The sequence below is a fragment of the Priestia flexa NBRC 15715 genome, assembly GCF_001591565.1.
Taxonomy (GTDB): Bacteria; Bacillota; Bacilli; order Bacillales; family Bacillaceae_H; genus Priestia; species Priestia flexa.
Map to the genome: position 1 here is coordinate 1 of NZ_BCVD01000017.1, position 43,082 is coordinate 43,082.

Sequence of the window (43,082 nt, forward strand, 5' to 3'; positions counted from 1 at the left end):
CTTTTCTTATTCGATAGGTATGCTTGTTAATGATATAGGTATATAATGAAAGGTGTTGTGCTTTACAGCGTTCATACGAAATGATACATATAAAAAACTATATTTAAGGAGGAGAATATATGCGCAATGATGGTCGAAATCAAAAGGAAATGCGTCCGGTTACGATTAAAACGGACTACTTAAAGCATCCTGAAGGTTCTGTATTAATATCTGTAGGAGATACAAAAGTAATTTGTACAGCAAGCATTGATGATCGAGTACCGCCTTTTATGCGTGGTCAAGGAAAAGGTTGGATTACAGCTGAATATTCTATGCTTCCGAGAGCAACGCAACAGCGAAATATCCGTGAATCTACTAAAGGAAAAGTGACGGGGCGTACAATGGAAATTCAGCGTTTAATTGGGCGTGCTCTCCGCGCGGTTGTAGATTTAGATAAAGTTGGCGAAAAAACAATCTGGATTGATTGTGATGTTATTCAAGCTGATGGGGGAACGCGTACAGCATCCATTACCGGAGCGTTTGTCGCAATGACGCTTGCTTTTGAAAAGCTGCTTAAAGAAGAAAGAATGAAGGAAATGCCAATTACAGATTATTTAGCCGCTACGTCTGTTGGAATGCACCGTGAACATGGTGCGATTCTAGATTTGAATTACGAAGAAGACTCAACTGCAGAAGTTGATATGAACATTATTATGACAGGGCAAGGTAAATTTGTTGAGCTGCAGGGAACAGGTGAAGAAGCAACGTTTTCTAAACAAGAGCTTGATGAATTAATTTCGTTGGGGGAAAGCGGAATTAAGCATCTTATTGAAGCGCAAAAACAAGTGCTTCAATCGCTCTAAGCAAAGCTGTTAACATTAGATGTGGAGGAGATTAAGATGGTTCGAGAAGTCATTATTGCAACAAAGAATGCAGGGAAAGTAAAAGATTTTAAAACACTTTTTTCTTCTAAAGGCATTGAAGTTAAGTCGTTGCTAGATTTTCCTGAGATTGCTGATGTTGAAGAAACGGGAACAACTTTTGCTGAAAACGCCATTTTAAAAGCTGAAGCAATCTCACATACATTACATACTGCCGTTATAGCGGATGATTCTGGTTTATCTATTGATGCGTTAAATGGGGAACCGGGCGTGTATTCAGCGCGATATGCTGGCGAACAAAAGGATGATAATGCTAATATAGAGAAGGTACTAGAAAAGTTGAGCGGTGTGCCGTTTGCTGAGCGAACTGCAAGGTTTCATTGTACGCTGGCTCTTTCTGTACCAGGAAAAGACACGATTACAGTAGACGGAACGTGTGAAGGATATATCTTGGAAGAGAAAAGAGGAGAAAATGGCTTTGGCTATGATCCAATCTTCTATATCGAACGGTGGAAGCGTGCAATGGCGGAATTGACGAAAGAAGAAAAGAACACAATTAGCCACCGAGCAAACGCACTAAAAAAGCTTGAACCACTGATTGATGCCCAATTTTAAAGGAGTGATGACGTGTGAAACTATTGATTGTAAGCGATAGCCACGGATTACAAGATGAGTTAATCGTAATTAAGGAGAGACATGCAGATGTAGATAAAATGATACACTGTGGTGACTCAGAACTTTTGCAAAATAGTAAAGAAATGGCGAACTTTTTAAGCGTTCGTGGAAATTGTGATTACGATGCATCCTATGTCAACGATCGCGTTGAAAAAGTGGGAGAAGCTACATGTTTGGTAACACACGGTCATTTATATAACGTCAAAATGTCAATGATGAATCTTCACTACAAGGCAAGGGAAGTAGGGGCAAATGTCGCATGCTTCGGTCACTCTCACGTTGCAGGGGCAGAAGTAATGGACGGCGTATTGTTTATTAATCCCGGAAGTATTTTACTGCCGCGTATGAGAAAAGAGCGCACGTATGCTATACTTGAGGTTGAAGATAATGAAGCAACCGTTCAGTTTTATGATATAAGTGGTGAGCATATTCCTAGCATGCAGCTGACGTGCACGCTTGCTTAAAAAAATAAATAAAATAAATGAGAAGAGAAAATTTCTCCTCTCTTCTCATTTATTTTTTAAAAAAACATTGACTTTTTAATTATATTTAAATATAATTAAAAATGTCTTTGAAACGATTTAGTAATATGTCCCAGTAGCTCAGCAGGATAGAGCAACGGCCTTCTAAGCCGTCGGTCGGGAGTTCGAATCTCTCCTGGGACGCCACTTATATTACATATAAACTGCGATATTTCAACCTTCTAAACCGTTTAGTGAAACGGTCAGTATAACGGTCGTGTAAGAAATTACACCGTTTATTGGCTTATATCATTTCGGTATAGGAGGTTTTTTATTTTGACTAAAAGAACAGGATTGTTTGATGTTGGAATTGATGTTAGAGGGCTATTGGATGAAATGAGTGTATCGGGCCCAGCGGCTCCAAAACAGAAAACAAAACAGAAGAAGGCCAGTGATGATTCTAAGTTGATTTCTGACGCCCTGGACATGATTACAAGGCAAATGAAGGTAAGTGGCAATAGAAGCCGTACAATAAGCGATTATGAGCTTCACGTGAAACATTTTCAAAGCATAACCAATCTTCAATTTGTAGGAGATATCACGGCGGACACTATTTATGAATGGTTAGACAGCATGGATGTTAGTAATCAGACCAAATTAACAAGGTTAAAGTGTCTTAAGGCATTCCTTTCCCGCTGCTTTGATAATGGTTGGATTCAGATTAAGTTTTGGAAGACAATTAATATAAAGGTTGACCAGAAGGTTAAAGAAGGGGCAACAGAGCACGATGTTAAGGTTCTGCTATCTTTACTAGACTTGAGTAGTTTCATCCAGCTAAGGGACGCTGTAGCGGTCCTGGTGATGTATAAGACAGGCATTAGGATAAATACCTTAACTCAACTTGAAGAACGCCATATCGACTTAAATAACAATGTCCTAAATCTTGATGGCGGCATAATGAAAAATCATCAACAAATAAAATTGCCTTTTGATGACTTGCTGAATCAACTGCTGGGTGTTCTTTTAAAACAGAATGCCAAAATTAGAAGGGAATACGGGAAGAGCAACAGCTTGGTATTTGTCACTAAATATGGGGATGTTATTGCCACTTCACCTACACACAATAATATTCAGAAGCGATTAAACAAGTATTCAAAAATGTATGGTTTGAAAAACATTAATCCCCACGCATTAAGAAGGGGTTTTGCAAAGTCATTGCTTGATAAAGGGGCGAATGTTGTGGTCATATCAAAGGCTTTGGGACACAGTGACGTATCGGTCACAACAAAGTATCTGCACTTAGATGTCGATGAAGTAGCAAATAACCTACGCGCATACTTGGGGAACAATGACTGACAAGGAAAGCCACTTGGACGAGTTAAACTGTAATGTGCTCTATTCGAATACAGAAGTCTAAAACCACAAGCAAATTAGTACTAGAGAAATAGTGGAACCTGCACAGTATTAACAGTAAGAAACCCAGACCTGGTTGGTTCTGGGTTTTTAAATATATTCGTGTATTCTTCCATTAAAGCCCTCTATAATGGAACATCGTATGATTTCTTTACTTTAGCCACCCCTAACGCATAGTGGCTGAACAATATATTCTCCACTAATTCCCCTTCAGAATCTTCACAGTCAACTATCAAGATTAACTCTGAATGAAAGCCTTTCATCAATCTTCTTCTCTTTTTTATCACTTTTTCTGTAAAAAGACGAATAGCAAAACCCACCAGAAATCCTACTGCTGCTCCAATTAACCCCCAGTAGATTGGTCCCCATTCTAGTTTAAATCCCACGCTTGCACCAATAACTGAAAAAGCTGTTGCTAGTGCAGCTCCCACATCAATCAATGAAGTTCCATCAGAGCGGTGAATATTATCGAATACCTTACGCTCTTCCGTGTTGTTATCTAAAGGAACGATAAATATATTCTTACTGGCAATACCTTTTTTCTCCAAAGTGGCAACTGCCAGTTCTATATGAACGGTATGTTCGAATGTTGAAAAGACCTGCAATGCTTACTTCACCTTCTGTCCCTTTAGTACCATAAAAGATGGAGATTGGTACTTCTCCAAAAAATATTTGCGTTGTTCTTTATCGTATAATTTATTATTTTCTACGGTGTTCATATAGGAGTCATAAATAGCAAACCCATACAGAGAAGGAAAAAACAATAACCATTGCGGTTCTAATACTGCTGTGGCCTGATTTATCTCTCCTAAAAATAAATGTGAAATTGCTTCCAATCCGTGAGAATAATAAAAGAAGAGCACAGTCCAGATGATGATAAAGAAGGCTGTAACTATCCTGTGTATATATAATTGCCCTAAGCCAGGTACAAATGCTGACCACAGGACAGCCATAACAGGATTTCTCTTATCCAAATAATTAATTTCTAACGCACCGATACTAAAGGAATTGAACTGATGTTCTTCACGGTCGGCCAATATAAAGATTTTATTCATATCAACAGTTGTCCGATAACTATCCCAGATACCAAATATATATACTGGTATATATATCAATAACCAGCGGGTATCCAATACTTCTTTTGCTTTTTCAATTTCGCCTTGAAAAGAGTAAATCATTGCTAAATTAACGTTTGCTTGTAAATTAACAATAACTTCCCAAATGAACAGTACAAATCCTCTAAGGTATTTCGATAGCAGAAGATGCCCGAAACCAGGAAAAGCTGCACTCCACCAAGCTATTATGTAGGGGTTTCTAAGGTGTATTTGTGTGGTACCAAGAATACTAACGTGAGCTCTATATCTTCTAGCAGTATTATCATTAGTGTAATTTTCCATTTTTCCACCCTTATGGTAATAACTTTTTTATCAGTTCTTACCAAATGAGCACTTTTTATACTTATGGGCTATTAGCTAGACAGTAGTTCTAAAGGATGCTGCTTATAGTGAACCCAAGCATAATTGATTACTTTGTTCAGGAGAAGGTCAACCTGGGCTTCGTCGTATACAATCCAGTTACCAATCTTTTTACCTTTAGTAAGGTTCAGCGGCATCTCAATTGCATTCAAGATTGAATTCATGTGGCGAAAGTCTTTCTTTTTACGAAACAATAAAGCTCGAGGAGTCTCTACATAGCATAAAATGTTGTATGTGTTGCCGCCCATCATCACTTTAAAGTCAATACCACCCTCTACATCATCGTAAGAACAGTAAGAAACATCATTAAAAGCATTTGATTCCTTTACTAACTGAAAAAAGTGAATTTCTCGTGCTAAGGAAGGATAAGAGCGGAGCAAGCGTGCTGAAACCGCTGTTTTGTCATATTCCTTCAAAGCTTCTTCATGAACAAGGTGATAGTACCCTACAAAAGCACTTTGTGAAGGAAAACTTCTGTATGTGCAAACATATCCCCATAACGTGTACATCATATTTGGAAAACCAAAAGCGAACTCCACCTTATTGTCTTTATCCTTGATGAAGGAGGGAGGTTCCGAACCCAATGCTCTTACAATGTCCTCTGATGTGATTGCTAGCCCTGTAGTTAAATCAATCATTCTTTAATTACTTCCTTCACTGCCTTGTTTACAGGCTTAATCATTTTCTCCTGTTCTTCCCAATATTTAACACGACGTAGTAGAAAGCTACGAATCTCAGTGAAAGTTGCGCCTGATAAATATAGCTCGATAATTGCGTTATAATCAATTATAGCTATGTCAGAAATTACACTCATGCGGTGAGAGTAAATAGCATCCAACCCATGTTGTTTTTTTAGCTTTGCTGTGAATTCATCTTTTAGTGCTTGAAGACGTTTAGGGTTATCTTCATTTAATTCTTTGTAAAAGTTAGCATATGCTCTGCTTAATTGATTACCAATTGCTACTGCTCGTGGTCCCTGGAGGTAATTCTTGTCTCCAGCTTTTTTTACACGGATTTGTTTAATTGCGGAGCGGCGCCCGTTAAGCAAGTAATTGAATTTATTCAGTGGAATACGTACACGTTTGATTTTATTTTTTGCTTGTCCTACATTAAGTCCAAATTGAGGTCCGTATTTAGCAGCGAACTCCTCTATTGTTGCAGCAATATTTGCGCCGCCTAATTCCATAAACTGTGCACCGATAAACAAGAAATTCAAGTATTCTTCTCCAATATTGGTGCGACGATAAGTTTTATCATTAGCGTCTCTGTTAAGCAGCAAGTCATACCATACGTAGTTTGTTAATGTAACAGTAATTTTTGCATTTGCATCACGTCCCTCTGATTCATCCAAGATAGCACCACGCCCATATAGAGCTAAATCATAAGCTTTATTTTGATACGTAGACTCAGACCAGCCTAAGAAGTCCATAACCTCTTCTTTACTCAAGGTGACTTTTATGCCATTCTCAGTTTCAGTTACCTCTCTTCGACGATTAGTGATGTTTGAAAGTTCTTCTTCCAGCATAGTGTCGAGGTGGTAAAATTCGTCTATCATACTTATCTCCGCCCTTCTACTTTTGTTCATACCGATAACGTATCCATTTAAAAGGTAATTTGTCAATGCTTTTGGTTGGATTATGAAAAAGAAACATTGTTGTTATAGCCATATTGAAAGATATACTAAACAGTTTTAGTTAGATTGCGTGTTTTGAAAGTATATAAGGCAAATATGGTCATTTTTATCTAATCTAACTAAAAATGAACCTGGTCTTTATCATTAGAAGAGAGTCACTTTTAGTTGGGTTGTTCTATTTATGCTTTTAGTTATCAAGCTGCTACTAACTCATAGAGCAGAGGAAGGAACCCTGTACATCTTATGGATTCAGGAGAATTACTTGCCGCATCCTTGTATTTATCCAGGCAGAAGCTTTTTGGTAGCATCCAGTAACTATGTGCGACGGAGTCGCGTTCCAAGAGAGTAACTGTAAGTAGAGGAGAGATGTTAACCCGCTTAAGAACAAACCAATGCGGGATTACTGACAGCATCTTCTATCTGCATCCATGGTAATTTACTTTTAGGGTGGCAGGTAACTTTTGTTCGGAAGCCATTATAAGGAGGACGAGAAATCATCCCCCCGCACAGAAATCCATAAAAGGCAGAAGGTAGATGACTGCCACGAACCCATTTCAATTAATCCAGAGTACCATTCTGCATCCAAGGTGAAGAGGACATACTCTATTGCTTGGAAGACAAAAGGCCAACCAAGGGAATCAAAATGCACATAAGGACTGTGGAGGGTATTTTTAACTGCTCTGAAGCCAAATTTCAAAGGACAGAGTGTCTGTAAAATCATGGTTGACTACTGCTCGAAAGCCAACTCTTAAATAGAAGTAGAAAAATTTCTGCTATATAGGTAAAAAAATAGCTCAAATTTCTCTGAGCAATAATGTAGCTATGAAGGGGTTCATTGATGTTTCGACCCCACCCCCCTCTTTGAGAGAAGGAAAATCTATTGTAAAGACACGAGAGAGGGCGTATTTGTTTCCCCTATAGGTGTATGAGATTTCGTGCCACTTGCTAAGACCTTCGGTTGGCCTTCGGCTGACGTCCCTGCTCCAGAATAGCGAGTGGCTCATCATGCGGCTCACACCTCTAAACCATAAAAGCGAAGAGAGAAGTACATCCCATGTCATTATCAAGGGTTGTTCCGCTTCGCTTCACAAAACTTTTAGCAAAGTACGCTAAAACTTCAAGCCCTGGACAATGTCACTCCCACCCGTTGCGGTCATCTTACCGACGACACACACTGAATTAGGGGTTTATAGGGCTTCTCGTCGCTTTTCAAGTATAACAGGTGGGAGAAGAGAGAGGGAAAAGGAAATCTACTCCTTGCCCCTTTAAGACCGTGGACGCTGTCCACACCTGACCTCCAAGCACTCCTGAATTAGAAGGAAAACCATTATTCATGCAGTAGAGAGGCAGGGCTTATTGAATACCCATGGGCAAGGCGTTGCTGTACGGCATCATAGAAGACAGTTTTTACCTTTGCTGTTTTTTCCCTATGGAGTATTTCAAGCCACTTACAACGGAGCTCATTGGCTTCTCGTTGGGCTTGTGGGAGGTCTGGATTCATGTTTTGCTGTTTTAAACGGTCGATAATCTGTTTATAGTCAGTCATTCTTTGTCATCCTTTCTACCAATCTTGGTCTACAGGTCCAACGAATTGCTTTTCATGATACATCTCGCAGTACAAATACTGTTTAACACGCTCCAAGTACTTGTAAGAAATGCGACGGCGTCCACTCTTTATATCAGACAACGTGGAAAGCCCCATGCCCAGGAGAGAAGCTAATTCAGTAGAAGAGAAGCCATCATGAACCTGTTTCACTGCCAATTGGCGGTTCATTGGCAAATCTCTAGCAAAAACAAGCGGGTCTTTAATTTCTGCCGCTTTTAGCATCTCTTGTATTTCATATTGAAGATTCATATACAACATCCTTTATGGTTTATTTAGGAGTAGCCGCCCTTATTTAGAGCGGCTAGGAGAGGGAGGAACCTGCCTCACTAACTGAACAAGACTATCTAAACCATTTCACGAACGTTTGTAAAGGCTTTTCTTCTACTTTTTAGAATTTTTTCAACTAACTTTAAAGGAGGTGATGCAAACAGAAAATCTATGAAGTCCAATGAATAAGAAAGGGGTGAAAATAGTAGAACGAAACTTAGTATGTGTAGTATATGCCAGAAAAATAAGCCCTGAATGAGGTCCTGGATTGCCCTACATTCAGGGCTATTTGTGCATAAAAAAAGATGAGCCGCGGGAACGGTCTCATCAGTTAAAACAATATCTATTTACATCATATAAAAAATATATTAATGAAGCAATCGGAGAGGCGTATAATCGTCTCTCTTTTTTTTGTTTCAATTACCAGGAGGAAATCAAAATGACAAATCAATTCGATAAGTTAACTTTCAAATTATTATTTGCTACCAGTATCAGAGAAAAGGATAACAGCTATATTGTTAGCGAAATCTTTACCCGCTATCCCTCAATCCAAGAGTTATTGGATGTTACCGAAGAAGAGCTACTGACAATCAAAGGCATCGGAAAAGTGAAAGCGCAGCAAATAATAGCAGCATTGAAGTTAGCTAGACTAAATCCTAGTACAGCAGAAGAAAGATTTGCAATTAGAAGTCCAGAAGATGCATTTACTTACCTGAAAGACATGCAATACCTGCACCGAGAAGAATTTGTATGCTTAGGATTGAATACCAAGAACCAAGTAATGTTTAGACAAACTGTGTTCACTGGTTCGTTAAATGCCTCTATAGTGCATCCAAGGGAAACTTTCCTTCCTTTAATAAAGAGATGTTGCGCCAGCGCTATTGTAGCTCATAATCACCCATCGGGGCATCCAGAACCATCAAGAGAAGATATTGAGGTCACTAAGCGGCTGGTAGAAGTGGGGAAAGTTGTCGGAATAGAGGTACTGGACCACGTTATCATTGGCGCCGAAAAATACATTAGCCTAAAAGAACAGGGCTATCTATAAGCAGTGGTTAGGGGACTACCTGAATGGGTTGTTCCCCTTTTGTATTGTTCATTTAAGTGTACTTTTTAGAACAGTCCATTAAGCACCTTTATACAGTATTTTTCTTGTTCGTTAATGTTCAAAAACACTTTACGTCCATTCATTAAGTTGTATGGGTGTTTACGAACACTTATTAATAAATCAAATGAAGGGGAGAGAAATAGAATGCAAATAAAGAAATTTGGCTATGTACGTGTAAGCAGTAAAGACCAGAATGAAGGTAGACAAATTGAATCCATGAAGGAGCAAGGCATTGAGGAAAGGGATATATTTATTGATAAGCAATCAGGGAAGGATTTTGAGCGTAGCGACTACCAACTTATGAAAAGGTCATTACGTGAAGGAGATGTTCTATATATACATTCACTTGACCGTTTCGGCAGGAACAAAGATGACATTCTGCATGAATGGCAGGAAATCACCAAGAGCATAAAAGCCGATATTGTCGTGCTGGATATGCCGTTACTTGATACGACGAAATATAAAGACAGCATGGGGAGCTTCATATCTGACCTTGTGCTACAAATATTGTCATGGATGGCCCAGGAAGAAAGGGAACGCATCCGTAAAAGGCAGCGGGAAGGAATAGATGTTGCATTAAAGAAGGGTGTTCAATTCGGCAGGCCAAAAGCGGAACCAACAGAAGAATTTTACCAAGCATACGGCAAATGGAAAGCAGGGGAAATAACTGCCACAGCTGCCATTGAGGAAGCAGGAATGAAGCGCACAACATTTTATAAGCTGGTGAAGCAGTTTGAAGCAGAGGAGGAGGGAGCGTGAGGACTTTAAGCCAAATACATCAAGCTTATGAAGAGATTATGCATGATATAGAAGGAGAGCCTTTCAGAAGCTTGAGTCTAGCTAAACTAATGGAAGAAATGGAGATGTATTACAAGTTCCCTGCTTTACGAAATGCAGCCTGGGAGAGCCAGGACAGGACTGTCACAGCATTATACAGAAAGATTAGTATGAGCAGAGAACTGTAGTTAAAGCATTTCGCATATTTCTTTGTTTAACACCAGCTTTAACACAAAAAGAAGCCCTCTAACCTTCAAAGTATTGGTATCAAGGGGGAGAGAGCTTCTTTTATTTGAGTAGGACCTTATTTACAAAGAGCTTACGTCGACGCATCTGGGAGGGAGGGGTTATCTTTTAAATAAAAATAATAGTTTAATGAGATTTTCTTTATTGATAGTGTTTTCGCTCCGTCAATCATAACCTACTATTTAACAATTATATGAATTAATTTACAATGGTATATAAGGACGAAAATCTTCTGAATAGATTTGAGGTATCGTAAATGCTGAAAAATATTAAGTCAAAGCAATTATCAATGTGGTTGCAAAATAACGTGAACGAATCAAAAGATAAAAAATACAGGCATCGCCTTTTAAAAGAAAATAAAGATAAAAGAGTGGATATAATCGAAGAACTAAGAGATATTGTTTCGGAAGCTCATGATGACGCTAGATTGCGCCTTAGAAAAGTAGTAGACACATCTTTGCATCCACTTGAAAATGAAGAAAGCTTTGACCCTGCTCAAGGCTATCCTGAACTCTTTGATTTGACAACTCTTAAAGGTTATTTTGGCGAAGTGTTTGCTGGATTAATTGCAGAGAATTTTTCCCCTTTTGGAGAAGACTGGAGAGTACCTGTCTTTTCATTTAGATACCATGAAATTGCATTTGACCAATTGGAAATGTATAGGCTTACTGGAGAAAAACTTAATACCATTCCTGGAAGAACAGGAGACGACTGTTTAGCATTTGTAATGGATAAATCACATAAGATAAATAAAGTCCTTTTTTGTGAAGCTAAATGTACAGCAAATCATAAAGCGAGTATGATTTCGGATGCACATATTAAAATTAGTAGTATGAATCTTATTCCTGTGGAAGTGAGAAGATTGATTGATACATTAAAAGATTACGAGGACAGTGAGTCACGGAAATGGGTTAAATCACTTCGTGAACTATATATTAAAGGGACGCAAAATGAAAGATATGACTTAGTTAGTTATGTATGTGGAAAGTCCCCAGTAAGGTCTAAAACAAGGAAGAGTTGGATTCCGTCAAATATGCCTCACCCATCATATGAAGGAAAACGGAAGTTAGAAGCCGTGGAAGTTCATTTAAATGATGTGGAGGATTTAATTAGAGAAGTATATAGGAAGGTAGATTAATTTAATGGCAGAGCATGATGAAGTAAGGGACTTGTATAAGGAACTTAAACAGCAAATTCACAAGAGTATTTTGCCCCCTTCAGTTGCGAAACTGTATAGTCAATTTACTAGGCTTAATATGAAGCAACCAGGTTTGAAGGGTTGGGAAAATGAAGAAGAATTTTCTCATCGCTTAAATGATGCTGTTACATTAGTTGATGCAGGATTATTTGAAAAAGACTTTAATGGCGAAGAGTGGAGAGACCTTTTAAAAAGGGCTGGAGAAATTCTAGAGTGGTTATCCCATCCTGAATTAAATACAAATCAGTTGCCACTAAAGTTACTGGCAGCATCAGCTTATCAATTAGCGGGATTCCCAGCCCTTGCTATGGGATTATTGAAAACCCGTTCGGTTGAGCGAAATGAATCGCTTTTACTTGGAGCTTTGCTAAAGGCTGATTTCCAAGGGTTGATTGAATTGATAGTAAAATATTGGGAATCTGAAAAGGAAGGTATAACCCAAGAAGACGACTATTCTCTCTCAATTCAACACTGGATAATTAATGAAACGGTAAAAACTCTAGGAATTATTGCATCCTACATGCGGTGGGGAGAAGAAGACCGTGTTGAAAAAGCCAAAAAGAAATTTTTAGCGATTACAGATGTGATTATTGATGGAAAAGACCCATACTCATGGTTACTAGCTAAGTTATGCAGTGAGGTTATTTTAGAGTTTAGTGAAACATCTTTAAGGCGCCATGTTGGAGAACTTTCTCTTGGTATTCCAATATCTGGTCAGAGAGCTTTTCAAAGATATTTGCGAAATAACTATCTTGAAGGAAAAACATTAGCATGGAATTCTCAAATAAAAGGTATAGAACGTTTAAAGCAAGATGAATCTTTTGCGTTATGTACGCCAACAGGTTCAGGTAAAACAACTATCGCCGAATTAGCAATTATAAAAAGTTTGTTCATTTCTGAAGAGAAAAAGGATGAATTTTCAAGTGCACTAAATATTAGGTCTAATGCTGCTCCTATTGTGATGTATCTAGTACCATCAAGGGCACTTGCCACAGAGGTAGAAAACAAATTGTCTAAAGTACTCCAAAACCTAAGCGATAGCTCAATTATTGTTAGTGGCTTGTATGGTGGTATAGATTGGGGACCAACAGACGCCTGGATTACATCTGATAAACCAACTGTTCTGATATGTACATATGAAAAGGGAGAAGCGTTATTACGGTTTCTTGGTCCTTTATTTTTAAGTAGAGTCGAATTAGTTGTGATAGACGAGGCTCATTCTGTGCAGTTTGATGGAAACTACGATACATTAATTACTTCTGACAACCGAGGGTTACGCTTAGAAATGCTTGCTAATCGATTAATTTACAATATGGAAAACAAAAAGGTTATTGCATTGTCAGCGGTGGCTGATGGAGGAATTCAGGCATTATCTAACTGGATTTCAGGAGAATTAGAAACACAACCAGAAGTTACTCAGTATAAAAGTACCAGGCAATTAATCGGTCGTCTAGAATGGCAACCCACAGGTAATTTTGAATTTAGATACGACATTCTTAACGGTTGCCACCTAAAATTCGCTGAAGACGGCGGCAAAAATGATGTTCCATATATTAAAAACCCGTTTGATGCTTTTCCAAAGACTTTTAGTGATTTAAAAAAGAAGTATACTAATCAGAAAGTCGGTAAACGACAGCGTCCATACTTGTTCTGGGCGGCTATTCAAATGGTGAAGCCTGATAAACAAGGTCTCCAACATACTGTATTAATTTCAATTACCCAGCACATAAGTGGGTATGCTGAAGACTTTGTGGACTTTTTTGAAAATATAATGAACGATGTTGAATTACCCCAATTCTTCACCCCGCCTCAAGAACAGAAAAAAGCTATTTTGTGGGAAAAATGTCTCAGGTCTTGTGAAGATTATTTTGGAGTTGACTCGTTTGAGTATAAGCTTTTAAAGAGAGGTATTGTAGTCCATCATGGCAGCATGCCTGGTTTAATGTCTAGGCTTCTAATCGAAGTTATTAATGAACGTATAGTAAAGCTAGCATTAGCAACGTCTACATTATCTGAAGGGGTTAACTTGCCTTTTGAAACTGTAATTATCCCTACTATTATAAGAAGTGGAAAACCAATAGGGTTATCTGAATTTAAAAATCTTATAGGAAGGGCTGGGAGGCCTGGAGTAGGTACGGAAGGAAAAAGTTTAGTCATGCTGGAGAAGTTAGGTGGAGATTACAGTGCACAAAATGCCCGTAATAATTATAACGGTATTATAAATGAAATAACAAAACAAAATGAGATATCTAACGCTGAAGAAAGTGAGAGTCCGCTTGCTGAATTAATCAGATATCTTGTGAAAAAGTGGGCGGAATTAACTGGTTCAAATTCAGTAGAAGAGTTTTACAAATGGATAGAAGAAGTAAGTCCACTGAATATGGATTCTTCTGATATAGAAAAGGAAGAAGTGGTTATGTCATTAGATTCCTTAGACAGCATTTTACTTCCTTCAATTGTAGAATTCGAACAAATGGAGTTTGAAGAAGGCGATATTGTTAATAGGTTGAAAATTGAGGAACACCTCAAGAGTTTATGGGAGAAAACGTATGCTTATTACACTAATTCAGATATTGGTGTAATGAAAGAAGTTTTCTCTATCAGGGGCGGGACAATCTTTGAAAATATCTATCCAGATAAAGATTTAAGAAGACGTTTTTACCGTACTAGTTTATCTCCTGTGAATGCTAGTCAATTGTTACAAGAATATATGGAAATTAATGAGCACTTAAAGGTGGGTGCTGATTATGCTAAATGGACTAAAGAGGAGAAAATTTCCTATATTTCTAAAGCGATAGAGGTTATTACGAGTCTAAATAAGTTCAAAATTCAAGATGGCGTCGGAAAAGTGAAATCTACTGATATCCTTCATTGGTGGTTGAGTCCCAGTACAGCAAGTAAAAAGCCTAATAGTAAGCAGAAGTCAAAATGGATAAAATATATAAAAAGAAATTTTGAATATATATTTAATTGGGGACTAGGAAGTGTTATTTCTTTATCACTAGATGATGCGCATGGAAGTGAGCTAAAAGAAACTAAAATTGAGGAATGGCCTGAGACAGGGCTACCTTGGATTGTATTTTGGTTAAAAGAATTAATAGTCTGGGGAACATTGGACCCAGTAGCAGCATATTTATTAGCTCATGGAATAGACTCCACACGTTCAGATGCTGAAGAAAGAGCGAGTGAATATTATGAAAATAATTCAGATTTCGAGTCTACTGATGATATTTTAAATGCCTCCAAAATTAGGGCATGGGGAGAAGTCCATTCTCATAATAAAAAGAATAATCACTTAGGTTTAAAAACTAAAATAAATGCTGCTTTATCTGCGGACTTTAAAGGAACGAAGGTAAAAAAGTGGAGAGTACTACCTGTTCTTTCTAAAATGAATATAATTTGGATTGACCCAGCTGGCTATGAATTAGCAACATCATTAATTCCTGAAGGATGGAGCGAAAATTATATTAAGAAATATGATTTTGTATTGGATACCAGGGAAGCTGTCATAATTATTTCACCATATATTTAATTCTGGATAAGTTGTTTATGTACACAATTCACATTGAATTTTAATAGCCAAATTACTGTGAATGTGGTGGTTGGATGAGGAGTGGGCGATTACTGTGTAACTACCTAGCTAAACAGCCCCCTTTAACCCCCATGCTTTCACCGCATTCATAGCTTTTTATACTAATCGTGGCGGAATTGAGAGAAGCGAACGGCTAAAATCCTGTTTTAGTACTAAACTGATAATATTGAATTAATATGCGTGCTCAATTATAATAGGATGTAAGTCAATCGGTCAAAGTTCGAAAAGTGACCGTTATACTAAAGGAATGAAAAACGCAGCAAGTCCCAGTAGCTCAGCAGGATAGAGCAACGGCCTTCTAAGCCGTCGGTCGGGAGTTCGAATCTCTCCTGGGACGTCCAAAAAGCCTACTTTTTATCTTAAGATAAAAAAGTAGGCTTTTTGTTTTGTTCTCCTAAGAAGTACAAATGAACTCGATAGAAAAACTTTTTTAAAATCATCTCATCCTTAGAGCCTCAATGATGAAAGCGCATCCAAAGATTCTGTTTAGTCTAAATTATCTAAAAAATATTCAAAAAACGGTTGACTATGTATAAAAATGGGCGTAAGATAGTCCTCAAATATAAGTTTTCTAAAAATTTTAATTAGTTGAAAACGTTAGTTTTCTCTGTTATTTGAAAGTGGAAACCTGAGAATAACAGAGAGATGAAATAATGAATTAAAACGTTGAAGAGGATAAGTAATTTTGATAGTTTGGTATCAACAGAGAGTCGGGTTGCTGGAAGCCGACGTTACCAGATCAAAGTGAACTCACCTCAGAGTGTCATCCTGAATTGAGTAAGGGTGGCCGAGTGTTATTCCAACACACTCGTTATCAAAACGAATGTTTATACATTCATGAGGTAGTCTTCGTGACTACAAATGAGGGTGGTACCGCGTAAAGTACAAAAGACTTTTCGCCCCTTGACCTATCTTAATAAAGTGGGTCTTTGTCAGGGGTGGAGAGTCTTTTTTTCTTTTTATTAAGAAAACGAAAGGATGAGAAAAAGTGGGAGCCAATATGCAAACAAAAGAGCCAGCAAGCATTGGGAAACAAATGAATGGATCTGACATGTTGATTGAATCTCTAAGAAGAGAAAATGTTGACGTCATTTTCGGTTACCCAGGAGGAGCTGTCTTACCAATTTATGATAAGCTTTACGGCTCAGGAATGTTTCATGTACTTGCTCGTCATGAGCAGGGTGGGATTCACGCAGCCGAAGGGTATGCGAGAATTTCTGGTAAGCCTGGTGTTGTCATTGCTACAAGTGGACCTGGTGCTACAAACATTGTAACTGGTTTGGCAGATGCAATGATTGACTCACTTCCTTTAGTTGTATTTACGGGGCAAGTAGCGTCAAGTGTAATTGGTTCAGATGCGTTCCAAGAAGCCGACGTATTGGGAATTACAATGCCGATTACCAAGCACAGCTATCAAGTACGTAAAGTCAGTGATTTGCCAAGAATCATTAAAGAAGCATTTCACATTGCAACAACGGGAAGACCTGGTCCAGTATTAATTGATATCCCAAAAGACATGGCGCAAGGAGATGGCGAATTCAGCTATGAAGGTGAGGTTAACTTACCTGGCTATCAGCCTACATACACGCCAAACCAGCTGCAGGTTAAGAAATTAGCCGAAGCGGTAACAGCTGCTAAAAAGCCAGTTATTTTAGCAGGCGCGGGTGTATTGTTAAGTAAAGGTTCAGAAGAATTAAAAAATTATGCAGAACAGCAAAACATTCCTGTTGTGAACACGTTGCTAGGTTTAGGCTGTTTTCCGGCGGATCATCCGCTTCATTTAGGAATGGCCGGCATGCACGGCACGTACACAGCAAACATGGCGATTTATGAGAGTGATCTTCTCATCAGTATCGGAGCTCGCTTTGATGATCGTGTAACAGGCAATTTAAAGCACTTTGCACCAAATGCTAAAATTGCACACATTGATATCGATCCCGCTGAAATCGGTAAAAATGTACCAACGAAAATCCCAATCGTGGGAGACGCAAAAGAAGTGCTGTCACAGCTTCTTTTACAAGATGGCGAAACAGGAGATTATACGAAATGGCATGAGAAATTAGCTGGGTGGAAACAAGAATATCCTTTATGGTATGAGAACTCTTCAGAAGTGTTAAAGCCTCAAAAAGTGATTGAGCTACTGCATCAATATACGGATGGAGATGCCGTAGTGACAACAGACGTAGGTCAGCATCAAATGTGGGTTGCTCAATACTATACGTTCAACAATCCAGACCGATGGGTAACTTCGGGCGGTTTGGGAACAATGGGGTTTGGTTTACCTTCTGCCATTGGTGCACAGCTGGCAAATAAAGATAAAACAGTTGTAGCAGTTGTTGGAGATGGTGGCTTCCAGATGACGCTTCAAGAATTAGGTGTCATTCATGAGCTTAATCTACCTGTGAAAGTGGTTATATTAAACAATCATTCTCTTGGAATGGTTCGTCAGTGGCAAGAAATCTTCTATGAAGAGCGCTATTCTCATTCACTGATTCCGAATCAGCCAGACTTTATGAAACTAGCGGAAGCTTATGGTATTAAAGGGCTTCAAGCAACGACTGAAGAAGAGGCACACGCTGTATTAAAAGAAGCGATGGAGACGGATGGTCCAGTGTTAATGAACTTCTTCGTAGCACCAAAAGAAAATGTGTATCCGATGGTTGCTCCTGGAAAAGGACTTCATGAAATGGTGGGGGTGAAACCGTGAAGCGGATTATAACAGCAACAGTGTTAAATAGAGCAGGCGTATTAAATAGAGTAACAGGGTTGTTCACCAAAAGAAATTTCAATATTGAAAGTATTTCAGTAGGTCATACCGAATCAGAAGACGTATCGCGCATGACGTTTGTAGTAAACGTGGAAGACGATGGCGCTGCTGAACAAGTAATTAAGCAATTAAACAAGCAAATTGATGTCTTAAAAGTTCAGGACATTACTGAACAGGCCGTTGTTTCACGAGAGCTTGCTTTAATGAAAGTAGCTTCAACACCAGCGAGCCGAAATGAGCTGTATGCAGTTATTGAGCCATTTCGAGCAACCATTCTTGATGTTAGCCGAGATAGTTTAATCATCCAGGTAACAGGTGAATCAAGTAAAATCGAAGCGATGATTGATCTACTTCAGCCATACGGACTGAAAGAAGTAACGCGAACGGGTACCGTAGCTGTACCGCGCGGAACGCAAAAAGTAGCGGCAAAGTGGTCATCAATTATTTAACTAAGATATAAACCAAAAATTAACCTATAAAAATTAAAAACAAAGAGGAGAGATTTATTATGACAAAAGTATATTATAACGGTGACGCAAAGGATCAATTCTTACAAGGTAAAACAGTAGCAATCGTAGGATACGGTTCACAAGGTCACGCTCATGCACAAAACTTACGCGATAGTGGAGTAAACGTAGTTGTTGGTTTAAGAAAAGGTAAATCATGGGAGCAAGCTGAGCAGGATGGATTCACAGTTCTTTCAGTGAAAGAAGCTGTACAACAATCTGAAGTTGTGATGGTCTTATTACCAGATGAGCATCAACCAAAAGTATATAATGAAGAAATTTTACCAGGATTAAAGCCAGGAAAATCATTAGTTTTTGCACATGGCTTCAACATTCACTTCAACCAAATCGTTGCTCCTGAATTTGTAGATGTATTCTTAGTAGCTCCGAAGGGTCCAGGACATCTTGTGAGAAGAACATATGAAGAAGGTGCGGGTGTACCAGCTCTATTTGCTGTATTCCAAGACGTAACTGGTGAAGCAAAAGAAATTGCGTTAGCATACGCAAAAGCAATCGGATCAGCTCGTGCTGGTGTATTAGAAACAACATTTAAAGAAGAAACAGAGACTGATTTATTCGGTGAGCAAGCAGTTCTTTGCGGTGGCTTAACATCATTAGTAAAAGCAGGTTTTGAAACGCTTGTAGAAGCAGGCTATCAGCCAGAAGTTGCATACTTCGAGTGTTTACATGAATTAAAATTAATCGTTGACCTTATGTATGAAGGTGGATTAGCAGGAATGAGATATTCAATTTCTGATACTGCTCAATGGGGTGACTTCGTATCAGGGCCACGCGTTGTAGATGAGCGTTCAAAAGAACAAATGAAAAAAGTGCTTGAAGACATCCAAACAGGTAAATTTGCTAAAGGTTGGATCCTAGAAAACCAAGCAAATCGTCCAGAGTTTACAGCAATCAATAACAGCGAAAATGAGCATTTAATTGAAAAAGTTGGTGCGCAGCTACGTGAAATGATGCCATTTGTAAAAAAACAAAAGAAAGAAGCGGTGGTCGCTAGTGCAAAAAATTAACCTATTTGACACGACGCTACGAGACGGGGAACAATCACCTGGAGTTAATCTAAACCTACAAGAAAAGCTTGAGATTGCAAAACAGTTAGAGCGTTTAGGAATTGATGTAATCGAAGCAGGTTTCCCAGCTTCTTCAAAAGGCGATTTTCAATCGGTGAAGGAAATTGCGTCGACTGTCAAAGATTCTTCTGTAACAGGCCTTGCAAGGTCTGTTACACAGGACATTGACATCGCTTGGGAAGCCTTAAAAGACAGTGCTGAACCAAGGCTGCACGTATTTATTGCTACTTCTCCAATTCATTTGGAGCATAAGTTGAAAAAGACACCAGAGCAAGTGCTAGAAACAGCGGTTGAAATGGTGAAATACGCAGCGAAAAAGTTTCCGATTGTTCAATGGTCTGCCGAAGATGCATGCCGAAGCGAATTACCGTTTCTAGCACAAATTGTAGAAGCCGTCATTGATGCAGGGGCTAAGGTTGTTAATATTCCGGATACGGTTGGTTATACAACGCCGGCTCACTACGGATCTGTGTTTCAATATTTAAAAGAAAATGTTTCAAACATTGATAAAGTGTCATTGTCTGCTCATTGTCATGATGATTTAGGCTTAGCGGTAGCGAATTCACTTGCTGCAATTGAAGCAGGAGCAACACAAATTGAAGGGACAATCAACGGGATTGGTGAGCGTGCTGGAAATGCGGCTTTAGAAGAAGTTGCACTTGCCTTAAATATTCGCAAAGATTTCTATCAAGCGGAGTCAGGCCTGGTTTTACCAGAAATTAAGCGAACAAGCGATTTAATTAGCAAGCTAACGGGCATGACGATTGCACCAAATAAAGCAATTGTAGGTAAAAATGCTTTTGCTCACGAATCTGGTATTCACCAAGATGGTGTCTTAAAAAACCCATTAACATACGAAATTATTTCCCCAGAACTTGTTGGGGTGAAACAAAACCCGATTGTGCTTGGGAAGCATTCTGGAAGACATGCATTCCGTACACGCTTAGTAGAGCTAGGGTTTGTTCTAGAAGATGAGCAAGCGAACGTTCTATTTGAAAAATTTAAGGACTTAGCAGATAAAAAGAAAGACATCACAGATGATGATTTGTTTGCGCTAGTAGTGCACAAGCAGGTTAATCACGATGTTGAATACAAGCTAGAAGGACTTCAAGTACAGTATGGTATTAATAATATTCCAACTGCTACAATCACGCTTCAGCGTAAGAATGGAGACGTTGTTCAAGAAGCGGCGACGGGATCAGGGAGCGTTGAAGCAATTTACAATACGCTGGCACGTTGTTTAGAACAAGATGTAAAGCTATTAGATTATCGCCTACAGTCCATTAACGGTGGACCGGATGCGCTGGCAGAGGTATTTGTTAAAGTAGAAAGTGACGGTGTGGAAGTAAGTGGAAGAGGCGTAGCATTTGATGTACTAGAGTCATCGGCAAAGGCTTATATCAACGCAATTAATCGCTTATTCGCAGTTAAGCAGCACCGCGTTGAGCAAGAAGTGTAATACGTAGACAAGAAGGGAGAGACTATCATGACAAAAAAGGTAGCGGTGTTACCTGGAGACGGAGTTGGGAAAGAAGTTACAAAAGGTGCAATCGACGTCTTAAACGCCATCGGTCAACGCTTTAACCATCAGTTTGAATTTAGCTATGGGTTAATCGGAGGAGCTGCTATTGATACAGAAGGAGTACCACTTCCAGAAAGTACAGTAGCGGTTTGTAAAGAAGCGGATGCAGTATTGCTTGGGGCTGTAGGTGGTCCTAAGTGGGATGCCGTTCCTACACAGCTCCGTCCAGAGCGAGGCTTATTAGCAATTCGTAAAGAACTGGACCTTTATGCTAACTTGCGTCCAGTTACTTATTATGATAGTTTAGCAGATTCTTCTCCTTTGAAAAAAGAATATATTCAAGACGTTGATTTTATTATCGTACGTGAGCTAACAGGCGGCTTATATTTTGGAAAACCAAGTGAGCGCCGCACAAATGGGAGTGAAGAAGTCGTTGTAGATACGCTTTATTACAAGCGTGAAGAAATTGAGCGTATCATTCGCCAAGCATTTGAAACAGCAAAAGTTCGTCGTCAAAAGGTTACGTCTGTTGACAAAGCGAACGTATTGGAGTCAAGTCGTTTATGGCGTGAGATTGCTGAAGAAGTATCAAAAGATTATCCCGAAATTGAGCTTGAACATATGCTAGTGGATTCAGCAGCGATGCAGCTTATTCGTAATCCAAAGCACTTTGACGTAGTCGTTACTGAGAACATGTTCGGAGATATTTTAAGTGATGAAGCTTCGATGCTAGCTGGATCTTTAGGGATGTTACCATCTGCTAGTTTGACGTTAAACGGACCTTCTCTTTATGAACCTGTTCATGGCTCTGCACCAGATATTGCAGGCCAAAATAAAGCTAATCCAATCGCAGCTATTTTATCAGCAGCGATGATGTTAAGACATTCATTTGGTCTTGAAGAAGAAGCGAAAGCAGTGGAACAAGCGGTAGAACACGTATTAAATGCTGGTCATCGTACAGCAGATTTAGCGAACGGCTCACATTATTTGTCAACTGAAAAAATGGTAGAAGCAATTGTTGATACGATTGCTGACGATTCTGCAATTGTTAACATTATGACAGCTTATAGTTAATCATGCGTTTCTCACCTTTATGTGAGAAACGTTTTTCATAACTGGAAAGGAGGAGCAAGATGAAAGCAAAGAACATTATTGAGAAACTATGGGAACAACATGTAGTACGCCAAGAAGAGGGGAAGCCGGATTTATTATACATTGATCTTCATCTTATTCACGAAGTAACGTCACCTCAAGCATTTGAAGGCTTACGTGTTGCTGGGCGAAAAGTAAGGCAACCCAATTTGACGTTTGCAACGATGGATCACAACATTCCGACCGTTGACCGCTTCAACATCAAAGATCCAATTGCAAAAAAACAAGTTGATACGTTATCTGCAAACTGCGCTGAGTTCGACGTGAGGCTGTTAGACTTAACGAATGAAGAACAAGGAATCGTTCATATTATTGGACCGGAATTAGGTTTAACGCAGCCTGGTAAGACAATTGTATGTGGGGATAGTCATACATCTACCCACGGAGCGTTTGGTGCATTAGCATTTGGTATTGGTACGAGTGAAGTTGAGCACGTATTAGCTACTCAAACGCTTTGGCAAGCCAAGCCAAGAACGATTCAAGTAAAAGTGGATGGCCAAAAGAAGCCTGGTGTATTCGCAAAAGATATCGTACTAGCGATTATTCAGAAGTTTGGTGTGAACTTTGGAACAGGTTCTATCATCGAATTTACGGGAGATTGCATTAAGCAGCTTTCAATGGAAGAGCGGATGACCATTTGTAACATGTCCATCGAAGCAGGAGCAAAAGCAGGCTTAATCAGCCCTGATGAAGTAACTTTTTCTTATATTAAAGGAAGAGAATATGCACCAAAAGGTGAAAAGTTCACTGAAGCAGTTGAAAAGTGGAAAGCGTTAGCTTCGGATGAAGGCGCAGAATATGATCAAACGCTAGAAATTGATGCAAATGAAATCGAGCCTGTTGTGACATGGGGAACAAATCCTGCGATGAGTTCGTACATTAGTAAAACAGTTCCTACATTTGAATCATGTAACACGGATTCAGAACGCAAATCATTGGAAAGAGCGCTAGACTACATGGGGTTAACTCCGGGTATGGCAATTGAAGATATTCCAATTCAACACGTATTTATTGGTTCCTGTACGAACGCTCGCTTATCGGATCTACGTGATGCAGCTTCTTTTATAAAAGGAAAGAAAGTATCACCGAATGTGCGAGCAATGGTTGTACCAGGTTCTCAGAAAATTAAACGTATTGCTGAAGAAGAGGGGATTGCAAAAACGTTTGTTGAAGCTGGATTTGAATGGCGTGATTCAGGATGTAGCATGTGTTTAGGGATGAACTCGGATTTAGTTCCTCAAGGGGAACATTGTGCTTCCACGTCAAACCGTAACTTTGAAGGACGTCAAGGTAAAGGGGCGCGAACTCACCTTGTTAGTCCAGTGATGGCGGCGGCAGCAGCGGTATATGGTCACTTTGTAGACGTTCGTAAATTACAAGAAGAAGCTGTGAGATAAGGAGAGGTAACATGAATGCATTTACAGTTGAAACAGGGAAAGTAGCCGGGATGGACCGCTCTAATGTCGATACAGATCAAATTATTCCAAAGCAATTTTTAAAGCGCATTGAGCGTACTGGTTTTGGAAAATATTTATTTTTTGATTGGCGATACAATGAAGATGGAGTAACGCCAAATCCTAGCTTTGAGCTAAATGCGCCTGAAAATGAAGGAGCAACAATCTTAGTTGCAAATGAAAACTTCGGATGTGGTTCTTCACGTGAGCATGCACCGTGGGCATTGTTAGATTACGGCTTTAGAGCCATTGTGGCGCCATCTTTTGCAGATATCTTTAAACAAAATTGTCTAAAAAATGGAATTCTACCAATTGCATTACCAGTTGAAGATGTTGAGTATCTATTGAAGGAATCAAAAGCAGCTGATTATAACTGCACGATCGATTTACATCAGCAAACAATTTCAGACGAAGCTGGATTCAAACGAACGTTTGACATTAATAGCCATTGGAAATATATGCTTGTAAATGGGTTTGATGAAATTGGTTATACGTTATCGTTTGCTTCTGACATTGATCAGTATGAAAACAATACCGTTCGTTATTGAAAAAAGCTGGGCAAAGTTACCTCTTTGCTCGGCTCTTTTTTGCGTTCTATTAGACAACTTGCTAAACTGTATAGCAAAGAAATGTGAAGTGAGGAGAGAATATGACTGAGAAAAAGCGAGATAATGTAATTGCGTTTCCTCATTTGCAAGAGCGTTTAGTAGAAAAAGCGAAAGAATATCTACAGAATAAACGCTTTAATGAGGCTCTGCATTTATTTAAGCAAGCATACGAAATAGGCCAAGAGCACCGAGACGTATTGTTCGGGCTAGCTGTATGTTATTTAGAACTAGGAGAGGTTGAAACAGCTAAAACGCTTTGTAAAAAGATGTTGCATGAAGACATAGGACATTACTATGATAATCTACAAATGCTTTTAATGATTCTTATCCAGCTTGGTGAGTATAAAGAAGGCTATGAAACCTTGCAGGCTGTTATAGAAGAACATGATGTACCCGCTGAGGATCAAGAGCAAATTAATCAGCTCTTAGCGTTTTGCTTATCGAGAATGAATCAAGAAAAGGACATAGAAGGACAAACAGAGCAGGAGCAGCTTACGCGTTTAAAAGATTTCTTAAATGAGACGGTCGTTTCAAATCAGATTGATCATTTACACACGCTCCTTCTTCATCGAATGAATCAGTATAGCTTCTTCTTACAAGAGCTATTCACAAATGAATCCGTTCATCCCATTGTGAAAACCGAGGCTCTTAAAATATTAATGAAGGAACAGGTTAACCATGACTTTCATATCAACAAATTTCAGCGTGAAAAAAAAATTAATCCGCTCACTTTACAGCAAATAATACCATCTCCGTTAGCCATTCATGTTGAGAAATCCCTGAGGGAAAAGTTGGAACACGAAAATCCCACTATGCTCCAAGCAAGCTTAGAGATTTGGAATCGTTATTTATATGTTTTATTTCCATTCAGTCCGGTTAATGAACATGTAGGTATCTGGGTGGAGGCGTTATACGCACTCGCAACTGAATTATATGGTGAAGAGGTTGACGCTGAGCAAATCGCACTGATGCATAACTTCTCTGCTGAGGATTTGAAACAAGCTATTAAACACCTAAAGGAAATTGAAGAAATTTCTTTGATATAAAATGAGGTGTTTTGTTGAAACGTCATTGTTGTATGTTATAATATAATGGTTGTAAAATGCACTTAAACAAGTATAGTAGAATTTCATCTTTACATCACGTTCCTACTTACTTTAAAGTAATAGGGAGTTCGATAGATAATGAAGGAAACATTGATCTCATTATCAGAGTGAAAATCACTACTTAAAATGATTTTGGAGGGAAATATACATGTCTGCAAAATGGGAAAAACAAGAAGGTAATCAAGGCGTTTTAACAGTAGAAGTTGAAGCTGCTGAATTCGATAAAGCCTTAGATAAAGCATTCACAAAAGTTGTTAAACAAGTAAACGTACCAGGTTTCCGTAAAGGGAAAATGCCACGTCCACTATTTGAAAAACGCTTTGGTGTAGAATCTTTATACCAAGATGCACTAGATATCTTATTACCAGAAGCTTACAGCAATGCTGTTGCTGAAGCTGGTATCGAGCCAGTAGATCGTCCGGAAATCGATGTTGAAACAATCGAAAAAGGACAAGACTTAGTTTTCACTGCTAAAGTAACAGTTAAGCCTGAAGTGAAATTAGGCGAATACAAAAACTTAGAAGTTGAAAAATTAGACACAACAGTAACTGACGAAGACGTTGAAGCTGAATTAAAATCTCTTCAAGAGCGTCAAGCTGAGCTAGTAGTAAAAGAAGAAGGCGCTATTGCTGAAGGCGATACTGCTGTAATCGACTTTGAAGGATTCGTTGATGGAGAAGCATTCGAAGGCGGAAAAGGTGAGAACTATTCATTAGAAATTGGTTCTAACACATTTATCCCAGGCTTTGAAGAGCAATTAGTAGGTTTAGAAGTTGGCGCTGAAAAAGACGTTGAAGTAACGTTCCCAGAAGAGTACCATGCTGAAGAGCTTGCTGGTAAAAAAGCAACTTTCAAAGTGAAAGTACACGAAATCAAAGCAAAAGAATTACCAGCATTAGACGATGAATTTGCTAAAGATGTAGACGAAGAAGTAGAAACTTTAGAAGCATTAAAAGCGAAAACAAAAGAAAACTTACAAACTGCAAAAACAAACGAAGCTGAATCAGCTCTACGTGATGCATTAGTAGAAAAAGCTGCTGAAAATGCAGAAGTAGAAATTCCAGAAGCAATGTATGCAACTGAAATGGATCGTATGATGCAAGAATTCGAGCAACGTTTACAAATGCAAGGTTTAAACCTTGAGCTATACTTCCAGTTCTCTGGTCAAGATGAAAAAGCTTTACGTGACCAAATGCGTCCAGACGCTGAAAAACGCGTGAAGATTAACTTAACGTTAGAAGCTATTTCTCAAGCTGAAAATCTTGAAGTAACTGACGAAGAAGTAGAAAAAGAATTAGAGAGCATGGCAGGAATGTACAACATGCCTGTCGAAGAAATTAAGAAAGTGCTTGGCAGTCTTGAAACAGTTAAATCTGACATGAAGATTCGCAAAGCTATAGAATTTCTTGTAGAAAACAGCAAAGCTGTAGCATAATAATAGTAAAGAACAAGGCGCGACTTGATCGTGCCTTGTTTTATAACCTTCAAAAGTTTTTTCATACCATAACGACACGCCAGCACGCTGTTTTGTTCAATTGTCAAAAATCCGTAGTTATGAAATTGGCTTAATAAGCTGACAATACATAATAGCCAATCGATGCTTTTCGCTCATCAAGTGTTTATACATAAAACGTTTTAGTATCTATTCCGAAAAATGTATGATAAAATGCAATACAAATCTTTTCATACATGGGAAACTCGGTATGATAAAAGGTCATGCTTTTACTAAGAAGAGGAAGAGCAGTTGGCAAATAACTCGGATTAAGTGAGCTTCCAGCACTTTAGTCATTACTATAAGGGGTGAAAATTATGTTTAAATTTAACGATGAAAAAGGGCAACTAAAATGTTCGTTTTGTGGTAAAACACAAGAACAAGTTCGTAAATTAGTTGCTGGTCCAGGTGTTTACATATGTGATGAATGTATCGAGCTTTGCACTGAGATTGTTGAAGAAGAGCTTGGAACAGAAGAAGAAGTAGAATTTAAAGATGTGCCAAAGCCAAAAGAAATCTGTGAAATTCTAGATGAGTATGTAATTGGCCAAGATGAAGCGAAAAAATCTTTGGCTGTAGCTGTTTATAATCATTATAAACGCATTAACTCAAACAGTAAGATTGATGACGTTGAATTAGCTAAAAGTAACATTTCTTTAATTGGTCCAACAGGTAGTGGTAAAACATTACTTGCTCAAACGTTAGCTCGTATTTTAAATGTGCCGTTTGCTATTGCTGATGCAACGTCGCTAACAGAAGCTGGTTACGTTGGTGAGGATGTTGAGAACATCTTATTGAAGTTAATTCAAGCCGCTGATTATGATGTAGAAAAAGCAGAAAAAGGCATTATCTATATCGATGAAATTGATAAGGTAGCAAGAAAGTCTGAAAACCCATCAATTACGCGTGACGTATCTGGTGAAGGTGTTCAGCAAGCATTGCTTAAAATTCTTGAAGGCACTGTAGCAAGCGTTCCTCCACAAGGTGGACGTAAGCATCCGCATCAAGAATTCATTCAAATTGACACAACAAATATCTTATTCATTTGTGGTGGAGCATTTGATGGTATTGAACCAATTATCAAGCGTCGTTTAGGTAAGAAAGTAATTGGGTTCGGTTCAGAAACAAAACAAGCAGATCTTAACGATAAAGAGTTATTATCAAAAGTTCTGCCAGAAGACTTATTAAAGTTTGGCTTAATTCCTGAGTTTATCGGTCGTCTACCTGTTACGGCTAGTCTTGTACCGTTAGATGAAGGAGCGCTTGTTGAGATTTTAACAAAGCCAAAAAATGCGCTAGTAAAACAATATCAAAAGCTTCTTGAGCTAGATAATGTTGAGCTAGAGTTTGAAGATGAAGCACTTGTTGAAATTGCTCGTAAAGCAATTGAACGTAAAACAGGTGCACGTGGTCTACGTTCAATCATTGAAGGTATTATGCTAGAAGTGATGTATGATTTACCGTCTCGTGAAGACATTGTTAAATGTATTATCACTGGAGAAACGGTTCGTGATCAAGTAGCACCTAAGTTTATTTTAGAAGATGGTTCAACGGTTGAACAAGGAAGTAAAACATCTGCTTAATAAATAAGAAGACAGAGCGTTAGTTTTTAACGTTCTGTCTTTTTTTATTTTATGAAGAATTTTATGCTAAATTTGTTTATTCCACCTGTTGCAAGGAGATAATAACAAATAATTATCTTAACAATTGTTGCAGGAGGTTACTTATGAATTGGACGAATATTGCCTTAATGGTTCAGCTATTCTTTGGTATCATTATTGGCTTGTACTTTTGGAATTTATTGCGCAATCAGCGCACACAAAAAGTATCAATTGATCGGGAATCAAAAAAAGAAATGGATCAATTGCGAAAGATGCGTGCCATTTCACTAACTGAACCATTAGCAGAAAGAGTTAGACCGTCAAGTTTTCATGATATTGTGGGACAAGAAGACGGCATTCGTGCTTTAAAAGCCGCGCTATGTGGCCCAAACCCACAGCACGTTATCGTATATGGACCTCCAGGCGTAGGGAAAACGGCAGCAGCTCGTCTTGTACTAGAAGAAGCAAAAAAAAATCAAAAGTCTCCTTTCAAAAAAGGATCAGTATTTGTAGAACTTGATGCGACGACAGCTCGTTTTGATGAACGAGGGATTGCTGATCCTCTTATCGGATCTGTACATGACCCTATCTATCAAGGAGCGGGGGCTATGGGACAAGCTGGAATTCCTCAGCCAAAGCAAGGTGCTGTAACGGATGCTCACGGAGGAATTTTATTCATTGATGAAATTGGTGAACTACACCCTATTCAAATGAACAAATTACTAAAGGTATTAGAAGACAGAAAAGTATTTATGGAAAGTGCGTATTATAGCGAAGAAAATGCACAAATTCCGACTCATATTCACGATATTTTTCAAAATGGACTCCCTGCTGATTTTCGTTTAATTGGGGCAACAACGAGAACACCGAGTGAAATTCCGCCAGCCATTCGCTCACGCTGTGTTGAAGTGTTTTTTCGCGAGCTTGATCAAGATGAAATCATTAGCGTTGCGAAAAAAGCCGCTCAAAAAGTACAAATGGAAGTAACAGATAAAGGGCTGTCTATGTTGTCTACATATGCTCGCAATGGGCGAGAAACAGTTAATATGATGCAAATTGCAGCTGGATTGGCAATTTCAGAAGATCGTAAAGACATAAAGAATGAAGATATTGAATGGATTATTCATTCAAGTCAGCTAACTCCACGTCACGAGCCGAAGATTCCAGAACAAGAACAAGTAGGATTAATTAATGGATTAGCTGTATATGGACCTAATTCAGGTGCGTTATTAGAAATTGAAGTAAAAGCAATGAAAGCAAAAGAAAAAGGAAATATTACCATTACGGGGATAGTAGAAGAAGAAAACATCAATGGGCAAGGAAAATCCGTACGAAGAAAAAGTATGGCCAGAAGTTCAATTGAAAATGTCATTACTGTGCTGCGCTCCATGGCTGTGCCTGCCGATGAATATGATATTCATGTGAACTTTCCAGGAGGAGTGCCAATTGATGGACCTTCCGCAGGAATTGCGATGGCAACAGGCATTTATTCTGCTATCTATGAAGTGCCGATCAAACATACAGTTGCAATGACTGGAGAGATTGGACTGCATGGAAATGTTAAGCCAATCGGGGGCGTCATTCCTAAAATTAAAGCGGCAAAGCAGGCAGGGGTAACTCATGTAATCGTTCCGAAGGATAATATGAATGGAATGGTGGAACAGATTCGAGGAATTGACATTTTACCAGTGACTCAACTAGCAGATGTTTTAAAATATGCACTCTTACCAATACAAGATCACGTTGCTCACCTATCAAAAGAAGCCGGGGTGCCAAAGCGCGAATTCATGTAATATTAGCGACATTTAGTTGGAAAATTTTTTCATATGAATATCATCTGCCTTTTTCGCGTATAAAATCTTTATACACGCTTTACGAAAAAGGCTTTTTCTATGTGAAAAAGATATTTACTTCGCTTTGCATTGCAAAGACTTCACATGGTACAATTAATAATTACTATTATTAGACATGCCAAGTTAAATAGGATAAAATTGAAGCAGAATTTATCCCTTACATACTATGGAATAAACGGGCATTGGAGGTGTTCATTGAATGACGAAAAATGAAACAATTCGCATTCCACTTTTACCTTTACGTGGGTTGATTGTCTATCCAACTATGGTATTGCATTTAGATGTTGGAAGAGATAAATCCGTGCAGGCTTTAGAAAAAGCAATGATGGACGACCACTTGGTGTGCTTAGTTTCTCAAAAGGAAATGGGCATCGATGAACCAGCGGTTGATGACTTATATAAAATGGGTACTTTAGCAAAGATTAAGCAAATGTTAAAGTTGCCAAATGGCACGATGAGAGTATTAGTTGAAGGATTAAACCGTATTGAAGTCAAGGAAATAATTGAAGAAGAAGATTGCTTCCTGGCTGATGTAATGAAATACAATGAAGAACATGAAACAGATGTGGAAGACAAAGCGCTAATGCGCACGCTTTTAGATTACTTTGAACAATACATAAAGCTATCTAAAAAGGTATCCGTTGAGACGTTTTCAACCGTAACAGACATTGAGGAACCGGGACGGTTAGCCGATATTATTGCTTCGCATTTGCCGATTAAAATTCAATTGAAGCAAGAAGTTCTTGAAACTGAAGATGTAAAAGAGCGCTTGAACATGCTCATTTCTTACATTCAAGATGAACAAGAAGTGCTACAACTTGAAAAGAAAATTGGACAACGTGTGAAAAAGTCGATGGAGCGTACTCAAAAAGAATACTATCTTCGTGAGCAAATGAAGGCTATTCAAAAAGAGCTAGGCGATAAAGAGGGTAAAGGCGGAGAAGTTGCTACACTTCGAGAAAAGATTGAAGAAAGTGGTATGCCTGAGCGCGTGATGATGACTGCGTTAAAAGAACTAGATCGCTATGAAAAAATTCCCGCTACTTCTGCAGAAAGCTCGGTTATTCGTAACTATATCGATTGGCTACTTGCTTTGCCATGGACAAAGGAAACTGAAGATCGTTTAGATATTCACCGCGCAGATAAAATTCTAAATGAAGAGCACTACGGTCTTGAAAAAGTAAAAGAACGTGTGCTTGAATACTTAGCTGTTCAGAAATTAACGAACTCATTAAAGGGACCAATTCTTTGTTTAGCTGGACCTCCAGGAGTAGGTAAAACGTCTCTAGCACGTTCTATTGCGACGGCGTTAAATCGGAATTTTGTCCGTGTATCGCTCGGTGGCGTGCGTGATGAATCTGAAATTCGAGGCCATCGCCGTACGTATGTAGGCGCGATGCCTGGACGTATTATTCAAGGAATGAAAAAAGCTGGTACAGTCAACCCTGTCTTTTTATTAGATGAGATTGATAAAATGTCTAATGACTTCCGTGGAGACCCATCTTCTGCTATGCTTGAAGTCTTGGATCCGGAGCAAAACCATAATTTTAGCGATCACTATATTGAAGAAACGTATGACTTATCAAAAGTGATGTTTGTAGCTACTGCTAATAATTTAGCGACGATTCCAGGACCTTTACGCGACAGAATGGAAATCATTAATATTGCTGGCTATACAGAACTTGAAAAACTTGAAATTGCTAAGCGTCATTTAGCAGTGAGACAGTTAGAAAACCATGGTCTGAAAAAAGCTGACCTTCAAATTCGAGAAGATGCTCTAGTAGCAATCATTCGTCTTTATACGAGAGAAGCGGGCGTTCGTAACCTCGAGCGTGAAATTGCATCTATTTGTCGTAAAGCTGCTCGCATTATCGTATCTGGAGATAAAAAGCGCGTAGTCGTAACTGAAAAGAACTTAGAAGAATTTTTAGGAAAAGCAAGGTTTCGCTATGGGCAAGCTGAATCTGAAAACCAAGTTGGTGTTGCAACAGGGTTAGCTTACACAACTGTGGGAGGAGATACGCTTGCAATTGAAGTTAGTCTATCTCCTGGAAAAGGTCGCCTTGTACTAACAGGGAAACTTGGTGATGTGATGAAAGAGTCTGCTCAAGCAGCTTTTAGTTACATTCGTTCAAAAGCGGAAGAGCTAGGAATTGATGAAAAGTTCCATGAGAAATATGACATTCATATTCATGTGCCAGAAGGAGCAGTACCAAAAGATGGACCTTCGGCAGGAATTACAATTGCAACAGCTTTAACTTCAGCTTTAACAGGTAGACCGGTAAGAAGAGAGGTAGGAATGACGGGTGAGATTACGCTTAGAGGTCGCGTCTTACCAATCGGTGGATTAAAAGAAAAATCATTAAGTGCACATCGTGCTGGACTTACAAAAATCTTAATCCCTCAAGACAACGAGCGTGATATTGAAGATATTCCAGATAGTGTACAAGAACAGTTGGACATCGTACTTGTATCTCATTTAGATCAAGTATTGGAACATGCATTAGTAGGAGAGGTAAAATGAAAGTAACCCAAGCGGAAATTGTTATCAGCGCAGTAAAGCCTGATCAATATCCAAAAGAAAACTTGCCAGAATTTGCTTTGGCTGGTCGATCAAATGTAGGAAAATCATCATTTATTAATAAAATGCTTAACCGTAAAAACTTAGCACGTACATCGTCAAAGCCTGGAAAAACACAAACGTTAAATTTTTATTTAATCAATGAAATGATGCATTTTGTTGATGTTCCAGGCTACGGGTTTGCTAAAGTGTCTAAGACAGAGCGTGAAGCATGGGGCAAGATGATTGAAACATATTTAACGGATCGCGATCAGCTAAAAGCGGTGTTATTAATTATTGATTTACGTCACGCGCCGTCTAAAGATGATGTCATGATGTACAATTTCTTAAAGCATTACGAAATTCCTGTAATGGTTATTGCCACAAAAGCGGATAAAATTCCGAAAGGTAAATGGCAAAAGCACTTAAAAGTTGTACGTGATACGTTAGAGCTAGAAGCCGAAGATGAACTCATTCTATTTTCATCTGAAACTGGTCAAGGAAAAGATCAGTCGTGGAGATCACTTCAATACCGCATGAATAATTAACAAAAAAAGGTTGAAACGAAAAGCGCTCGCTTTTCGTTTCAACCTTTTTTACATATATTACTTACGTTTGAAAAATAATAAATATAAGCCAATGAGTAGGAATAGAATAGGCCAAAAGGTAGCTAGGTAATTCACACCGTTTTCAACCGCTGGGGCAAACTGATTTAAATTATTTGAAAACATCATAAACAGCGCAATGAGTAATAAAAGAATACCTTGAAATAGGCCGGTTTTACTCTTTTTCGCACTCAGTAAAAAGCTCAGTGCAATCATTAAAATGACCATGCTAGTATGTTGAGGCCAGAACGGCAGCCAGTCACTTACATAAAAATGACCGCCTAATGTAATTAATATGTAGCTTGCTAGTACGTTAGAATAGTCTTGCGAAATGCGACATTGTGCCCCAAGCGCAACTCCGACTAAAACGAGCAGGAGAGGCCAGGTGTATAAGTGTTCTGCGATTTTTAAGTTAAGCTCGTCTACTAGAAAAAAGATTCCAAATCCAACTAATAAAACTCCGAAAAAAATTGACTGTTTCTTCATCGTAACCTCCTGGTGTGATTAAACAGGAAAAGTGATAAATCACTGCTTTTTTGATACAATTTGTTATGGATAATCGTTAATATCTTAACACATGTTTTCAAAGACTGTTCACATTTTTTTTAAGAACGAGTAGGGAAACATGTTATAATAGAGATAGATAAAAGGACAGTAATTTAATTTTTTATTGAAGGGGGTATGTACAAGTGCATATTATAGCAGTCGGCTTAAATTATCGAACAGCCCCTGTTGAAATAAGGGAAAAGCTTAGCTTTAAAGAACAAGAGTTAGGCTCTGCAATGAAAGCTTTAAGTAGTCAAAAGAGTATCTTAGAAAACATTATTGTGTCAACATGTAATCGTACGGAGATCTATGCAGTAGTGGATCAGTTACACACAGGGCGTTACTATGTAAAAGCCTTTTTGGCAGAGTGGTTTGAACTAGATAAAGACGAGTTTTCACCTTTTTTAACAATTGCTGAAAACGATGGTGCTATTGAGCATTTGTATCGAGTAAGCTGTGGGTTAGACTCAATGGTTGTAGGTGAAACACAGATTCTTGGACAGGTACGTTCAAGCTTTTTACTTGCTCAACAAAATCAAACAATTGGAACGGTATTTAATCAATTGTTTAAGCAAGCTATTACACTAGCCAAGCGTGCGCACAGCGAGACAGAGATTGGAGCCAATGCTGTTTCAGTGAGTTACGCTGCGGTTGAGTTAGCGAAAAAAATTTTTGGTGATCTGTCATCGAAGCATGTGCTTATTCTAGGTGCAGGTAAAATGGGCGAGCTTGCTTTGCAGAACTTATACGGCAGCGGTGCTCAAAAAGTAACGGTTGTAAATCGTACATTCGAAAAAGCAGAAGAACTTGCTAAGCGCTTTTCTGGTCAAGCGAAACAGCTAAACGAACTTCAATGTGCGTTAATTGAAGCTGATATTTTAATTAGCTCTACGGGAGCTAGTACGTTTGTCGTATCAAAAGATATGATGAAGCAAGTAGAGCGCATGCGCAAAGGACGACCTCTTTTTATGGTTGATATCGCGGTTCCGCGTGATTTGGATCCTGCACTTGCAGAGCTTGATAGCGTCTTTTTATATGATATTGATGACTTACAAGGGATTGTGGATGCGAATTTACAAGAACGCAAAAAGGCTGCTGAAACAATCGAGTTAATGATTGAAGCTGAAATTGTTGATTTTAAAATGTGGCTAGGTCGTCTTGGGGTTGTGCCTGTTATTTCAGCTCTTCGTGAGAAAGCACTAACTATTCAGGCTGATACGATGGCTAGTATTAATCGCAAGCTTCCGAATTTGTCTGAGCGTGAACGAAAAGTGCTGAACAAACATACGAAAAGCATCATAAATCAACTGCTGCGAGATCCGATTTTACATGCAAAAGAACTGGCTGGAGAGCAGCATGCTGAAGAGTCGTTAGAATTGTTCATGAAGATTTTTAATATTGAACAAGAAGTGGAAGCTCAAAAGCAAAAAGAATCTCATCATGAGCTACCCGTAACTCCTCAACAAGTAGCTTACCAGTCGTAAGTGAGGCTTTGATATGGTTGATATCTCATTGACCAGAATTTATGAATTAATTGTAATTTTATACGCGGTCAGTGTTTTGCTTTATTTCATTGACTTTGTACAGCATAACCGGAAGGCAAATAAAGTAGCCTTCTGGTTACTTTCTATTGTGTGGTTTTTACAAACAATCTTTTTGTTTTTACGAATGTGGGAAACCAGTAGAGTCCCAATCTTAACAATTTCAGAGGGCCTGTACTTCTATGCGTGGGTGCTCATTACGCTATCGTTAGTCATCAATCGTTTATTTAGAGTTGATTTTGTCGTGTTCTTTACGAATGCGATTGGCTTTTTAATCATGGCGATTCATACGTTTGCACCAATGGAAACACAAACGTCGGTTGAAGCAGAACGATTGGTATCAGAACTTTTAATTTTTCACATCACAATGGCTATTTTATCTTATGGAGCTTTTTCCATTTCTTTTGTTTTCTCAGCTTTGTACCTTGTACAGTATGATTTGCTGAAAAAGAAAAAATGGAACAAGCGACTGATGCGCATTGAGGATTTAACGAAGCTGGATTATCTGTCTTACGTACTGATCTTAATTGGTGTACCTCTATTGTTGCTTTCCTTGATGCTTGGGTTAATATGGGCGTATATTAAAGTAGTCGATTTTCACTGGTATGATACAAAGGTATTAGGTTCGTTCTTTATGCTCCTTGCATATAGCGCTTACTTGTATGTGCGTTTGAGAAGAGGAATTCAAGGTCGGGCAATAGCTATTTGGAACATCGCATTATTTTTAATTTTATTGATTAACTTTTTCTTATTTGGAAGTTTGTCAAACTTTCATTTTTGGGAGTCGTAAAACTAGGAGGACAACATGCGGAAAATTATTGTCGGCTCACGCCGAAGCAAGCTAGCATTAACACAGACAAAATGGGTTATCGAACAGTTGAAACAACAAGGTCTTCCTTTTGAGTTTGAGATTAAAGAAATTGTCACAAAAGGAGATAAAATCTTAGATGTAACGCTTTCTAAGGTAGGCGGAAAAGGCTTATTTGTAAAAGAAATTGAACAAGCAATATTGTCAAAAGAAATTGATATGGCCGTTCACAGCATGAAGGATATGCCGGCTGTTTTACCTGAAGGGTTAACAATTGGATGCATTCCGCTGCGTGAAGACCACAGAGATGTGCTCATTTCAAAGACCGGAAAAACGTTTGAAGAGCTACCAAGTGGAGCTGTCATTGGAACGAGTAGCCTCCGACGTGGTGCACAGCTTCTTGCAAAGCGTTCAGACATTGAAATTAAATGGATTCGAGGCAATATCGATACACGTTTAAACAAACTACAAACAGAAGAATATGACGCAATAATTCTAGCTGCAGCTGGTCTATCACGAATGGGTTGGTCTAAAGACACTGTGACGCAGTATTTAAACCCTAGCTTAAGTGTTCCAGCGGTTGGTCAAGGAGCTTTAGCGATTGAATGTCGTTCAGATGACAAGGAGCTACTTGAACTTCTACATATGCTAAACGATGAGGACACAAGCTTAGCAGTTCAAGCAGAGCGCGTGTTTCTAAAGCGCATGGAAGGCGGCTGTCAAGTTCCGATTGCAGGCTATGCTCACGTAGTAGAGAATAGGCATGTACAATTAACAGCGCTTGTTGCTTCTCCAGATGGTCAACAAATTTATCAAGAAACGCTTGCTGGTGCAAACCCCGTAGAAATTGGAGAGGAAGCTGCACGTCGTTTAACTGCCAACGGAGCTAAAGAATTAATTGATCGTGTAAAAGAGGAGCTGGACAGTTAATGAGTCAACAGGCTCCTCTTTTTTTAAAACGAGTGTTGATTACGCGCCAAGCGGAGCAAGCCAAAAGCTTTACTGCTGCAATACAAGCTGTAGGTGGTATTCCTTTAACGGTGCCTGTTTTATCTTTTGTACCAGCAGCTAATCGTACGTACATACAGAGAGTACTTGAACAGCTTCATACATATCAGTGGATTATCTTTACAAGTCAAAATGGAGTCGAGTTTTTCTTTCAGTGGCTTAATCTATTAAATATAAACAGTGGTTTAGCTAAATCCTGTAAGATCGCTGTTGTTGGAAAAAAAACAGGTGAAGCACTCAAAAAACGTGGGATAAAGCCAGACGTAACTCCTGAAGAGTACATAGCAGAGTCACTGCTAGAAGCACTCATGAAGGAGGCTAAACCTCATGAAAAAGTGCTTGTTGTTAGAGGGAATCTAGCACGTCCTATTCTTTTACAAGGACTTGATGAAAAAGGGTATAGCGTGACGGACCTGGTGATGTATGAAACGGTTCAAAATAAAGCATCCAGGACTGAGCTTCAGCACGCGGTTGAGAAAGCGGATATCATTACGTTTACAAGCTCATCTACCGTTAACTTCTTTGTTGATATGATGGATTCAAAACAAGATTGGCTATCGGTTATAAACGAAAAAGTGGTCGTGTGTATAGGACCTATTACCGCTCAAACTGCTGCCAAATATGAAATTGAGCACATCGTTCCAGAAGAGTATACAATTAATGGTATGATAGAGAAAATGGTAGATTATTTTAAAGGTAACAATTAAGGAGGATTTTCTCATGACATTATTACAATTCAATCGTCATCGTCGTCTAAGACGTTCAGATAGCATGCGTGCACTTGTTCGCGAAACGCACTTACAGCCGGAAGACTTTATTTATCCAATCTTTGTAATTGAAGGAAAAAATAAGCGCAATGCAGTTCAATCCATGCCAGGCGTAGATCAAGTATCGCTTGATTTATTAAGTAGAGAAATGCAGGAGCTTGTCGATTTGGGAATTCAGTCCGTTATTGTTTTTGGCGTGCCAGCTGAAAAAGATGCTGTTGGTTCGCAAGCTTATCATGATCATGGAATCGTTCAAAAAGCAATTCGTCAAATTAAAGAAGAGTTCCCTGAACTTGTCGTTATTGCAGACACTTGCTTATGTCAATATACCGATCATGGACATTGTGGCATTATTGAAGAAGGAAAAATCTTAAATGACCCAACGCTTGATTTGCTAGCAAGAACAGCGGTTAGTCAAGCAAGAGCTGGCGCTGATATCATTGCACCTTCTAACATGATGGATGGGTTCGTAGCGGCTATTCGTCATGGTTTAGACGAAGCAGGTTTCGAAGATATTCCTATTATGTCTTACGCTGTAAAATATGCGTCAGCTTTCTACGGTCCTTTCCGTGATGCAGCACATTCTTCTCCGCAATTTGGAGATCGTAAAACGTACCAAATGGACCCAGCCAATCGCTTAGAAGCTCTTCGTGAAGCGGAGTCTGACGTAGCCGAAGGTGCAGACTTCTTAATTGTAAAACCAGCGCTTTCTTACTTAGATATTATGCGTGATGTAAAAAATAACTTTAACCTACCTGTCGTGGCTTATAACGTAAGTGGAGAATACTCCATGATTAAAGCAGCTGCACAAAATGGATGGGTAAATGAAAAAGAGATTGTGCTAGAAAAGCTTACAAGTATGAAGCGTGCTGGAGCAGATTTAATCATTACGTATCATGCGAAAGATGCTGTTCGCTGGCTAAAAGATAACTAAAAGGAGTGTTTGTTCGATGAGAAGTTATGAAAAATCAAAAGCAGCCTTTCTTCAAGCAAAGCAACTAATGCCGGGCGGAGTAAATAGCCCAGTTCGTGCTTTTAAATCTGTAGATATGGATCCTATCTTTATGGAACGTGGAAAAGGAGCGAAAATCTACGATATTGATGGAAATGAATATGTAGATTACGTCCTATCTTGGGGGCCATTAATTCATGGTCACTCAAATGATCGTGTGGTAGAAGCAATTAAGAAAGTAACTGAGTCTGGAACAAGCTTTGGTGCTCCAACTTTAATTGAGAACGAATTAGCTAAAGTAGTAATCTCACGTGTACCTTCAATTGAAATTGTTCGTATGGTGAGTTCTGGAACGGAAGCAACGATGAGTGCTCTTCGCTTAGCTCGTGGCTATACGAATCGAAATAAAATCTTAAAATTTGAAGGATGCTATCACGGGCACGGCGATTCATTGTTAATTAAAGCTGGTTCGGGTGTTGCAACACTTGGTTTACCAGATAGCCCTGGTGTACCAGAAGGAATTGCTAAAAATACGATTACGGTTCCTTATAATGATTTAAAAAGCGTAAAGTATGCGTTTGAGCAGTTTGGTGAAGATATTGCGGGTGTTATTGTTGAGCCAGTAGCTGGTAATATGGGAGTAGTACCACCTCAGCTTGGATTTTTAGAAGGGCTTCGTGAAATTACATCTGACTATGGCTCACTGTTAATTTTTGATGAAGTGATGACAGGCTTCCGAGTAGCGTATAACTGTGCGCAAGGTTACTATAACGTAACGCCTGATTTAACTTGCTTAGGAAAAGTAATTGGTGGTGGCCTTCCGGTTGGTGCTTACGGTGGTAAAGCGGAGATTATGGAGCGAGTAGCACCGAGTGGTCCAATTTACCAAGCGGGTACGCTTTCTGGAAACCCACTTGCCATGACGGCAGGTTATGAGACGCTAACGCAGTTAACGCCACAGTCGTATGATGAATTTTCTAGAAAAGCAGATCGCCTTGAAGAAGGTCTAAAAGCAGCCGCGGCAAAATATGAAGTGCCTCATACAATTAATCGAGCTGGCTCTATGATTGGCTTGTTCTTCACAAACGAAGACGTAATTAACTATGAGACAGCGAAAACATCAAATCTTGAATACTTTAGCAAGTACTATCGTGAAATGGCGAATGAAGGAGTCTTTTTACCACCTTCTCAATTTGAAGGTATGTTTTTATCGACTTCTCATACGGATGCAGATATTGAATTTACAATCCAAGCTGCTGAAAAAGCCTTTGCTAAACTTCGTTCATAATCCAAAGAGCTTACGTGATAAACGTAAGCTTTTTTGCTTTTAAAGACATATTTTATTTTTCACTTTCATACATCTTTAATGACAACGCTATTTTGTAAGGTGTTGGAAGGGGGAGAGCAATTTGTCGCAGGATAATTTATCGGGTCTGCGTTTTTCAGTAGAAGAATCAGTATGGTTTCAAAAGGGACAGGAAGTGTCTCAGCTTTTATCAATCTCCTTAGAGCCTCAGGTCGCAATCCAAGAATATGATCAATATGTCTCCATTCGTGGAGCTTTATTGCTAACAGGTGAATATGAAACGTTAGAAGAGGAAGCACACTCTTTGCGCGAATATACAAACGAAAAGCACGTTGAATCAGTGCTTGTTAGAGAAGATGGTACAGCTGAACTATCACATGCCTTCCCTGTTGACATTACGATTCCTAAAAATCGTATTCAGAATATGGAAGATGTTTATGTATCAATTGATTTATTTGATTATGAGTTACCGGAATCGGATTGCCTACAGCTAATGGCGGATTTATCGATTACGGGTCTTTACGGTGAACAGCAAAGTCACGTAAGAGAAGAGGAAAAAGGTTGGGCAGAAATTGAAGAACCAGAAGCAGAATATGAAGAAGAGCTTGAAGCTTCCTACCGCAACACTGCTGTTGAAGAAGTAGAAGAAGAAAAAGAACTTGAAGTTCCTTACCGTAATACTTCTATTGAAGAAGAAGCAAAACATGAAGAAGAGCTTGAAGCTTCTTACCGCAACACTGCTGTTGAAGAAGTAGAAGAAAAAGAACTTGAAGTTCCTTACCGTAATACTTCTGTTGAAGAAGAAGCAAAACATGAAGAAGAGCTTGAAGCTTCTTATCGTAACGCTTCTGTTGAGGAAGAAGTGGACGTAAAGGAAGTTGAAAAAGAAGCTGAGGTGCAGAACTATTTTTCGTCCGTTTTCCGTAAAGAAGAACCAAAAGAAACGTTAGTAAAGTACGAAGAAGATGTGTATGAACCGTTTGAAGTAGAAGTGAAAAAAGAAGAAGCGGAAGAAGAACGCGAAGATAATGTAATTGAGCTGTTTCAAGCACGTGAAGATGCGTCCAGTTGGGGCGAAGAAGAAACGGAGATAGCACATTATGAAGAAAAAGAGCAGGAAGAAAATGAAATTGTAGTAGAGTTTCGAAAGGAAGAGGAATCGGCTTCAAACCGTGCGGAAAATGCGCTGTATTTAACAAAGCTATTTTCTCGTGAGGAAGAGAAACAAGCGACATGGCGCTTATGCATTGTCCAAAGTGGAGACTCGCTTGATACGATTGCTGAACGCTATGATACAAACGTACAGAGTCTTTTAAGAGTAAATGATTTAGAAGACGAGCAAGAGTTAGAAGAAGGAAGCATCCTAAACATTCCTATTAACTAAAATAGCAATAGAAAACAGTTTTGACTTCTGCTACGTCTTAACTGTTTTCTTTGTGTATAAATGAATGTTCAATGCATAGAAAGTAACAAGGAGGTGTGAGTATGAACTATCAGGAACCTGTTAATTATCATGAACTCCTAAAGCAGTATCAGCTTGAAATTGATTTTATCGAAGACTACGGGAAGGTAAAGAAAGTCTATACCAAAAGCGGAGTCTATGCCTTAAAAGAAGTAGAGGAAGCTGAAATTAGAAGTCATGATTTTATTAGAAGTCTTCAAAATCTTCAGCATAAAGGATGGATGGGGTTTGTCCCTATTTATCAATCCAGGCAAGGTTCGCCTGTGGTAACCCACCAAAACAAAGGTTATTATTTGATGCCTTGGCTTCCTAATACACCTTCTGACGAACGGGATGTAAGATATCATAAATTATTTCAAGAGTTAGCAAAGCTTCATGGTACTTCTTCAAAAGAAGTTGAAGTTAAAAAGAAAGATATTGAAACGCACTATACGGGATTAAAAACAACGTGGGAAGACCGTCAAAAAGAGCTTGAAGAGTATGTAATGGAATGTGAAAAAAAGGTGTATATGTCCCCTTTTGAACTTCATTTTTGTACCGTGTATTATGAAATGATGCGGGCTATGGAATTTGGGTTTAGTCGGTTAGATGAATGGAACACCGAAATGGAAGAAAAAGAAAAAATACGACTTGTGACGATTCATGGAAAGCTGTCGGCAAAGCATTTTTTATACGATGAACGCGGGAATGGCTTTTTTATTAATTTAGAGCAAGCGCGTGAGGCTTCACCGATTCATGATCTTGTCTCATTTTATTTGCGAACGCTACGCACATATCCATTAACGAGCTTAGATAGCTATGAATGGTTCGCAACATACGAGAAGCATTTTGCACTGAGAGAAGAGGAACGTTTACTTTTGCATTCATATCTTGCTTTTCCAGAACCTTTATATCAGTGCATCATGCAGTATCGTCACCAGCGGTATAAAACTGAGCTTGAACATATGCAATCGTTGATTCGAGCATACTGGCTAACAAAAAATATTGAACAGGTCAATATTAAAATCTTTGAAGTAGATCAACAGAAAAAAATAGCAGCAGAAGCGGCTGCTAATGAGACTGAGACA

37 protein-coding genes, 2 tRNA genes and 1 other annotated feature are annotated in these 43,082 nt (G+C 38.8%); of the genes, 32 read left to right on the plus strand and 7 right to left on the minus strand.

Annotated features, from left to right (window positions below; translation table 11 throughout):
• The first annotated feature begins 119 nt into the window (after window positions 1–119).
• The 5 genes from rph (at window position 120) to BFL01S_RS04690 (ending at window position 3,352) form a co-directional block, all read left to right on the plus strand.
• Window positions 120–842: a ribonuclease PH gene (gene rph / locus BFL01S_RS04670; RefSeq protein ID WP_035320239.1), complete on the plus strand. Its 723-nt coding sequence runs from the start codon at window positions 120–122 to the stop codon at window positions 840–842.
• 36 nt (window positions 843–878) lie between these two features.
• Entirely contained in the window at window positions 879–1,475 is a 597-nt protein-coding gene (locus BFL01S_RS04675) for an XTP/dITP diphosphatase (protein ID WP_061785002.1), read from the plus strand.
• A gap of 14 nt (window positions 1,476–1,489) precedes the next feature.
• Window positions 1,490–1,999, plus strand: a complete 510-nt coding sequence (locus BFL01S_RS04680; RefSeq protein WP_061785003.1) for a metallophosphoesterase family protein — start codon at window positions 1,490–1,492, stop codon at window positions 1,997–1,999.
• Window positions 2,000–2,126: 127 nt separating this feature from the next.
• Window positions 2,127–2,203 (plus strand) — tRNA-Arg (locus BFL01S_RS04685).
• Window positions 2,204–2,332: 129 nt separating this feature from the next.
• Window positions 2,333–3,352, plus strand: coding sequence for a tyrosine-type recombinase/integrase (locus tag BFL01S_RS04690; protein WP_061785004.1), 1,020 nt, complete (start codon window positions 2,333–2,335; stop codon window positions 3,350–3,352).
• Between the two features lie 182 nt (window positions 3,353–3,534).
• On the opposite strand, the gene BFL01S_RS04695 is transcribed toward BFL01S_RS04690, so the two are convergent.
• The 6 genes from BFL01S_RS04695 to BFL01S_RS04725 all read right to left on the minus strand — a co-directional run bounded on the left by BFL01S_RS04695 (window position 3,535) and on the right by BFL01S_RS04725 (window position 8,372).
• The gene (locus tag BFL01S_RS04695; protein ID WP_061785005.1) at window positions 3,535–4,014 is read right to left on the minus strand and encodes a hypothetical protein; all 480 of its coding nucleotides are present in this window, start codon (window positions 4,012–4,014) and stop codon (window positions 3,535–3,537) included.
• Between the two features lie 3 nt (window positions 4,015–4,017).
• A complete protein-coding gene (locus BFL01S_RS04700; protein WP_061785006.1) occupies window positions 4,018–4,806 on the minus strand; it encodes a hypothetical protein in 789 nt (262 codons plus the stop codon).
• Window positions 4,807–4,877: 71 nt separating this feature from the next.
• Window positions 4,878–5,522: a hypothetical protein gene (locus BFL01S_RS04705; RefSeq protein ID WP_061785007.1), complete on the minus strand. Its 645-nt coding sequence runs from the start codon at window positions 5,520–5,522 to the stop codon at window positions 4,878–4,880.
• Complete coding sequence (locus BFL01S_RS04710; protein WP_061785008.1) at window positions 5,519–6,439, minus strand: hypothetical protein; 921 nt, start codon at window positions 6,437–6,439, stop codon at window positions 5,519–5,521. The genes BFL01S_RS04705 and BFL01S_RS04710 overlap by 4 nt, the downstream gene beginning before the upstream one ends.
• Window positions 6,440–7,844: 1,405 nt before the next feature.
• Window positions 7,845–8,063 carry a hypothetical protein gene (locus BFL01S_RS04720; RefSeq protein ID WP_061785010.1) on the minus strand — a complete coding sequence of 73 codons (219 nt, stop codon included), beginning with the start codon at window positions 8,061–8,063 and terminating at the stop codon, window positions 7,845–7,847.
• Between the two features lie 15 nt (window positions 8,064–8,078).
• The gene (locus BFL01S_RS04725; protein ID WP_061785011.1) at window positions 8,079–8,372 is read right to left on the minus strand and encodes a helix-turn-helix domain-containing protein; all 294 of its coding nucleotides are present in this window, start codon (window positions 8,370–8,372) and stop codon (window positions 8,079–8,081) included.
• A gap of 457 nt (window positions 8,373–8,829) precedes the next feature.
• Here BFL01S_RS04725 and radC point away from each other — a divergent pair, with 457 nt between their 5' ends.
• From radC to yihA, 19 genes are all read left to right on the plus strand, one after another.
• The gene (radC, locus tag BFL01S_RS04730; RefSeq protein WP_061785012.1) at window positions 8,830–9,438 is read left to right on the plus strand and encodes a RadC family protein; all 609 of its coding nucleotides are present in this window, start codon (window positions 8,830–8,832) and stop codon (window positions 9,436–9,438) included.
• A 204-nt stretch (window positions 9,439–9,642) separates the two neighbouring features.
• Window positions 9,643–10,257: a recombinase family protein gene (locus tag BFL01S_RS04735; protein WP_061785013.1), complete on the plus strand. Its 615-nt coding sequence runs from the start codon at window positions 9,643–9,645 to the stop codon at window positions 10,255–10,257.
• Window positions 10,254–10,463, plus strand: coding sequence for a hypothetical protein (locus BFL01S_RS04740; protein WP_061785014.1), 210 nt, complete (start codon window positions 10,254–10,256; stop codon window positions 10,461–10,463). Before BFL01S_RS04735 ends, BFL01S_RS04740 begins: the two co-directional genes overlap by 4 nt.
• A 314-nt stretch (window positions 10,464–10,777) precedes the next feature.
• Window positions 10,778–11,659 carry a hypothetical protein gene (locus tag BFL01S_RS04745; RefSeq protein WP_061785015.1) on the plus strand — a complete coding sequence of 294 codons (882 nt, stop codon included), beginning with the start codon at window positions 10,778–10,780 and terminating at the stop codon, window positions 11,657–11,659.
• Between the two features lie 4 nt (window positions 11,660–11,663).
• The gene (locus tag BFL01S_RS04750; protein ID WP_061785016.1) at window positions 11,664–15,251 is read left to right on the plus strand and encodes a DEAD/DEAH box helicase; all 3,588 of its coding nucleotides are present in this window, start codon (window positions 11,664–11,666) and stop codon (window positions 15,249–15,251) included.
• A 323-nt stretch (window positions 15,252–15,574) separates the two neighbouring features.
• A tRNA-Arg gene (locus BFL01S_RS04755) sits at window positions 15,575–15,648 on the plus strand.
• A gap of 320 nt (window positions 15,649–15,968) precedes the next feature.
• Window positions 15,969–16,218, plus strand: a binding site (T-box leader).
• Window positions 16,219–16,311: 93 nt separating this feature from the next.
• A complete protein-coding gene (gene ilvB / locus BFL01S_RS04760) occupies window positions 16,312–18,018 on the plus strand; it encodes an acetolactate synthase large subunit (protein WP_152545167.1) in 1,707 nt (568 codons plus the stop codon).
• Window positions 18,015–18,527: an acetolactate synthase small subunit gene (gene ilvN / locus BFL01S_RS04765; RefSeq protein WP_025908570.1), complete on the plus strand. Its 513-nt coding sequence runs from the start codon at window positions 18,015–18,017 to the stop codon at window positions 18,525–18,527. The genes ilvB and ilvN overlap by 4 nt, the downstream gene beginning before the upstream one ends.
• Before the next feature lie 59 nt (window positions 18,528–18,586).
• Window positions 18,587–19,612 carry a ketol-acid reductoisomerase gene (gene ilvC, locus BFL01S_RS04770; RefSeq protein WP_025908569.1) on the plus strand — a complete coding sequence of 342 codons (1,026 nt, stop codon included), beginning with the start codon at window positions 18,587–18,589 and terminating at the stop codon, window positions 19,610–19,612.
• A complete protein-coding gene (locus BFL01S_RS04775; protein WP_025908568.1) occupies window positions 19,599–21,131 on the plus strand; it encodes a 2-isopropylmalate synthase in 1,533 nt (510 codons plus the stop codon). The genes ilvC and BFL01S_RS04775 overlap by 14 nt, the downstream gene beginning before the upstream one ends.
• A gap of 27 nt (window positions 21,132–21,158) precedes the next feature.
• Window positions 21,159–22,268: a 3-isopropylmalate dehydrogenase gene (gene leuB, locus BFL01S_RS04780; protein ID WP_025908567.1), complete on the plus strand. Its 1,110-nt coding sequence runs from the start codon at window positions 21,159–21,161 to the stop codon at window positions 22,266–22,268.
• 59 nt (window positions 22,269–22,327) lie between these two features.
• A complete protein-coding gene (leuC, locus tag BFL01S_RS04785; protein WP_061785017.1) occupies window positions 22,328–23,743 on the plus strand; it encodes a 3-isopropylmalate dehydratase large subunit in 1,416 nt (471 codons plus the stop codon).
• Between the two features lie 11 nt (window positions 23,744–23,754).
• Entirely contained in the window at window positions 23,755–24,348 is a 594-nt protein-coding gene (gene leuD, locus BFL01S_RS04790; RefSeq protein ID WP_025908565.1) for a 3-isopropylmalate dehydratase small subunit, read from the plus strand.
• 101 nt (window positions 24,349–24,449) lie between these two features.
• A complete protein-coding gene (locus BFL01S_RS04795) occupies window positions 24,450–25,454 on the plus strand; it encodes a tetratricopeptide repeat protein (protein ID WP_061785018.1) in 1,005 nt (334 codons plus the stop codon).
• A 208-nt stretch (window positions 25,455–25,662) separates the two neighbouring features.
• On the plus strand, window positions 25,663–26,949 hold the full coding sequence (gene tig / locus BFL01S_RS04800) for a trigger factor (RefSeq protein WP_061785019.1): 1,287 nt from the start codon (window positions 25,663–25,665) through the stop codon (window positions 26,947–26,949).
• 374 nt (window positions 26,950–27,323) lie between these two features.
• Entirely contained in the window at window positions 27,324–28,589 is a 1,266-nt protein-coding gene (gene clpX / locus BFL01S_RS04805; RefSeq protein WP_025908562.1) for an ATP-dependent protease ATP-binding subunit ClpX, read from the plus strand.
• A 143-nt stretch (window positions 28,590–28,732) separates the two neighbouring features.
• Window positions 28,733–30,400 carry an ATP-dependent protease LonB gene (gene lonB / locus BFL01S_RS04810; protein WP_025908561.1) on the plus strand — a complete coding sequence of 556 codons (1,668 nt, stop codon included), beginning with the start codon at window positions 28,733–28,735 and terminating at the stop codon, window positions 30,398–30,400.
• A gap of 259 nt (window positions 30,401–30,659) precedes the next feature.
• Window positions 30,660–32,984: an endopeptidase La gene (gene lon / locus BFL01S_RS04815; protein ID WP_061785020.1), complete on the plus strand. Its 2,325-nt coding sequence runs from the start codon at window positions 30,660–30,662 to the stop codon at window positions 32,982–32,984.
• Complete coding sequence (gene yihA / locus BFL01S_RS04820) at window positions 32,981–33,568, plus strand: ribosome biogenesis GTP-binding protein YihA/YsxC (RefSeq protein WP_025908559.1); 588 nt, start codon at window positions 32,981–32,983, stop codon at window positions 33,566–33,568. The genes lon and yihA overlap by 4 nt, the downstream gene beginning before the upstream one ends.
• A 57-nt stretch (window positions 33,569–33,625) precedes the next feature.
• Here the strand turns inward: yihA and BFL01S_RS04825 are convergent, their stop codons facing one another.
• Window positions 33,626–34,111, minus strand: a complete 486-nt coding sequence (locus tag BFL01S_RS04825; RefSeq protein ID WP_025908558.1) for a LiaF transmembrane domain-containing protein — start codon at window positions 34,109–34,111, stop codon at window positions 33,626–33,628.
• A gap of 203 nt (window positions 34,112–34,314) precedes the next feature.
• On the opposite strand from BFL01S_RS04825, the gene hemA reads away from it, so the two are divergent.
• From hemA to ysxE, 8 genes are all read left to right on the plus strand, one after another.
• Window positions 34,315–35,655: a glutamyl-tRNA reductase gene (hemA, locus tag BFL01S_RS04830; RefSeq protein WP_025908557.1), complete on the plus strand. Its 1,341-nt coding sequence runs from the start codon at window positions 34,315–34,317 to the stop codon at window positions 35,653–35,655.
• Between the two features lie 13 nt (window positions 35,656–35,668).
• Complete coding sequence (locus BFL01S_RS04835) at window positions 35,669–36,502, plus strand: cytochrome C assembly family protein (protein ID WP_025908556.1); 834 nt, start codon at window positions 35,669–35,671, stop codon at window positions 36,500–36,502.
• Window positions 36,503–36,517: 15 nt separating this feature from the next.
• On the plus strand, window positions 36,518–37,450 hold the full coding sequence (gene hemC / locus BFL01S_RS04840; protein WP_025908555.1) for a hydroxymethylbilane synthase: 933 nt from the start codon (window positions 36,518–36,520) through the stop codon (window positions 37,448–37,450).
• Window positions 37,450–38,235 (plus strand): uroporphyrinogen-III synthase, encoded by a 786-nt coding sequence (locus BFL01S_RS04845; RefSeq protein WP_061785021.1) that lies wholly within the window; start codon window positions 37,450–37,452, stop codon window positions 38,233–38,235. The genes hemC and BFL01S_RS04845 overlap by 1 nt, the downstream gene beginning before the upstream one ends.
• A 13-nt stretch (window positions 38,236–38,248) precedes the next feature.
• The gene (gene hemB, locus BFL01S_RS04850) at window positions 38,249–39,229 is read left to right on the plus strand and encodes a porphobilinogen synthase (protein ID WP_061785022.1); all 981 of its coding nucleotides are present in this window, start codon (window positions 38,249–38,251) and stop codon (window positions 39,227–39,229) included.
• A gap of 16 nt (window positions 39,230–39,245) precedes the next feature.
• Entirely contained in the window at window positions 39,246–40,535 is a 1,290-nt protein-coding gene (gene hemL, locus BFL01S_RS04855) for a glutamate-1-semialdehyde 2,1-aminomutase (protein WP_061785023.1), read from the plus strand.
• Between the two features lie 121 nt (window positions 40,536–40,656).
• Window positions 40,657–41,937, plus strand: a complete 1,281-nt coding sequence (spoVID, locus tag BFL01S_RS04860; protein ID WP_061785024.1) for a stage VI sporulation protein D — start codon at window positions 40,657–40,659, stop codon at window positions 41,935–41,937.
• A gap of 101 nt (window positions 41,938–42,038) precedes the next feature.
• A partial coding sequence (gene ysxE / locus BFL01S_RS04865; protein WP_078989223.1) for a spore coat protein YsxE occupies window positions 42,039–43,082 on the plus strand: 1,044 nt, incomplete at its 3' end.

What these genes read in the sequence shown, in the direction of transcription:
- leuB (WP_025908567.1), top strand. Translation starts at nt 21,159, where the DNA reads ATGACAAAAAAGGTAGCGGTGTTACCTGGAGACGGAGTTGGGAAAGAA.
- clpX (WP_025908562.1), top strand. Translation starts at nt 27,324, where the DNA reads ATGTTTAAATTTAACGATGAAAAAGGGCAACTAAAATGTTCGTTTTGT.
- leuC (WP_061785017.1), top strand. Translation starts at nt 22,328, where the DNA reads ATGAAAGCAAAGAACATTATTGAGAAACTATGGGAACAACATGTAGTA.
- ilvB (WP_152545167.1), top strand. Translation starts at nt 16,312, where the DNA reads ATGCAAACAAAAGAGCCAGCAAGCATTGGGAAACAAATGAATGGATCT.
- BFL01S_RS04705 (WP_061785007.1), bottom strand. Translation starts at nt 5,522, where the DNA reads ATGATTGATTTAACTACAGGGCTAGCAATCACATCAGAGGACATTGTA.
- BFL01S_RS04845 (WP_061785021.1), top strand. Translation starts at nt 37,450, where the DNA reads ATGAGTCAACAGGCTCCTCTTTTTTTAAAACGAGTGTTGATTACGCGC.
- lonB (WP_025908561.1), top strand. Translation starts at nt 28,733, where the DNA reads ATGAATTGGACGAATATTGCCTTAATGGTTCAGCTATTCTTTGGTATC.
- BFL01S_RS04735 (WP_061785013.1), top strand. Translation starts at nt 9,643, where the DNA reads ATGCAAATAAAGAAATTTGGCTATGTACGTGTAAGCAGTAAAGACCAG.
- BFL01S_RS04710 (WP_061785008.1), bottom strand. Translation starts at nt 6,439, where the DNA reads ATGATAGACGAATTTTACCACCTCGACACTATGCTGGAAGAAGAACTT.
- hemC (WP_025908555.1), top strand. Translation starts at nt 36,518, where the DNA reads ATGCGGAAAATTATTGTCGGCTCACGCCGAAGCAAGCTAGCATTAACA.
- yihA (WP_025908559.1), top strand. Translation starts at nt 32,981, where the DNA reads ATGAAAGTAACCCAAGCGGAAATTGTTATCAGCGCAGTAAAGCCTGAT.
- rph (WP_035320239.1), top strand. Translation starts at nt 120, where the DNA reads ATGCGCAATGATGGTCGAAATCAAAAGGAAATGCGTCCGGTTACGATT.
- radC (WP_061785012.1), top strand. Translation starts at nt 8,830, where the DNA reads ATGACAAATCAATTCGATAAGTTAACTTTCAAATTATTATTTGCTACC.
- BFL01S_RS04745 (WP_061785015.1), top strand. Translation starts at nt 10,778, where the DNA reads ATGCTGAAAAATATTAAGTCAAAGCAATTATCAATGTGGTTGCAAAAT.
- BFL01S_RS04835 (WP_025908556.1), top strand. Translation starts at nt 35,669, where the DNA reads ATGGTTGATATCTCATTGACCAGAATTTATGAATTAATTGTAATTTTA.
- ilvC (WP_025908569.1), top strand. Translation starts at nt 18,587, where the DNA reads ATGACAAAAGTATATTATAACGGTGACGCAAAGGATCAATTCTTACAA.
- BFL01S_RS04725 (WP_061785011.1), bottom strand. Translation starts at nt 8,372, where the DNA reads ATGAATCTTCAATATGAAATACAAGAGATGCTAAAAGCGGCAGAAATT.
- BFL01S_RS04720 (WP_061785010.1), bottom strand. Translation starts at nt 8,063, where the DNA reads ATGACTGACTATAAACAGATTATCGACCGTTTAAAACAGCAAAACATG.
- BFL01S_RS04750 (WP_061785016.1), top strand. Translation starts at nt 11,664, where the DNA reads ATGGCAGAGCATGATGAAGTAAGGGACTTGTATAAGGAACTTAAACAG.
- tig (WP_061785019.1), top strand. Translation starts at nt 25,663, where the DNA reads ATGTCTGCAAAATGGGAAAAACAAGAAGGTAATCAAGGCGTTTTAACA.
- leuD (WP_025908565.1), top strand. Translation starts at nt 23,755, where the DNA reads ATGAATGCATTTACAGTTGAAACAGGGAAAGTAGCCGGGATGGACCGC.
- hemL (WP_061785023.1), top strand. Translation starts at nt 39,246, where the DNA reads ATGAGAAGTTATGAAAAATCAAAAGCAGCCTTTCTTCAAGCAAAGCAA.
- BFL01S_RS04795 (WP_061785018.1), top strand. Translation starts at nt 24,450, where the DNA reads ATGACTGAGAAAAAGCGAGATAATGTAATTGCGTTTCCTCATTTGCAA.
- BFL01S_RS04675 (WP_061785002.1), top strand. Translation starts at nt 879, where the DNA reads ATGGTTCGAGAAGTCATTATTGCAACAAAGAATGCAGGGAAAGTAAAA.
- hemB (WP_061785022.1), top strand. Translation starts at nt 38,249, where the DNA reads ATGACATTATTACAATTCAATCGTCATCGTCGTCTAAGACGTTCAGAT.
- BFL01S_RS04825 (WP_025908558.1), bottom strand. Translation starts at nt 34,111, where the DNA reads ATGAAGAAACAGTCAATTTTTTTCGGAGTTTTATTAGTTGGATTTGGA.
- BFL01S_RS04700 (WP_061785006.1), bottom strand. Translation starts at nt 4,806, where the DNA reads ATGGAAAATTACACTAATGATAATACTGCTAGAAGATATAGAGCTCAC.
- lon (WP_061785020.1), top strand. Translation starts at nt 30,660, where the DNA reads ATGACGAAAAATGAAACAATTCGCATTCCACTTTTACCTTTACGTGGG.